The following is a 57,671-nucleotide window of genomic DNA, read 5'->3' as shown; positions in this document are numbered from 1 at the left end:
ATTACTATCTGATATGGTAAGAGATTATGCTTTTCCATTATCTCCAGGGAATATCTAAGCATCCTGTAAGGCATCTTTTCGTCATTTTCTGATTGAAATTCTATATGAACAGCCACTTTTCCTTTGTCTGTTGTACATTTGAATATCATGCCACTGTCTCTGCGTTCTACTCTTGCAAATTCTATATTTAGTTCATCGATTTTCGTATATTGCAGTCCTAAAAAATAACTCATTATGTCATCAGACATATCAGAAAAATATTTTTCATCGTTATATCGTATTTTCGGCTCATACATCTTCCTTCCATTTCTCTGCTTTCTTAATATATAAAGACCATAAAAATATACAAAAAAATAAAAGCACTTCTACAAAATAAGCAGAGGTGCACTATAAATTCGGATTTTTTGTTTTGAGCAAAGCGAAAACGAAAAATCCGTACTGCTTTATTTGATTTTATTTGACTTATTATATCTCCCGGCAGCAATAATCCCTAATATTTCCAAACCAATACATACACCTATAAAAAGTCCTCTTGAAAAATCTCTAACTTTGTATCTTATGATAATTTCTATAAAAGAAATAAGTAAAGCACCTGCAAAAATAAGTTGATAGCCTAATCTACTATTTTTTAACCGCTTTCTTAAAAGCATTTATAAATCCCACCTTCATTATACAAGAACGAAACTTTAAAATGTTGTTTACTTTATTCTCATCGTGTTATAATATAAGTGAGAGTAATCGGCACCGCAAAGTGCGGTCGCCCAGCGTAAGTTATAAAGTTATAACCACTCTGGTTGCAGCAGGGTGGTTATTATTTTTTTGTTAAAACTAAGAATTGCTATGACGAACATTCCAAACATTATCATTAGAGATAATGTTTCATATGTATTCATCATAAGCAACCACTTCCCTTCGTGGGAAAGTTGCAACCACACCCTGCTATATCCGATTACTCTATCCATATAATACTACAATTATATAAATTCTACAATATAGAAAGATAGAATATATAATCTGCTTCTAAACCAGTAACTTTCCAGATAAAACTCTCTTTCTTCGTCTATTAGGCAATACCAGCTTAAGTAGCTTTAAAATAATCGAATCATTAAGCCATTCTCTTTTTGCAAGAAAACATATCAATGTCAATCTCTCTTGCTTAATAATTTAATAATCTCTCATTCTTCCTGATAAAAGCTAAAACGTAAATTCCTATATTATCATCGATGTCCTGCACTTTTTGCATTATCTAAGGTAGACGACAATTTACTACACAATCTAACAACTTTATATAACATAATTCTACATAATTCTTCAAATTCCTCCTTGCACTATAAATCTTTTAAATCTTTTATTATTTGTTTTATCAATTCTACAATCAGTACACCTATAATCGACCATTGTATAATGTTAAACTGAAAATGTAGAAAAACTCTTAAGAAATCTAATACCGTCAAAACCGACATTATTTCTATATATTGTTCTAAAGACATTTTGTAAGCAGCTTCTTTTGAATAATTATAATATTTTATCATTATTTTATTGCTAATATATATAAACAAAATACCAAGTATGCCTGCACTAATTAAAGGTACAACAAAATGCAGTAACTCTCTTACTATTAATGGCATCTGATCACTCCTGCCTTTAATTTTAAAACAAGCACTCAAATTGCCACAACCTCTCTTAAATTAGAGAGGTTGCTTATTTTTGATGATAAAAATTTACTCATAAGTAAATAAAATTTTAAAAACTATTTAGTTTTTATTAATTTACCTTTAAAAAGTTGGTAATTTCTTAAGTTCTCTCTATTGATTATTTTACTCCCTATGTTTACAAAATAATTTGCATTTAAAATTCTAGGCGTATTTTGACTAAAGTCAGATTCTATAAGTAATTTGATTTCTCCTTCAAAATTTATCATATTGGAAAATTTAAAAAAATGTTTTAAAGTTAGATTATCTTTCTCATTATATAAAAACAAATAACCATTTTCATCCAAATCCCACTTTTTAAGTTCTTGATTTACATCTCCGTCTTTGTTATTTAGTTCACTGATTTCAATTAATTTCAACTCTCCAAAGCCATATTTAGCATCTCCGCCAATATATATCTTTAAAGAACTTTTAAAAAAACTTTTAATATTATCTATCATATCATCTTCTAGTCCAACTAATCCTATCCAATAAAGCTGTTTTGGTTTATCCCTATTTTGCTTTGATACTGGCAATATAAATTCAAATTCATGAATGCTTTCATCTTTTGCTTTCCTTGATAATGGCTCTATTGCAGTTGATACAATAGTATCCACAAAATCAAATTTAAATTCATCCTCAAAATAATCTCCTATGTAAAAATTCCCCTCTTTATATTTAGGAAATAGCGGTTCTTTATTTAAACATTCATCCCTTTCGTATTTTATACATGGATAAAAATTAGTTATATGCTCAAATATTCTTTTAGCCTTATCAATTTCGTTAAATCTTTTTGCTCTTAAATACTGATTAGTTAAAGCCCCCCACATAGTCCAACCAGGTATAAAAATTTCAGTTTCGTTTATAACTCCCCATTTAATTGAACCAATATGTATAGGCTGGATTTGCTTAAAAATCAGTTCATACCACTTCATTCTTATTCCTCCATAGCCTTTGCATGGTAACGAGCATAAATTAATGTTTTTTCTAATAAATCTTTGAAGAAGAGAAGTGTGTCTATTTCATTTGCTAAATTAATAAAATATTCATTTAGCTTTTTTCGTCTTTCTTTCTCTTTTTTTTCTTTTAATTTTTTCATTTCTTCTGATCTATTATTTGTTGTATCCGAATCTATTTCCTTAATTTCTTTTTCTAAATCAAAAATTTCTTTTCCCAAGCCAGAAATTTCTTTAATTAAATTCTCATAATTTAAAGAATTCGTTACATACTTATCTAACTCTGCAATTTTCTTTAACAATTTAAAAATACGCATACTTTCCAAATTTATGTTAGGAGAAAATTCACAACCAATTTTATATAAAGCATATACCCACATAGCATAAACTCCATCATTAGAAAGTACACCTAAAAATTTATTGATTTCATTTGCATCTAAAATTTTCTCATCTACAATTTCAAAAGCAATTTGACTGATAACACTTTCTAAGCTATTCTTTCCCACCATTACTCCCTCCTGTATTTTATGAATCAGAATAATTGAACTTTAACTTTTCAATTTCAATCTAATTCATTAATTCTTAATCTTCCAAAACCTCTCGTTGTCATACCGCCGATACCTAAGGTTTCAAAAAAGTGTTTGGAATCATTTAAAGCGTCTTTTAGCATATCATAATCAGGTAAATCATTTGTTTTGTCTAATCCTACAAAAGTTGATTTATCAAATATTCTCAAATTGCCGTAAAATATCGTTCCCCGCGGAATTGCTTCTGAAGTAAATAATGCTCCTTCTTTTGCAGCACCAGTTATCGGATCTATAGATACGGATGTCCTAACCTCAAGGTTAGAATTCACAATTTGTGAAAATATCTCTTTTGATACAATAATAATATCTTCATAATTTAACATAAACTTTTCAATTTTAATTTTATTTAAGTCTATCGACATATTTTCTATTTTATATGGCAAGTAAAGCCATCCGATATTTATATAACCAGCTTCTTTATCTTTTTCAATTTCTTTTAATGCATAAACATACTCATGATTTTCATCATTATTAACTTTTAACTCACCATTAAATAAATTAGCATTTTCCAATATTTCTTTTGTAGTAATCCATTTAGTACCTAACATTGTAAATACAGGAAAGAACAAAATATTTAAGTCACTAAAATACATCATACCTTGCCAACTCATATCTCTTTTTGAATAACCAAAACCTTTGCAAACTATACAATGTCCACAATGACCAGTTTCTTTTTCCCTGCTTTCCTCTAAAGTAGCAGTAGATAAGTCATCATGTCCTGCACATTTTATTCCTGCATATCTATTGCCTTCAAATTTCACAACCCATTCTGGTGAATTTTGAATAAAAATTTCCTCTAACTTCTTATCTCTTCTTTCATTTTTTTTAATTCGCATCTCGTCATCTTCAAAAAATTCATGGATTTTTAGAGCCACATAATACCTCCAAGTCCCTGCTATACTTGAACCAGGAATTTTAGGAAGTCTATTTATTGGATCCCTCACAATTGTATTATCAACTCGTCCTATTGTATATCCTCCTGTTCCAACATAAATTGGGTCCATCGCCATACCATAAATTTTAACCTCTTTATCAAATTTATTTGTATTTTCACACATTGTTTTATACCTCCTTCAATGATTTATGCCAAAAATCAAACATATCTAAAATTAACATTAAATTTTCTTCAGTCATTTTATCTTTTAATTCCTTATAAAAATCGCTATTATCTGTATTTATTCCTAAAATATCAGCAATACCATTTTTTAACTCAACATCTTTCTTTAAATCAAGAATATTTATAAAACTTGAAGCAAGATGCTCCTTAAATTTTTCACAATCATTAATCTTATCATAAATTATAGAAATTAAATTATGCAATTTAGTAGTTCTAATACTTTTGTTATTCTTCCCTCCAAATAAATCCCTAAATTTTTTAAATTTGCTCCAATATTCTTCAATACTATATGGTCTTTGTTTTTTAATATATAATCTTCTCTTTCCACCTCTCTCGCTACTTATATCACTATTCTCCGCATAGTAGATATCATTTCTTCTAACATTTGCATCTAAAAATTCAAAATCAAAAGTATTGGGGATAATATTGATTTCTTCACTTTCTCCAATTTCGTCAATATCTAGTATACAGTGCATACCTCTATCTTCGGGGTTAATATAAAATTTGTATCCTTTGGAATGATTACCATAATATAAAGAGTAATATCTATGAGTATTGTTTAGCGATTCCTCAATCTTTTGGCATTTTAATATATCCTTAACTTTAGACGCTTTCACTTCCGTTATTAGTTGTTTTGTGTTCTCTAAATCCCTCCTAATTTTCCTTAAAGCTTCTATACCAACATACAGAGGATTTTTATAATTCTGTACTACTATACCTATATGAAGTGGTAGTTTTCCATAAACAAATTTAAAACTTTCATTATATTTTTTCATAACATTATCAATCAAATTTAGTACATACTCAGCAGGTATAATAAACTGCCAACTAATTGGAGTAGGGTCTATAATTGATAAATAAGGTCGATAATCTTCTGTTTTTGCTGCGCTTAAATCAAGTGACACACTTATATCTTTCTTATCCTCACATCGTTTTAAATTAAATTTTGTATCATTTGTCAAATCCTTAATATAAGATATCAAATAAACTTTGCCTTTATTAGCCCAAAAAACTGCTTCTCCATCATAATACTCTCCATCTGGGATATCTTCATCTTTACCGTTAATTTTTATATCTTTCCAAAAATATCTTTTTATCCTCTTATCTGGGATATCCGCATAAGCACATATATTCTTCTTTATATCTTCAAAAAACTCCTGAGTACTCTCCCATATTCTTCTCAATCTCGCTGGAGAAGGATTTTTCCGAAGAAGAAATTGAAGAATAAGCATAGATAAAAATTTTATGTCATCATCAGTTAATTGAGCCCACATTATTTTTCTTTCATTAAAGTCTATTTTTTGTTTTAAAGGTTTATTGTTGTTATCATCCCAATCAGATAGTTTCTTGCATATAAATTCTTCCCATCTGTCACCTATAGAACGTTCAAGTAATAAACTTTCTATAACATCATTTTTGACCTTGCATTTATGAAGAGATTTATCTGTATAATTTTTCAAAACAGTATCTGCAACTTCTTTGTCTTGATTATTTCTATAAATATCCTTAAGATCGTCTTTCAGCTTATTAACTTCTTTCATAAAATCAATGCCTTTTTGCAACGTTATACTATTTAGCATATCTCCATTTAACCAGTCATGCAATTCAAACTTAATTGTCACCAATGCAACTTTATCATTCTTATCTTTCAATTCATCCATCCAAATAGTTTCTTTACTCGTATCTTCAAGCCATTTATCAATCCTACCTTGCGTTTTTTCTTTTAGACATATATCACATATATTTTTATTTTCGCCACTTTTATCTTTTTCAAACACAAATCTTTGTCCACAAACCTGACATATACCAATTGCTCTCCTACTTTCTGATTTTTCTATGCATACATCAGTTTGTTTTTTGCTCCAGTCTACTCTTAAGAAATTTTCTCTTGCTTTCTCAAGAATATAACTTAAATTCATCAGGCCTCTTGAAGCTTTAGTAAGAAAGATTGCGGGATAAAACTCACCAAAAGATTTATCTTCACAAATTGCCAATATTTTATCTTTTATTTCACCTATATGTAACTCCGCAAGAGTGTTATCTTTTTGTGAATCCTCAACTAAATCTTCTCCAACTAATAAATATATTCCTGTTTCATCCCTGTATATTTCATTTCCAATGGGATATTCATATTCCAAAAGCTTCTTTATTTCCTCATCTATTTTTCCTACAGTTTCTCTATACCATTGTATTTGTTGAGGTTTGTAACCTTTTTCTGCTAATCTGAGTTTATCGTACTGTATACCAAGAATACGCCATTTGATGTTACTATAATACTTTTTATAATCCTCCACCTTTTTCTTGCTGTCTTTAAGAATAGTTAAATTAGATAATACGGCCTTAAACATTGTAGCAGTCATATAGGCTTGATCCCAAAGGGTAACATCATTTATTGGAAAACGAGAGTCACTTAAGAGTCTCGAATACCAATTTTTAATCTCCGTGAAAATAAATTTTCTTATTTTTTGCCAGTCAGGATTTGTGTAATAATTGTTACTAGATAAGAAGTTGTTAAGCTTATTGTAAAAGCAAATTCTTTGATCATCTAAATCATGCAACTCTACTTTTTTCTTAAAAGAACCAAAAGCATCCGAAATCCATAAATTACCTTTTATTTGTTCTCCAAGACTGCCTTTATCTATACCGGAATTTATGTTTTCGCATCCACGAAAGAAAACTTTTTTAACAAATTCTGAAGAACTTTTGCTACCTTGCATTATTTCTTTCAGCTTTAATGATTGAAAACTTAAGTTTACTTGTACAGAATCTATAAAATCTTTAAGTTGTTTATTAATTTGTTTAAGTTCGTTATCCAGATATTTATCAACATATTCTTTGTATGTCGACCATATACAATTTGAATTTGGAAAATATGGTTTCCAAAATGAAAATCCCACATGTGTTTTACCTAAATTAAATAACAATGCACCTATTTCCGCTTTTAAAATCTCATCTTTATAATTTTTTAAGTTTTCCAAATTCAATTCTGGCATTTCAACCACCCTTTTTCTTTAAGTTCCTCTTTTATCTCTAAATCTTCATTTACATAATAATATTTTTCACTAAATTCAAAAGTTCCCCATCCAAGTTTTGTTTTTGCACCTACACCATTTTGGGATATTTTTTCAATTGCCAATAAAATATTATTCAAATCATTTTCCGCTTCGCTTTTTAATATGTCATTTTCATTTAACATGCCATCAAACGGAATGTATATAATCTGTAATATCCCTTCTGTACTTTCAGGAACCACTTCATAATAAATAGGCTGTGTACCTGCTCTTTTCCTTCTATCATGAGGATTAAACACTTCCAGCGATAATCTATCAAAGTATGTAGGATAGAATATAGCTCTTCCTTTATGAGTATTTATAGATTCAATTTTCGCAAAATATTCATCATTTAATATATTAAAAATTTCTTCCCTAGTATTGGCTTTTCTTATATTTTCTAACATTTCTTTTGTTAATTTAATGCCAAATTCAAAAAGTAATAGTCTAAATAATGAATCTTTTAAATATTTAATAGTGTAAGCCTCATTCTCTAATCTTTTCTTATAATAATATTCTAAACTTTTCATATATTCTGATCCTGTACCAAAAATTCTAATATAGCTTTCTATTAAAGTTCGATTTCTCTCCTTGTCACCTATATCAATATTTTCATTAATTAAGTCCTTGAAAGCATTAGCCAAAGTACCTTTCCATCCACTTCCTCGCACCATTGGCACTTTAAAAGCTTTTTCTTTTAATACAGGATTTGAAATTATATAAAAATCATCATCATCTTTTGAAAAATATGGCTGTTTTAATTTAAATTTTGACCAAATAATAAATGAATACGGAAAAAGTTTTTTAATATATACGCTAACATTCTCACAATTATCTAAAATTCCTGATATATTCTGTATTTTGTTTTTATCCCCTATACAATAAATTTTATTGTCTTTTTTGAAATTCTCCAATTCATCCTCTTTGCTATTAACAAAACCATATTTCAAAATTATAAAAGGCTTTATGTTTTCTTCGCATTCACTTAAAAATTTATTTTTATCATTTTTATATTCTACAAAAGAATCATATGTTGGCATCTTACTACACTTCCTTTTTATATTCATTAAGCTGTTTTTTATATTTATCAACTATCCAATCAGGAATAGATAAACTGTCATATAAATTATTTAAAACAATAAGATATACAGAATTATTATCTTCTTTTTGCAAATGTGATACATAAACTTTAGAGGCATTACCTTTACTGCCAAAATTCTTTTCTCTAAACTTTTTTTCCTCATTTTTTCTTAGATGATATTTAAAATTATAGCCCAAAACCTTTTTGCCTGTGTGATAATTCATTCCTTCTATTTTATCTACTAACAGGAAGTTATTAATACTGCTATTTCTACCAATACTCTCATCCTGTTCTTTCACATCCTGTAATTCTTCAATTTTGATTTTTGCAAATCCAAATCCAAAAGAAAGTTTACCTCCAATAAGAATAATTTTATTTCCAAAAAAACTAATAAAATCCTTAAGATATGTATCCCACCAATATGACATAGTTTTAAGCTTAATCTTCAATCTATCATGACCATTGATATTATTCATGCTTTGAAAAAGAATCTTTTCTATCCAAAATTTGCTTTCTACGTCATTTGGGAAATTAAATTCTATTTCCTTCAAATTCAACTTATTAGTACAATACTCTAAAATTTCTATATTTACCCTACTATCCCATCCAGTACATCCAAATATTCGCGAAGGAACAGGCAATTCTAATTCATTTAATACATTATCAACTTCCTTGTCAAAGTTAAAATCATCACCTATATTACCATCCCGTATGTGTTTCAATAAAATATCCGGAAAAGTTTTATAATCTTTACTTAATAAACTATCTATAGGAATACCATTATCATCTAAATTTTCAATTTGACCCCTTTTGATAAATTTCCAATATACAGAAAACCAAAATCTCAAATTCCCTATTAAAGCTGAAGGTCGAACCTTCTCATTCTTTTGCCAAGCATCACCGAACCATAAAGGAGTTATTGTCTCAAAACAAATCTCAACTTCTTTCTTGCCCATTATAAAAACACCTTCTTTTCGTTTTTAATTACCTTATCTATTTTAGGAGGAGGAAATCATTTTATGTTTCAATCCCTTATAGGTAGGCTAAAAACGAAAAGCGTCCACCATTGCCACTGCATATGGCACATAGTTTCAATTCCTCGTAGGTAGGCTAAAAACATGTAATACGCCTTCCAGAGCGTACAGAAGGCTATGGACGTTTCAATTCCTCGTAGGTAGGCTAAAAACTCAATGCACGTTTTTTGACGAGCAAGGTCCTTTAAGATTTCAATTCCTCGTAGGTAGGCTAAAAACCTTTGATACAACAACGCCTGTTGGACGTGCGATGATGAATTTCAATTCCTCGTAGGTAGGCTAAAAACTTCTTTGCAGATCTAACATCTGCAAAGAAAAAGCATTATTTCAATTCCTCGTAGGTAGGCTAAAAACGTGGATTTGGATTGACAAAAGAAATACATATCCACATCGATTTCAATTCCTCGTAGGTAGGCTAAAAACTTATAAAAAGATTATGTTTTTATTAGAAGTTACTGTATTTCAATTCCTCGTAGGTAGGCTAAAAACTTTTAAGACATTAATATTGCCACAACTAATGCCATTATTTCAATTCCTCGTAGGTAGGCTAAAAACTATGATTTTTGTATAAGATATGTCTCTCTTAGTAAATTTCAATTCCTCGTAGGTAGGCTAAAAACCATTCCTCGTGATTGACTTGCACTGTCAAGCTTTGATTTCAATTCCTCGTAGGTAGGCTAAAAACTCTAGCACTTATAAATTCAAATTTAGCTTTATTAGCATTTCAATTCCTCGTAGGTAGGCTAAAAACACGTTCACTTCCTCTTATAAAGCCATTCTCTTTTTGCAAGAAAACATATCAATGTCAATCTCTCTTGCTTAATAATTTAATAATCTCTCATTCTTCCTGATAAAAACTTAAAACATAAATTCATACATTGCCGTCGATGTCCTGCACTTTTTGCATTATCTAAAGTAGACGACAATTTACTACACAATCTAACAACTTTATATAATATAATTCTACATAATTCTTCAAATTCCTCCTTGCATTTTAACTTTTTATACCTATATTGTATATTTTTATTTTGTTCACAATTTGTTTACAATTTTGTAGTACAATTTAAAAAATATCTATAGATGAGAAAATTCACTGACATAAACTACCATATCTATCCACAAGACATCAGAATTCAGATAAAAGACTTTGTCCAATATATTGAAAAGGACGAAGTTTGCCTCGTTACAGTAAACGGTTCTAATTACTGGATATATCGCTACGAAGGAGCCTTAAATGGTATAGATAATGCTTCAGTAGTAGTATTGGCCTGAGAAAGCTTTTAAAAATGAAAATGCTCTACATGCATTTATAGTACTGATATATATTTTTCTACTAAAGCACCTTCTAGATTGTCCCATTCGCTTACGGTAATTGAAGTACAGTTCAAAAGTTTTAAAATTGTATAGACTATTATTGTGCCAGCAACGATAATATCAGCTCTTTCAGGCTGCAAGCCATTTAAAAGTTTTCTCTCATCCAAGCTCAACGACATCATTAAATCCAGCAATCTTTTTATTTCGCTTTTACTAAGTACATATCCATGAACTAATTCTCTCGAGTAGATTTCTAAACCCTGTGACATGGCAGCAAGTGTTGTTATTGTACCACCTATGCCAACTATATCTGTAGGTATTTCTTGATTTTCGCTTATAAATGGCGTAAGCATATCTGTTATATAAAGACTTATATTGTTGTACTCATCGATCGTAATAGGATCATTCTTTATAAATTTCTCAGTAAGCCTTAAAGCACCTATATCAAAGCTTTTTTTCACAAGGTTTCCGTTAAGATAAGAAAATTCTGTACTCCCTCCACCAACATCCAAAACCAATACATTTTCTCTTTTTATTCCGTATGAGGCACCAATATATCCATAAAGACTTTCAGTTTCACCATCTATTATATCAACGTTTATGCCAAGTTTTGAAAGTTCATTTATAAAGCTGTCAGCATTTTTAGCATCTCTCACTGCAGATGTAGCAAAAGCATATATATCTTGTACCTTGAGATTTTCAGCATCATCTAAAAAAGCTTTTATTGCACTTGCTGTTCGTTCAATAGCATCGCTGGCCAATCTCCCATTTTTTGATACAGAATCACCAAGCCTCGTTACTTTAACATCCTTCTTTATGTGTTTAATTTCTTTCCCATCTACATCGCACATAAGATGGCGGACAGAATTTGTTCCTATATCGATAACAGAACACCTCATAATAGTCCTCCCATAAAAAATCTTCGGGCTTGCCCGAAGTTTTAATAACTAGCGTTTCTTTTGTAGCCGCCGCCTCTTCTTTTTGAATCAAAATTCTTTTTAAGCTGCTGCTGCCTTTCATCAGAATCCTTTAAAAATTTTGATATCCTTTCTTCAAAAGATATATTATTATTCCGATTGCTATAATTGTCACTGTCATAGCCTTTGTTGCTTTTTGCTTGTTTTGGCTTTGGCAAAGCCTTTTTTATTGATAGGCTTATCCTTCCGCCCTTATCCATAGAAAGAATCTTTACCTTCACCTTGTCGTTTTCTTTCAAAAACTCGTTTATGTCTTTTACATACGTATTAGCAACTTCTGATATATGGACTAGCCCTGTTTTGCCTTCTGGTAATTGAACAAACGCTCCAAAATCTGTGATATTTAGAACAGTTCCTTCAACTACCTCTCCTACCTGAAATGGCATATAAATGTTTATCCTCCCTCTTCTTATTTGATTACTAATATGTTTAATTATATATTAAAAAGTCATTTCTATCAAGCATATTAAAAAAATTCGCCTTAATTCGAGGAATTTTGTGCATCCTTAGCAGTATCTATAAACATTATCTCTCCTTTTTTGATAAGCCCTAATTTTTGCCTGGCTTCATTTTCGATAAATTCATCTGTCTTTATATATTTTATCTGATTGTTTAATTTTTTATTCTCCTCTTCAGCAGCATTTACCTGTGTAATAGCTGCATTCAATTTTTTATCCAACACATTTAATGTTATTTGTTGCTTTACAAGAGTAAATAATATGTACACAACAAAAAGAATCAAAAGAGCAGGTTTTAACTTCATTTTTCTCCTTTGTTTCATGGTTAACATACCTCTCACACATTTTTAGTCTTTTAAATATATTCGACATTTATTAGAAAAATCCTTTATTTTTTTCTCTTAAAAATATTAAAATGTGATATTGTGTTATTGATTAACTTACCAGGAATACCCAGTATCCTTGAAATATATCTTACCGGTACCGATAAAATTTTATAAATAGCAACAAATGGATATGACCCAATTTTATATACCCATATGACAGTATTTCTCATGACCTTATAAAAAAATAGCAACAATTTCATCACAATAGGACTTAGAAATATGTTGTACAAAAGTATTCCAATTAAAAGTCCAAGAAATGAGTAAAACCTTATTTCAGCATAATTGCTTACATATAAAAAAAATATAAATACGATTGTAGCCAATATCCAATAGATTATATCCCCTATGTCAGTTCCAATCCTCTTTGGCCTTAGTATAAATCTAAACAATTTATATACATCGTATAAAATAGCGATTATTATGCCACCATATAACATGACAAGAAAAGAATAAAGTTGACTCTCAACATTCATTACCATTTACATTATACCTCCTCATATTATATTATATTTATGTAGGAAATTGATATGATTCATTTAATGCGCCAACCGATATTCATTGATAATCTTACACAATCTTCCGTATTAAACTATTTACGAAGTTTAAAAATCTAAACAAAGGAGAAATTGAATATGAGTATTGTATTTGTTTCAGGACATAAAAATCCAGATACTGATTCCATTTGTTCAGCAATTGCATACGCTAATTTAAAGAGAATAGCCGACAAAATAAATGCGGTACCAGTAAGGCTTGGTCCTATTAACAGAGAAACGCAATTTGTTTTAGACTATTTTAATGTAAATGAACCACTATTGATAGACAATGTATATACTCAGGTTGGCGATATCGCTTATGACAAGCCACTTACTATAAGTGAAAAAGCACCAATGTATGAAGCTTGGAATATTTTATTAAACAACAATTCCAAGACGATTGTGGTAGTAGACGATGAAAATAAATTAAAAGGCATCGCTACTATGGGAGACCTTGCAAAAGCATACCTGACATCATCACACGAGCTGTCAAATTACACTATTCCCGTTGAAAACATCATAAAGACATTAAACGGAAAGCTAATATTAAAAAATGAGGAATTTGTAAGAGGCGACATAATTGTTGCCGCCATGCAAACACAAAGCGTAGTAAGCAGAATAGAACCCGGTATGACGTTAATCGTAGGCAACAGAGAAAACATACAATTAGAATCAATAAAAAAAGGCGCAAAGACTATAATAATCACCGGCGGCGAAGACCCATCTTCCGCAGTCATAGAAGAAGCGAAAAAGTTTGGCTCGACTTTGATAGTAGTCCCTTGCGACACTTTTGATACCATAAAGCTTATAAATCAGTGCTTACCTGTGTCATTGATAATGATCAAGGATGACATTGTCACATTTAAAGACAGTGATTACATAGATGATGTAAGACAGACGATGTTAAAATACAGATATAGAAATTTCCCTGTAGTTGATGATGAAGGAAAAATATTGGGTCTATTGGCAAGACGCCACATATTGGACTATGAAAGAAAGAAAATAATACTTGTTGATCACAACGAATTGTCTCAAGCTGTTGACGGGATAGAAGATGCTACTATCCTTGAAATCATTGACCACCACCGAGTTGGCGGCATTGAAACAAATCAACCTATACTGTTTAGAAATCAGCCTGTAGGATGTTCTTCTACAATAATCAATAAGATCTATGAAGAGAGAGGTATAACGCCAGACAAGCGTATTGCAGGACTCATGTGTGCAGCCATATTATCAGACACCCTTGTATTCAAATCTCCAACATGCACACCCGAAGATATAAGAGCGGCAAAAAAATTAGCTGAAATAGCTGAGATAGATATAGAGTCTTTCGGCAAAGAGATGTTTGAAGCCGGCACATCCTTAAAAGGCAAAACAGTTGAAGAGATATTTTATACCGACTTTAAAGAATTTTTAATCGGCAACTTAAAAGTTGGCATAGGACAAGTCAATACACTGTCAAGCATCGGAAATCTTAAAGATGATCTTCTTAAATTCATGGAAGAGGAAAGAAAAAACAAAAGCTTTGATATGCTTTTGCTAATGCTGACAGATATAATCAACGAGGGCTCTTTGTTCTTATTTGCAGGCAATCACAAAGAGTTATTAGAAAGAGCATTTAACATAAATATCGATGACAATCATTTTTACCTACCATACGTCATATCGAGGAAAAAGCAAGTTGTACCTCCAATAGCAAAAGCGATAAACTTAAAGTAGTTTATCGCTTTTTTCTAAATATTCTATGATGTCTCTAAAATCTCCAAATGGAACAAATGGAATGCCATTGTCCTCACAGTATTTTAATAACACACCTTTTGCAAAAAGCAAATCGGCATGTTTTGAAATGCAAATATCAGAGTAACCATCGCCAATATAGATAATCCGCGTGTTTTCATTCTTATACTTTTTTAAGATGTCCAACTTACAAGAACCACATTTATCGCAATCATCAGATGTATTAAATGATGCCACAATTTTACCGTCGCGAAAATCAAGCTTATTGCTAAAATACTCTATGCCAATATTGTATTTATCTAAGACAGTCCTTATGTTGAAGTCATAGCCATCGCTGACTATTATAACTTTATAGCCTCTATCTTTGCAAAACTCCATGAAATCTTTAAAGTATAAATCTATTTCCATCGTCAAAAGCAATGATTTCAATTTTTCTTCATCCATGTCCATAAGCTTAAATGTCTCTAATGCACATTCTTCCGTAGTTATCTTGCCTTCTTCCCAATCTTTCTCTATCTCTTGCCAGCCGTCTTTAGCAAAAGCCTTTACCATCGCATAACACGTGTCTTCTTTTGTTATTGTTCCATCAAAATCTACAAGCACATAAGTATCCATAAAGCATATCCCCTTTAAATCATCTATTATTATAATACATGATTTAAAGGAATACATCAATTCTCAAATTCATCTAAACATCCTGCTTAAAAAGCCGCCAGATTTACCCATTAATCCGCCTCTATCGCTGTAAACAATACTTATAAGTTCGCCATCTATTGATACATTTCCATCGTCCAAATTCAGCTTATTTATGTGAAGTTCTTGGCCTTTAATCGTGAGAATACCCATTGATGTTTCCAGCACAACAGTTTCATCATCAAAACTTACAACATTGTCCACGCCTGTTATTTGCATCTTTTCCCTATTTTGCACAGAGATATTTTGCGGTTTGTTGATGTTTGTCCCTTTTCTATCATCCATCATAACACCTCCTCTTTTAGAATAATTTTATGTCCACATCAATTTTTTAGAACAAAAAAGAGAGCTTTTGGCTCTCTTCACTTCCAAAGTTTTACAATATTTATATTTTTAAAATAATGCATTATAATGTCACTGGCTTTAGCTCCATTTTTAGCCATCTGATATGCCCCCCATTGAGACATGCCAACACCGTGTCCAAATCCTCTTCCCTTTATTGTAAGATTACTTCCATCGTATTTGACACTGTCTAACATTGTAGACTTCATCTTTTCACTTCCAATAGCAATCCTAAAATCTGGCGCATTTACAGGTATTTTATCAAAGTCCAGAAGTACCGTCCTGCCAGATATTCCTTTCGCTCCTATCTTCACTGTTTTAAAATCGCTTATTTCTATGCCCATCTTGTTTAAAGCACTTAAAACTTCCTGCTTTGTAAAAGTATATGACCAATTTCTTATATTGGGAGGAGCTACTTTAATATCGTCTGATTTTACACTTTCTGTGTATGGTGGCTCACTTTTTTTATAATTAAGCCCTTCTTTAGCCAATGCCGTTCTGCCTGCAGCATCTGAATGAAACCATGCTTCGATGTATTTTCCATCGTATACCGCCACTAATCCCCTCGTGTCATTCACCGCTTTCTTTATATTCGAATTGATATTTGACGGATTCCACGCTTGCGCTTCTTCGAAATCAGTCGATATATCCGCATCTGTGTATTTTGATTTTTCATTATTGACAAAATTCAAGACGTAGCTTCTCGCCAATATTGCTTGTGCTTTCAATGCCTCAAGCGGCCAATCGTTTTTTATTTCACCTGCGACTGTTCCCATGACATATTGTTCCAAAGGCATTGTCTCTATTTTCCCCGTCTGTGTAATGTAGACTTTCAAGACAGGCTCTTTATTATATCCACGGCTTATTTTATCAGGTATTTTAGGAAGCGTTGTTTTCTCTTTTGTTGGCTGCATAGGCTTTTTGGCTGGAGTGCCACATGACGTAGAAACCAACATAAAGATAAGAAAAATTAAGATCCACTTTGTCTTATTCATAAAAAATCCCTCCCATTCAAAATTCATTCCTTTCTTAGTATGGGAAGGATTGTCGTATTTAATTCTTTTTATAGTAGCCTGTACATTTTATCAGCGTCATCTTTAAGGGCATGATCTTTTATATCTAAAACTTCCGCTTTTATTACTCTATTTCCAAAATTAATCTCTACGATATCTCCTACTTTTAAAATATCGCCTGCTTTTGCCACTTTTCCATTTACAAATACCATTCCCTTGTCACAAGCTTCTTTTGCCACTGTCCTTCTTTTTATAAGCCTGGACACTTTTAAAAACTTATCAAGCCGCATGTCCATCGTCCTCCAAAAAAACAATCAGGTCATACGACCTGATCTTATGCATTTACTAAATCTTTTAATGCCTTTCCTGCTTTAAATACTGGTGCTTTTGAAGCAGGAATCGTAATTTCCTCTTTTGTCTGTGGATTTCTGCCCTTTCTTTCTGCTCTTTCCCTTACTTCGAATGTTCCAAAACCTACTAATTGAACTTTGTCTCCTTGTTTTAAAGCTTCTTGAACTGCATCAACAAATGCATTTAATGCCTTTTCTGCATCCTTTTTTGTTAACTCACTTTTTTCTGCAATCTTAGTAACAAGATCTGCCTTATTCACCATAATACCTCCTTAGTAATTTATACTACACTTATTTATTCTTCACAAATCTTAAAAATCCTGCTAGTTTAAGCTTATTTTTGTGCTTTTTTATTAAATTTATTCATTTTTGCCTCATTCCAGAGGCTATCCATCTCAGATAATGTCATGTCTTCCAATTTATGTCCAGATTTCTCTGCTGCATTTTCTATGTAATTGAACCTCTGGATGAATTTTTCAATGGTCTTATGAACAGCAATTTCGGGGTCTATTTTCAAAAATCTAGCAACATTTACGACAGCAAAAATCAAATCACCTAATTCTTCTACTTTATCATTTTCGTCTTCCCCTTTATACACCTCCTTAAATTCATTTAATTCTTCATAGACTTTTGCCATTGCGTCGTCTACATTGTCCCAGTCAAAGCCTACTTTTGCCGCTTTTTCTTGCACTTTATAACCCCTAATCAATGCTGGCATAGACCTTGGAACACTTTTTAACTCATTTGTGTGGGATTTATAGCCTTTTTCATCTTTCTTTATCTCATCCCACCTTTTTAGAACATCTGCTGAAGTAGCTATTTCCTCCACTCCAAACACATGAGGGTGCCTGTAAATCATCTTTTTGCACTCGGCATCACATACATCATGAAAGTTGAATGCCTTTCTCTCATCAGCTATTTGAGAGTGAAAAACCACCTGCAGCAAAACGTCTCCAAGCTCTTCCAATAAACTTTCGTCTGAATTGTTCTCTATTGCATCGATTACTTCATAGCATTCTTCAATCAAATATCTTTTTAATGTGCTGTGATCCTGCTCTTTATCCCAAGGACATCCACTCTCACCTCTGAGCTTTGCCATTATGTCAAGCAAGTCATCTACATCGTACCTTGCTTTAAAAGTGCCTTCGACAGGCGGTATAAATATAGATGTAAGGTAATCGATCCAATCTATCATGTCAATTTCATACAAAGGCATGGTTTCGATTCGCTGTTCACCTTTTACACCAGCACTTTTTACAACCGTCACCAAAAATTCATCGCCGTAAATGTCCATAAGCTTAAGCTTTACTTCTGAAGCTACCCTTTTGTTGTAAACCTGTGTTACTAAATTATTGCACCTTTTGTCAGGTTTTATACTATCAAGAGACAGTCCATCGATGATTTTCAATCCATAAATAGGATCTATTTTTAATTCATTCACGACAACATCGACAAAGCTCATAGCAGGAACAACTTCTACTTTTATATCGTCACTGTCATTTAAAAACTTTAACAGATACTCAACAGTTTTTTCCGCAACTAAAGGATTGCCTGGAACAGCATAGACTACATTATCGTATTTTTCGGCAATTTCTACTATTTCCCGAGTAATATTATCATAAACTTCCTCAAATGTCGAGCCCGTTTCATAAATTTTATCGAAAGTTTCAAAAGACAATCCCATATCCATTAAATATTTTACAACAGGGTGCTTTTCCGTCCTTAAATACAACTTGTCTGCATTCTTCATCTTTTCAATAGTTTCAATTGTCATGTGTTCAAACCCGCCAGGTCCAAGCCCTACTATGGTTAATTTGCCCATTTTTACACCTCCGACTATTTAATTAATATTATACCATTGAATTCACACAAAAAAACAAATTTCTACAATATTAAACCAGCAAAAATTTCACTTTGCTTAAAATATATTAATAGCACAAATAAAAGCGATTGAAAATTTCAACTAGTTAAATTATAATATATTTTATAATAAAAAGGGGGAGGGAGGCCAATTTCTGATGGATGTAGTTAAATTAGGGAAGAAAATCAGAGATGAAAGAAAAAAACTCCTTTTAAAACAGGGTGATATTTCGGGTGATGAATTTTCAAAAGGCTATATAAGTTTGATAGAAAAGGGGAAGATAAATCCTTCGCTAAAGGCTTTAGATTTTATTGCAAAGAAATTGAACAAACCGCTGGTGTACTTTCTTGATGACGATTACAAAGACAAAGCAGAACTTATAGATGAGATAAATACTTACAAAAAAGTATTGAAATTAGTGATAGAAGGAAGAAAGTCGCTTGACAGTGGAAATTTAGCCGATGCCATATCTTATTATCAAAAAGCTTTAGAGCTTAATGTAGATGAATACACTTTAAATATAATAAGCTTTTATTTAGGCAGGACGTACACAAAAATTGAAGATTACAAGTCTGCTTTAGATTCATTCAATAGGTGTTTGACTTACTTTTCTCAAAATTCTTTACACGAAATTCTCGTTGAAATATACTACAACATAGGTTTGTGTCATGAAAAATTGCAAAATCCTGATGCTGCGCTGACTTTTTATTTGAAAGCTATCGACGAATTCGAAAAAAGCAGTATAATTAATTATGAACTTAAATGTAAGATGCTTTATAGCATCGGCGATCTTTACAATAAGCTAGGAGAACTCATAAAATCGAGGGATTACTATTTAAATTGTTTAAACTATGCCACGATGACAAACACTGTTAACTACATTGCAAAGTGCAACAATGGTCTTGGACTTATAAATTACAAATTAAAAGAATACAACGATGCACTAAATTACATAAGAAAGTCTTTAGTAATAAGTAAGGCATTAAACATAAAAGGCGACATTGCCAGCGAATACAACTTATTGGGATTTGTCTATACAGATCTTAGGAAATACAATATAGCAAAAAGATATTTCCTCAAAAGCTACTCTATGTACAAAGATTTAGGCAACAAAACAGGCATGGCATGTAATCTGACTGAATTAGGCAGAATAGAATTTTACTTAGAAAATTATGATAAAGCTCTTGAACACATAAATTCATCTATGAATATATTGAAAGAGTTAAATGCGGAAGAAGAGATTGGCAGGTTGTACACTTTGCTGGGCACTATACATTTAAAACTTAAGGATTTTAAACAATCTGCATCAGAACTGAATAAATCATTGGAAATATTAAAAAAGCTGGGGCTTAAAAAGGAACTTTCAGATGCTTACAAAGCTTTAGGCAACCTGTATATATCAATTGGCAAGCCTGATTTAGCCAGTGAAAATTTCAATAAATCCATTGAACTTTTATGTGACTATTACAAATAGGAGGCATTTTAATTGAACTCATTCTATATTTTTCTTGATAAACTGACTGACAGTGTTTTTCCTGCATTAAGGCATAGAAATTTCAGATTGTTTTGGTTTGGACAAATGATATCCCTCATAGGCACATGGATGCAAAATATTGGTCAAGATTGGCTAGTCCTTAAATTAACCAATTCTGCATTCTTGTTGGGTGTTGTAAGCGCCCTTCAATTTCTGCCTATGCTTTTTTTATCTCTGTTTGCTGGTGTCGTAATAGATAGGTTTCCAAAGAGAAAGATCCTTATATTTACTCAGACAAGCCTGATGGTGACAGCTTTGGCTCTTGCAACGCTAACTGCATTAAACATAATAAACTACTGGGAAATACTCGTTTTAGCAACCATCGTCGGTTTCATAAACACCATCGACAATCCTGCAAGGCAATCATTTATAATCGATTTAGTTGGCAAAGAAGACTTGATGAATGCAATATCACTTAATTCTTCCATATTCAATGCAGCCAGAATCATAGGACCTGGCATAGCAGGCGTACTTATAGGCCTTTTAGGTTATGCACTGTGCTTTTACCTCAACGCATTAAGCTTTATTGCAGTAATCACTGGTTTAATCCTTATTGATGTGAAAGTAAGCAAATCAAGAGCAATGTTAAAAAGGGAAGATGTGATATCAGATATAAAAGAAGGGCTTCTCTACATCAAAAATACTCCGATAATATTCGCTACTATACTTATGATGGCGGTTTTAAGCACGTTCGCCATAAATTTCAATGTTTTAGTGCCTGTGTTTGCAAAAAACATCTTAAATCAAAATTCCACGGGATACGGCTTTCTCATGTCATCTATGGGCGTTGGCGCATTAATAGGTGCTCTAATACTGGCATCATTAAGCAAGAAAGGTGCGAAACCTTTCTATCTCATATTAGGTGGAGTGGGATTGTGTGTCTTCCAAATCTTAATCGGTTTCCAAAGCTACTATTGGCTTACAACGATTCTCCTCGCTTTATCTGGATTTTCTATGATTACTTTCTCTGCATCGGCAAACACCACCGTACAGCTTAACTCCAGCAACAGATTTAGAGGGAGAGTCATGAGCGTATACTCTTTAGTGTTTGGAGGCGTCACGCCTATAGGTGCCCTTTACGCAGGAAGTCTTGCCGAAAAAGTTGGCGCACACATGACATTTATAATAAGTGGTATTATAGGCATCGCATATATACTGTATGTAGTATTATTCAAGTACAAAAAGAGCTTTTCTTTAGACATTGTAGAAGACGAGTAAAAAAGGACCAGCTTCAATATTGCTGGTCCTCGTCATATATAAGCTTCGCAGACGGAAACATCTCAATTGCCCGCGGCAAAATCCCTTGCACGTACGCAATTAAAAGCCCATAATTTACAATCGGAATTTCTTTGCCTTTTGCATAGGATATTCTGTACATCATTTCTCTCTTGTTAAGCATACACCCACCGCAATGAACAATAAGCTTGTACTGCTCCAGATTGTCTGGAAACGTCATTCCACTGGAAAAATCAAATTGAATATCACCGCCTACAATTTGGCGTATCCACCTGGGTATTTTTACTTTCCCTATATCATCAGATTGCCTGTGGTGTGTACATCCTTCGGCTATAAGAACCTTGTCACCGGGTTTAAGTCTTTCTAATGCTTTAAGCCCTTTTGTCAATTCGTCAAGGTCGCCTTTGTACCTTGCAAAAAGAATTGAAAAAGATGTTAAAGGTATGTCCCGAGGTGTATCTGCACTTACTTTTGAGAAAACCTGCGAATCAGTGATAACTAATGCCGGTTTCTTCCCTAAATTCTCCAACGTCTCTTTCAGCTCGTATTCCTTTGTGACAATAGCAATAGCATCACTTTCAATCACATCTCTTATCACCTGTTGCTGCGGCAGTATAAGCCTTCCCTTAGGTGCAGCCTTATCTATGGGAACTACCAGCACCACGAAATCACCAGGATTTATGAGATCAGACACTAAAGAAAGCTCTTTATCATCGTATGGAGCCTTTTTTATTATTTGCCTTTTAAGCTCTTCTATGCCATAACCGTTATTGGCAGACGTCTCAACAAGCTCTAATTTCAACTTCTTTTCCCAATCAGCTTTTTGATTGAAATGAAATTGAGCTAAATCCGCCTTGTTTAAAACACCTACAACCGGAATGTTTTTTTCTCTGATCTTCTCTAAAATTTCCTCCTCAAACTCCGACGGCCCCACCATGCCATCTATCACAAGCAAAGCAAGATCCGTCCTGTTTAGCACTTCATACGTTTTTTTGACCCTTAGTTCCCCCAGCTCTCCTGTATCGTCAAGTCCTGCAGTATCTATTATAACTACAGGGCCTATCGGCAGTATCTCCATCGCCTTTTGCACAGGATCTGTTGTAGTACCTGCTACATCGGAGACAATAGCGATGTTTTGATTAGTAAGTGCATTTATTATGCTTGATTTTCCTGCGTTTCTTCTGCCGAATATTGATATATGCAATCTCGATGCATTTGGCGTCGTATTCATCTATTTTCCCCTCTCAATCTTTTTAAACCAGGTATGCCTGGTTTTGTCATTTCGTATTCATTAAGTATGGCATCAAGCTGTTCTTCTTTAAAATATTTTTTAGCAACTTCTCTTATGGTCTTTCCTTTCTCTTTAGCTTCTTTTGCTATCATAGATGCTTTTTCGTATCCCAAATGAGGGCTTAAAACAATCGCATAAGACAGGCTGTTTTCCACCATTTCTTCAAGGTGATGTCGATTAGCCTCTATGCCTTTTATGCATTTATATATAAACATGTCTACTGCATTTTTAAGAAGATCAATCTCATTGAAAAGATTATAGGCAATAAGCGGCAATGTGAAATTAAGCTCAAATTCCCCAGATTGCGCTCCTAATGTTATAGCATAATCGCAGGACAATACTTGATATGCTGCCTGTTTTACTGCCTCAGGTATTACTGGATTTATCTTGCCTGGCATTATAGACGAACCAGCTTGTACTTCCGGTATGGTTATCTCCATAAGTCCACATCTTGGACCTGATGACATAAGCCTAATATCATTAGATATCTTGATAAGATTTGTAGCTGCAGCTTTCAACATACCTGATACTTCCACAAAAACATCGTTATTTTGAGTAGGATCCATCATGTACTCAGCTCTGGCAAGTCCAATTCCTGTTATGTCTCTTAAAATCTCAATGACGCTGTAGATATACCTTATGTCGGCATTTAACCCTGTGCCGACAGCAGTCCCACCTATATTCACCTGCCTTAGCCTTTCCTCCACCTTGTATATCCTCCACCTATCCCTTGCTATTGCCTGTGCATATGCTCCAAACTCCTGACCCAGCATCACAGGCACAGCATCCTGCAGTTCCGTCCTGCCCATCTTAATTACGTCTTTAAACTCGTCTTCCTTTTCTTGAAGTGCTACTTGCAAATTAGCAAAGCTCTCACTTAAAGGCTTTAAAAGTTTGATAGCCGCTATTCTTACAGCAGTAGGAAAAACATCGTTTGTGGATTGGCTTAAGTTTACATGATCGATAGGACTTACTAAATCATAATTTCCTTTTTCGCCGCCAAGCAGCTCTATCGCCCTGTTTGCTATGACTTCATTCATATTCATATTTGCAGATGTGCCTGCTCCACCTTGAAGTGCATCAACGATGATTTGATCGTGAAATTTACCTTCGATTATTTCATCACATGCAATAATTATAGCATCTGCAATTTTTTTATCAAGCAATTTTATATTTCTATTGGCTATAGCAGCCGCCTTTTTTACTTGCGCCAGTGCTATTATAAGCTCTCTGTGAATTGGTTGACCTGACAAATTGAAATTTTCATGAGCTCTTAAACTGTGAATGCCATAATAAGCATCATCAGGCACTTCCATATATCCTAAAATATCGTGTTCTACCCTGTAGCTCATCTTTTCACCTTCTTAACATGTATTCCAAAAACATCAAAGCTTTCATACAATATATTAGCATATTTTTATCAAAAATATATTATTATAATACTACTTGATTTTAATTTATATGAGGTGTATAATATTTACAAAAGATAATTTTTATCAAAAGAAATAAATTATCTTTAAATTAAAAGGAGGTTTTCTTATGGCAAATTTATTTGGAGTTTACAAATGCAAGGAGTGTGGAAATGTTGTAGAAGTTTTAAACGCTGGTGATGGAACATTGACATGCTGTGAAAAGCCGATGGAAGAGCAAATAGTAAATACAGTTGATGCTAGCAAAGAAAAACACGTTCCTGTGATATTAAAAGATGGTGACACAGTAACAGTAAAAGTTGGCAGCGTAGAACATCCTATGGAGGAAAAACACTACATAGAGTGGATTTCAATTTTAGCCGACGGAATTTACATGAGGAAGATGTTAAAACCAGGAGATAAACCTGAAGCAACATTCAAGACAGATGCAGCAAAGATTCAAGCTTGGGCATATTGTAATTTGCACGGCTTGTGGACTGCAGAGATTTAAACTTTACTCCTCCTATTTTTGCATTTGTTTATGCATAAAAGATGTCCTAATGAGGACATCTTTTTGTTTTGTTCACAACATTCCTTGAAAAGTTGTATACAAAAGTATTCCGTTTAAAAGTATTATAAAAATCGAAATTCCCCATCCTACAATTGTAACAGCCAAATTGTTTACAAATTCACCCATGTATTCTCTTTTAGAAGTTATTAAAAGCAGTGGTATTATAGCAAATGGAAGAGCAAAGCTTAAAACGACTTGGCTTAAAATAAGAGCATTCATTGGATTTACACCCAAGAAAAGGACTGCCATTGACGGTATTATCGTAATAAGCCTTTTTAAAAGCGGTGAAAAAGTCTTATTTAAAAATCCATCCATAACCGTCTCACCTGCCATAGTCCCAACTGCAGACGACGAAAATCCCGATGATAAAAGGGCCAATGCAAAAGCTATACCTGAAAAAGAACCCAAAAGAGGTTCTAATGATCTATGAGCATCTTCTATAGAATCAACATTAATACCATTTTTAAAGAAAACTGCCGCTGACACAATTACCATAGCCGCATTGACAATAAAAGCGATATTCATGGCTATCACAATGTCCAGCCTTTCCATCCATAAATGGTGCTTTTTCTCTTTTAAGCTTAAACCCTTGTTTCTACTTTGAACTAATTGAGAATGCAAAAATATGACATGTGGCATTACTGTAGCTCCCAGCATACCAACTGCTATATACAAAGCATCTCTATTTGCAATCGTTGGAGTCAAAGTGCTGAGTCCAACCTTCAGCCATTCTGGCTTTGCTAAAAACATTTCGAATGCGTACGCTGCACATATTACACCTATCAATACTTCAATTATTAGCTCCACTGCCTTCTGCCCGAATTTCTCCAGATACGTTATAAAAAGTGTCACAATTCCAGTGACAACACCAGCATAAGCCAATGGAATCTTAAAAAGAAGGTATATGCCAACAGCACCGCCTAAAAATTCCGCCATCGTCGTTGCAATAGCGGCGATCTCAGAGACAATAAACAACAATACATTAGTCTTTTTGGAAAATATGACGTCACACATTTGAGATAAATTTTTTTCAGTAGCTATGCCCAATTTGGCCGACAAATACTGGAGAAAGATTGCAATTATGTTGCTCCACAAGATGACCCATAAAAGACTGTAATTGTACTTAGCACCTCCAGTTATGTTTGTAGCGAAATTGCCAGGATCTATATAAGCTACGCTTACCACAAATGCTGGACCTACGTACTTCAAGAAATCAGCAATCTTCTTTACAATTAGATTTCCTGAGGCTTTTTTGCTTCTTTCAGCAAAATCTGTTACAGCTACACTGCCTGAATCTTTCATAATAAGTCACACCCTTTTTCACATTGGCAAAATTATTAGCCAATCCTAAAATCAAAAATCCTAACATAGAATATGTTAAACGGATGTATTTCGTTACATTTAAAGAGAAGGTGAATAAATTGTATGACAAATTTCGCACTTTCAGTGAATACATGAAGAAAGAAAGTAACTCATTGACAGCGTCTATGGAAGATTATCTTGAAATGATATGTAGATTGTCAACTAAATCAGGTTATGTAAGACTGCACGAATTGGCATATGCATTGAATGTCCAGCCACCCTCCGCCACAAAGATGGTCCAAAAACTGGCTGAGTTAAACCTTATAAACTACGAAAAGTACGGTGTCATAACTTTAAGCGATGAAGGTAAATCAATTGGAGAAAGCCTCATAAAAAGACACAATACAATTTTGGAACTTCTAAGGACGTTGGGAATCGAAGAAAATAACCTTCTTGAGGAAACAGAAAAAATAGAACACACTGTAAGTACAGAAACACTTCATTGTTTCTTACGTTTTATGGACTTCCTGGAACAAAATAATGATATTAAAGAAAAATTAACTCAATACATGAAATCAAAAAGAGATTAAAAGTGGATTAAAATTTACAATTCTGTAATAATTGCAATTTTTAATATGCTATAATTATAAATGTACACTATTTTGCAAAAAGGAATGGGGATTTTAATGTCATTATTGAAATTGGGAATTGATGTAGTTCTTCATCTCGACAAGTATTTAGGCACCATAATACAAACGTATGGTACCGCCACATATTTACTTATATTTCTCATATTGTTTTTTGAGACAGGCATCGTCATAACGCCATTTTTGCCTGGTGACTCACTAATATTTGCTGCAGGTGCGTTTGCTGCCATAGGTTCGCTAAATGTATTCACCTTATTTATAGTAGTCGCGTCGGCTGCAATATTAGGTGACACTGTAAACTACCACATAGGAAAATTTATAGGCGAAAAAATATACGAAGCTGAAAACCTAAAATTGATAAAGAAAGAACACCTTTTAGAAGCCAGAAACTTCTATGATAAATACGGCAATATGACAATAGTATTAGGAAGATTTATACCTATCATAAGGACGTTTGTGCCGTTTGTGGCAGGCATAGGTGAGATGAATTATATCCACTTCCTCACCTACAACGCATTAGGCGGTATAATCTGGGCAGCGTTGTTCTCGTTTGGCGGCTACTACTTTGGAAACCTCGAGATTGTCAAAACACATTTTGGATTCGTCACAATAGCCATAATCGTGATTTCTCTGATACCTGCTTTAGTGACTTTCTTGAAAAAGAAGTAAGCGAGATATAATCTCGCTTTTTTTATGACTTTATTTGATAAGGCTTTATCATAATTCTTTAATTGAAAAATATTTTTAGTTAAATTATTGACAATAAAATTAATATATTGTAATATTAAGATATAATAATAATCTTAATAGGAGGAAGAATCATGAAAGTTGTAATTGTCGGGGGCGTTGCTGGCGGCGCATCTGCTGCGGCAAGGTTGAGAAGACTTGATGAAGACGCTGAAATAATACTCTTTGAAAAGGGAGAATATATATCTTATGCCAACTGCGGTCTGCCTTATTATATAGGTGAAGTCATAAAAGAACGTGAAAAATTAGTCGTTCAAACACCTGAAGCCATGTCAAAGCGGTTCAAAATCGACATAAGAACACTATCAGAAGTCACAAAGATAAATCCTGATGAAAAAACTGTAGTCGTTCATGATATAAAAAATGACAGAACTTACACAGAAAGCTATGACAAACTGATACTGTCACCTGGTGCAGAACCTATAAAACCTCCAATGCCAGGCATAGACGGCAAAAACATTTTTACACTTAGAACTATTCCAGACACTTTTAAAATAAAAGATTATGTTGACAACAATAAACCTAAAAAAGCCGTTGTAGTAGGAGGAGGCTTTATTGGTCTTGAAGTTGCAGAAAATTTAAAAGAAACAGGACTTGATGTGACGGTGGTGGAACTTGCTGACCACGTAATGGCACCACTTGATTACGAAATGGCTGCAATTGTACATCAACGCCTTAAGGACAAAGGGGTAAATCTCATATTAAAAGATGGTGTAAAAGAATTCCACCACAAAGAAGGCATAACAACTGTCGTATTAAACAGCGGCAATACGCTAATCACTGACATGGTCGTATTAGGCATAGGTGTAAGGCCAGATATCAAATTAGCGAAAGATGCAGGCCTCGAAATAGGCGAAAGAGGCGGTATAAAAGTCAATGAATACATGCAAACATCGAATCCTGATATATACGCCGTAGGTGACGCTATAGAGGTAAAAGACTATATAAACGGAAGCAATACTTTAATACCATTAGCAGGACCTGCAAACAAACAAGGTCGTATCGCAGCAGACAATATTTGCGGAAGAAAAAGCAAATATGATGGCACACAAGGTACTTCTGTTGCAAAAATTTTCGACTTAACTGTAGCAGCAACGGGAAACAATGAAACAATCTTAAAAAGAGCTGGGATAGATTATGAAAAAGTCATAATACATCCAAATTCACATGCCAGCTACTATCCTGATGCACTGCCTATGACCATTAAACTCATATTCAAAAAAGATGATGGAAAAATCTTAGGCGCTCAAATAGTTGGATTTGACGGCGTTGATAAGAGAATAGATGTCATCGCTACTGCAATACGCAGCAATATGACAGTTTACGACTTAGAAGAACTTGAGTTGGCATACGCGCCACCATATTCGTCAGCGAAAGATCCTGTAAATATGGCTGGTTTTGCAGCTTCCAATATATTAAAAGGTGATATAAGTGTATTTCACTGGGACGAAGTTGAAAAAATAGATATGTCTAAATCCGTCATACTTGACGTAAGAACAGATCTTGAGTATCAGCTTGGAAACATCAGAGGTTCTATAAATATACCTGTAGATGAGCTAAGAGACAATCTTCATAAGATTCCAAAAGACAAAGATATATACGTATACTGTCAAGTAGGTTTAAGAGGATATATAGCCTGCAGGATACTGATGCAAAACGGCTTTAAATCTGTCAAAAACCTAAGTGGCGGATATAAAATATACGAAACTGCAACATCGGATTTTAGCGATATAACAGTGAGATACGACGATGAGCAGACAGAGTGCGGCATGTGTGTAACAGATAAAAAAAAATCAGATGATATCGCCGCAACATTGGAGATCGATGCATGCGGCCTTCAATGTCCAGGTCCTATAATGCAGACATTTAACGCAATAAAAAATCTAAAAGATGGAGACATACTAAAGATAAAGGCTTCAGACCCTGGCTTCGAAAATGATATTAAAACATGGTGTCAAAGAACAGGAAATGCGCTTCTCAATTTATACCATGAAGGAAAGATCATCGTCGCAGAGATAAGAAAAAACGCTGCTGGCAAGGTAGCCGAAACAAAGCAGGTTTCTGAAAAGAATGATAAAGCAATTATCGTATTCAGTGGAGACTTAGACAAAGCCATAGCCGCATTTATAATAGCAAATGGCGCTGCCGCAATGGGAAGAAAGGTGACTCTCTTCTTCACATTCTGGGGACTTAATATACTGAGGAAACCAGAAAAAGTATCAATTAAAAAGGACTTCTTTAGCAAGATGTTTGGCATGATGATGCCAAGAGGTTCTAAGAAGCTAAAACTTTCAAAGATGAACATGTTGGGCATAGGACCTAAAATGATACGATACATCATGAACAAAAAAAATGTATCTTCACTGGAAGATTTAATACAGCAAGCGCTTAAAAACGGTGTAAGGATTGTGGCATGCAACATGTCATCTGACATAATGGGCATAACTAAAGATGAGCTTATAGATGGTGTTGAATTAGGCGGTGTTGCATCATTTATAGGTGCAGCTGAGCAGTCAGACACCACACTCTTTATATAAAATTTGGAGGGATTTCCGCTGAAAAACAGTGCTATAGACATCGAAAAAGATTTTAAAAAGTATGAAACGATAGCAGAAAAATTAAAAGCCATAGCGCATCCTTACAGGCTTTGCATCGTAAGAGGACTTCTATCAGGAGAATGCAACGTAACTACGATACAAGAATGCTTAAACTTGCCTCAATCTACAGTGTCGCAGCACATATCAAAGCTAAAATCTGCCGGCATAATAGAGGGAAAGCGAAACGGACTTGAAATCTGCTATCGAGTTGTAGACAATGACATAATTAATGCCGTAAAACTTTTATTTAATGATTAAGAGATAGGATTTACCCTATCTCTTATATTTTTAATCATCCAATCGTGGTGACCCTATCGTTTTTTTGTTTTTTATCGTGTTCCTTAAATCAATTGCACTGTACACATCTTCATCTATCACATCGCAAAACGACTTTAACTCATCTATTGATAGGTCTTCTATGGCACAATTTTTATCTATGGCGTACAATACGACTTTACCAGTTATCTCATGTGCTTTTCTAAAGGGAATCCCTTTAGATACAAGGTAGTCTGCAAAATCTGTAGCATTCATATATCCGTATTTTGCTGCATTTGCCATATTATCACTTTTTACCTTCATCGTTTTTACCATGCCATTAAAAACCGCAATCGACATTTTCAAAGTATCTATAGCATCAAAAAGCGCTTCTTTGTCCTCCTGCATATCTTTGTTGTATGCCAAAGGAAGTCCTTTCATGACTGTAAGCAGCGTCATGAGGCTGCCGTACACCCGCCCTGCCTTGCCTCGTATAAGCTCCGCAGCATCTGGATTTTTCTTCTGAGGCATCATGCTGCTTCCTGTTGAGTACCTGTCATCCAGCTCTATAAAATCAAACTCTTTGCTGGACCATAGCACAATTTCCTCGCAAAAGCGGCTTAGGTGCATCATCATGATTGAAGAAAAGCTCAAAAATTCTATCACAAAATCCCTATCGCTAACTGCATCGAGGCTGTTTTTAGTTATGTCGTCAAACCCAAGAAGTTTTGCCACGTACATTCTGTCTATATTGTACGATGTGCCTGCTAAAGCGCCTGAACCTAATGGCATCACATTTACCCTTTTTACCATATCATTAAGCCTTGATAAGTCTCTTTTAAACATCTCCACATACGCCATCATGTGATGTCCAAAAGTGACAGGCTGAGCCCTTTGCAAATGGGTATATCCAGGCATGATCACATTCTTATGCTCAAAAGCCTTATTTTTAAGCATGTCAATTAAAGTTTCAATGTTTTTCCCAATTTCACCTGCGACATCTCTCAGATAAAGCCTCACATCTGTTGCTACTTGGTCATTGCGGCTTCTTCCAGTATGAAGTTTTTTGCCTACATCACCTATTTTTTCAGTCAAAAGCCTTTCAACGTACGTGTGTACATCTTCATCATCAGGTATAAAACCTGTATCAGTTTCCTTTAAAATCTCATTTAGCCCATCTACAATAAGCTTTGTCTCATCGTCCTTTAATACACCTGCCTTGTTTAAACCTTTCGCATGGGCTATGGAACCTTCTACATCGTATTTGAAAAGGCGCATATCGAAAGAAATGGAGGAATTAAAATCCTCCATAAGTTTGTCTGTATCTCCTTTAAACCTACCGCCCCACAGCTTCATTAAAATCTTCCTTTCTGCTTATATCCATAAGCGCTTTTATTTTAAGCGGCAATCCGAATAAGTTTATAAACCCTTCTGCATCCTTTTGATTGTAAACTTCATCTTCGCCAAATGTAGCAAATTCTTCACTGTACAGTGAATACGGCGACTTTGAACCTGCATTTATCAAGTTTCCTTTGTAAAGTTTAAGCCTTACAGTACCAGTCACATTCTGCTGAGTCACATCCACAAACGCATCTAAAGACTCTCTAAGCGGTGAAAACCACAATCCATTGTAGACAATGTCTGCATACTTTTGCGCCACCAAATCTTTAAACCTCATGGTTTCCTTGTCTAAAACCAAATACTCCAATTCCTTGTGAGCTGCGTAAAGAACCGTTCCTGCAGGTGTCTCATACACACCGCGAGACTTAATGCCTACAAGCCTATTTTCTACAATATCAGCTATGCCTATACCATTTCTTCCAGCTATCAAGTTAAGCTCTTCTATCATCTTCGAAGGACTTGCGTATGACTTTCCATTTACTTTTACAGGTATCCCCTTTTCAAACTCTAAGACGACGTACTCCGGCTCATCCGGCGCATTCTCCGGTGGAACAACAATATCGTACAAACTGTTTTTAGGCTCATTCCACGGATCTTCCAAATCACCGCCTTCATGGCTTATGTGCCATAAATTGTTGTCAACGCTGTATATCTTTTCCTTTGTGACAGGGACAGGAATGCCTTTTTTCTTGGCATAATCTATTTCTTGCTCCCTGGACTTAAAATCCCATATCCTCCATGGCGCTATTATCTCTATTGATGGATCAAGAGCTTTTATTGATACTTCAAACCTTACTTGGTCATTCCCTTTTCCAGTAGCACCGTGCACTATCGCCTTTGCACCTTCTTTGTGAGCTATCTCCACAAGCTTTTTAGCAATGAGGGGCCTCGCAAATGAAGTGCCTAACAGATACTTGCCTTCATACACAGCTCCTGCTTTTAATGTGGGGAAAATATAATCCTCTACAAACTCATCTTTTACATCTTCAACGTATATCTTGCTGGCACCGCTTAGTAGTGCCTTCTCTTTTATGCTGTTAAGCTCGCTTCCCTGACCTACATCTATACACGCAGCTATTATCTCACATTCGTAATTTTCTTTAAGCCATGGTATTATGACAGACGTATCTAAACCGCCTGAATACGCCAGAACCACTTTTTCTCCTTTTAACATATAAATCTTCCTTTCCAAGTTAATTTTACAAAGCAGATTTCTTTAAATTTTTAGACTGCAACTCATGATACTCATTTAGCGACAGATAGTTAAGTCCGCTTATTTTCACCTTCTGCACCGCCTGAAGGGCTGCTTTTGCCGTATCAAGGGATGTAAACAGCGGAACCCTGTATTCACATGCAGTTCTCCTCAGTATAAATCCATCATTGTCTACTTTCTTGCCGCGATTCGGTATATTGATGACTAATGAAAAATACCCTTCTTTTAATAGCCTTATGGCATCTTTTATATTCACATGCTTAACACTAATTCCAGCAGAATTAAAATGTCTGGCTGTACCGGATGTGCCAAATAACTCATATCCCGCATCATGATACTTCTTTACCGTACTCATTGCATCGTTTATGCTTCCACTGGCTATAGAAATTAAGACCCTTCCACTGACAGGTATATCTAAGTTAGCTCCTGCCATAGCCTTGTAAAGAGCTCCTTCGTAGCTTAGATCTATGCCCATTATTTCTCCAGTAGATTTCATCTCAGGTCCCAACATCACTTCAACATTAGTAAGCTTCTCTGTTGAAAATACAGGTGCCTTAACGATTGTATGAGCTGTCTTAGGCCATAAAACATCTTCGTAGCCTAAACTCTTTAATGTGTCACCTAACGCGATTTTTACGGCTATGTCTATCATAGGAACTCCTGTTGCCTTACTTATTACAGGAACTGTCCTTGAAGCCCTCGGATTTACTTCTAAAACGTAGACGACGCCATCTTTAACCACAAATTGAATATTGATAAGCCCTTTTACTTTTAAAGCACACGATATTTTCTTTGTGTACTCTACAATTGTAGATATTTCATGGTCAGATAGGTTTCTCGCAGGGTACATTGAAAAACTGTCACCAGAATGGACACCTGCTCTTTCTATATGCTCCATTATCCCAGGAATCAATACATCCGTGCCATCGGATATGGCATCTACTTCAACTTCTCTTCCTTCAATGTATTTGTCGATCAAGACAGGCTTCCCTGGAGATACTTTCATGGCATTTGAAACATAATCTATTATCTCTTGAAGTGTGTTTACTTTTTCCATCGACTGGCCGCCTATTACGTATGAAGGTCTTACTAAGAGAGGAAATCCTATTGTCAGCGCTACATCTTTTGCATCGCCTACTGATAGCGCATATCCACCTTTTGGCTGGTTTATATTCAGCTTTTTAAGAAGCTTAGAAAACTTTTCTCTGTCTTCACTGTCGTCGATGCTTTCAAATGAAGTACCCAATATATTTACGCCGTTGTCAGACAATCCTTGTGCTAAGTTTATAGCTGTTTGGCCTCCAAACATCACCAAAACGCCAAGAGGCTTTTCTTTTTCGATGATATTCAATACATCTTCCAGCGTCAATGGTTCAAAGTACAGCCTATCGCCTGTATCGAAGTCTGTGCTTACCGTCTCAGGATTGTTATTTATTATGATTGATTTGATTCCCTTGCTTTTAAGAGCCCAAAGTGCTTTCACTGAACAGTAATCAAATTCTACGCCCTGCCCTATTCTAATAGGTCCTGAACCTAAAACTATGACTTTCTTTATGTCGTGATGAATAGGCACTTCATCATTTTCTCCGTACGTTGAATAAATATACTGCGTAACAGATTCAAATTCTGCCGCACAAGTATCAACCATCTTATAAGCAGGTAATATGCCATAACTTTTCCTCAAATTTCTAACATCTTTTTCGTCTATCCCTTTGATATTGGCAATCTCTCTATCTGAAAAGCCCATTCGCTTTGCCTTCCATAAAACCTCTTTTGTCAGGTCGTTTATGAATATCTCTTTTTCCATCCTTACTATATTTAAGAGCTTATTTATAAACCACTTATCTATCTTTGATATTTCATTTATATGATTCACAGTGACACCGCGGCGAAGTGCCTCAGCTATATAAAATAGCCTCATGTCATTTGGCTTTTTAATGTTATCGATGATCTCCTCATCGCTTAATTTCTTTATGTTTTCATTTGTAAGTCCATAAGCTTTTATCTCTAAAGACCTTACAGCCTTTAGGAGTGATGCTTCAAAGCATCTGTCTATTGCCATCGTCTCTCCTGTAGCTTTCATCTGTGTGCCAATCTTTCTGTCTGTCTCATAAAATTTATCAAAAGGCCATCTTGGAATCTTTGTAACAACATAGTCAAGCGATGGCTCAAACAAAGCTGTAGTCTTTCCCGTGACAGGGTTTTTTATCTCATCAAGCGTAAAGCCAACAGCTATTTTAGCAGCTATCTTGGCTATAGGATAACCTGTAGCTTTTGATGCCAAAGCACTTGAGCGGCTAACCCTCGGATTTACCTCTATAACGTAGTACTGATGGCTATTAGGGTCCAACGCAAACTGGACATTGCATCCGCCTTCAATCTTCAATGCCTTTATGATTTTCAGACTGGCAGTCCTCAGCATTTGATACTCGTAATCTGTTAGTGTCTGTGACGGCGCAACAACAATGCTGTCACCCGTGTGGACACCAACTGGATCAAAGTTTTCCATATTGCATATGGTTATGCAATTGTCGTTGCTGTCTCTCATAACTTCGTATTCTATCTCTTTGTAACCGTAAAGGGATTTTTCTATCAGCACTTCATGTGCCATGCTTTTCTTCAAACCCAAATCAACTATAACCTTAAGTTCATCCACATTGTTTGCTATGCCCCCGCCAGTTCCACCTAATGTAAAGGCAGGCCTGACTATAAGCGGATAGCCGCACTTTTCTGCAAATTTAACCGCATCATCTACATTATTTACGGTCGCGCTTTCTGCTATAGGTTCTCCTATTTCTTCCATCTTCTTCTTAAACAATTCCCTGTCTTCAGCAGTCTTTATTGATTCAATAGAAGTTCCCAATACCTTTAGATTGTATTTATCGATTATTCCGCTTTCTTTAAGCTTTACGACTACATTAAGCCCTGTCTGTCCACCGATTGTCCCTAATATTCCATCTGGCCTTTCTTTGTCTATGATGGCTTCCAACACATCAACTTCCGGATTTTCTATATAGACCACATCGGCGATCTCTGTATCTGTCATTATTGTAGCAGGATTGTTATTCACTAAGATAACTTTTAATCCTTCTTCTTTCAATGATTTGCATGCTTGTGTTCCGGAATAGTCAAACTCTGCAGCTTGACCTATTACGATAGGCCCTGAGCCTATAACAAGCACTTTATTCACTCCTTCATATTTCGGCAAGATAAGACCTCCTTCTATAAACACAAGTTATATCCATGAATTTATCAAAAATGTACATTGAATCATGTGGGCCAGGACACGCTTCTGGATGATATTGTACGGAAAATACCGGCAGATACTTATGCTTTATTCCTTCCACCGTATTGTCATTTAAGTTTACATGAGTGACCACTATTTCATCGCCATTTATAGAGCTTTCTTCTACAGCGTATCCATGGTTTTGCGATGTTACAAATGACTTTCCTATCATCAAGTCTTTTACAGGCTGATTTGAACCTCTGTGACCAAATTTCATCTTTATGGTATTGCACCCCATAGCAAGTGCAATTATCTGATGTCCTAAACATATACCTAAAACTGGTATCTTACCTATGAAAAACCTCGCCAGTTCTATGGCAGAAGTTGCATCTTTCGGATCTCCTGGGCCATTTGAAAAAAATATAGCTTCAGGCTCAATCGCCATTACGTCTTCTACGCAAACATCGTAAGGAAACACGTATACGTCAAATCCTACGTTTCTCAACATGTTCAAAATGTTCTTTTTGGTGCCAAGATCTATAAACGCCAATTTCGGCCCTTCTCCTTGTATGTGATACGGCTTTTTCGTGGACACTTCTTTAAGCAAATCCACTTTTATATCAGGCACTAAAGCATTGGCATCGTCAGTTATGATGCCTCTCATAGTCCCATTTGATCTCAACTTTTTAGTCAATTCCCTCGTATCGACACCTGCTAATACCGGTATTCCATTTTTGTCAAGATAGTCAATCAATGAAGAATCTGAGAGAAAATTGCTGGGGCTATCACAGTACTCTCTTACAACATACCCTCTAATATGCGGCTTTTCCGATTGAAAGTCGTACTTATTGATACCGTAGTTCCCAATAAGCGGATATGTCATGACGACGATCTGCCCAGCATAAGACGGATCTGTGATGATTTCCTGATATCCTGTCATGCCTGTATTAAAGACAACTTCTCCAAAACCCTGAAAATTCTTGCTTATAATATTGCCTTCAAAAATGCTGCCATCTTCCAACTTCAAGTACCCTTTCATCTTAAAACCCCATTTCATGTAATACATCATCAAGAATTATCACCGCAGTATCAAGCTCATCAGTAGTGACGATAAGTGGAGGTACAAACCTCAAAACATTGTGGTTTACGCAGTTTATGAGAAGACCTTTTTCCAAGGCTTTTAGCACTATCTCACCTGCATCATCCAAATCAACTTCACATCCTATCATGAGGCCTTTTCCTCTTACATCTTTTATGACTTTGTACCTATCTTTTAATCCATTAAGCTTTTCCTTAAAATACTCTCCTTTTTTCACTACATCATCAAGAAAACCTTCCTTTGTAACCTCCTTCATTACTGCAATTCCAGCAGCACATGCAAGTGGATTTCCTCCAAACGTTGATGCATGATCACCAGGTTTAAATACTGCCACATTTTCCTTTGCCACAATTGCACCTATTGGCACACCACCGCCTAATGCCTTTGCCAACGTCATAATATCAGGTTCTATGCCAATATGCTGATATGCAAAGAGTTTTCCAGTACGTCCAATGCCTGTCTGGACTTCATCTACAATCAATAGGATGTCATTTTCATCGCATATTTCCCTGACCTTTTTTAAATATTCAAGGCTGCCCTCATGTATGCCGCCTTCCCCTTGTATAATCTCTATCATGATTGCGCATACATCATCATCTAATGCACTGTAAATATCGTCAATGTCATTGTAGTTTACGTACTTAAATCCTTCCAGCAATGGTCCAAAGCCTTTGTGATATTTTATCTGTCCTGTTGCTGTAAGAGCGCCAAATGTCCTTCCGTGAAATGAATTTTTTGCGCTGATAATCTTATACCTTTTATCACCGTATTTAATCGATGCGTATTTTCTTGCAAGCTTTATGGCACCTTCATTAGCTTCTGCACCGCTGTTGGCGAAAAACACCTTGTCACCAAACGAGTTTTCCGCAATGATCTTGGCCAGTTCAATCTGATTTTCGTTCCAGTAAAGATTTGAACAGTGTATCAAAGTCTCTGCTTGACTTTTGATGGCATCTACTATTGGTGGGTAGCAGTGCCCAAATGCGTTTACAGCAATACCTGCTACAAAATCAAGGTACATATTTCCATCTGTATCCCAGACTTTTGTTCCACTGCCTTTTACCAATGTAATAGGATATCGTCCGTAAGTATTCATCACGTACTTTTTGTCATCAGAGATTGTCATCGTCAAAACACTCCTTTCCTATCATAGTGCCAATCCCTTCATCAGTGAAAATCTCTAAAAGAAGCGAATGTGTCAATCTTCCATCGATTATGTGCGCTCTCTTAACTCCATTTTCTACTGCTTGAATACAGCATTTTAATTTAGGTATCATGCCGCCTGTAATCTTTTCTGTCGCCATAAGCTCTTTAGCCGCATCTAAATCAATTCTCGATATAACGCTGCTTTTGTCATTCACATCTGACAGTATGCCTTCCACATCTGTCAAAAGTATGAATTTCTCAGCTTTTAAAGCTTCAGCTATTCTACCTGCTGCTGTATCAGCATTTACATTGTAAGTCTTCCCATCTTTGCCAACAGCACACGGGGCGATAACCGGTATAAATCCCTTGTCAAGCATCATCTTTATAACATCAATATTGACTTCCTCAATTTTCCCAACAAAGCCTATGTCTCCATTTGCAGTATCTTTCTCGGCTACGAGAAGCTTGCCATCTTTTCCGCTTATACCTATAGCCTTGCCGCCTATCTCGTTTAGCATTGAAACTATCTCTTTATTTATCTTGCCTGTAAGGACCATCTCAACTACTTCCATCGTCTTCTCATCTGTAACCCTCAAGCCATTTATAAATTTTGACTCAATATTGAGGCTTTCAAGCATCTTATTTATGTCAGGGCCGCCACCGTGTACGACGACTGGATTCAGCCCAACGTACTTTAGCAAAACTATGTCCTGCATTACCATTTTCTTTATTTTGCAATCTATCATTGCATTACCGCCGTATTTTATCACGACAGTAGCACCGGAAAACTTTTTAATATAAGGTAGGGCTTCTATCAATATTTCAGCTTTTGCGATTTCATCGCCGTATTTTTGCCTCTTTATCATGTTCTGTAGCTCCCATTTATCTTCACATAATCGTAGCTTAAATCGCAGCCCCACGCTAAAGCATCATATTTTCCGGCATTTAAATCAACTACTATCGAAATCTCTTTTTCGCTTAAAATCTCTTTCGCTTTATCTTCGCTAAAAGGAACGTAACCGCCATTTTCGCAAACTTTTATAATTCCCTTGTTGCTTTTCAAATATATATCAACGGCATCTTGCGAAAAATTAGCTCCTGAATAACCTAAAGCTGCAATGATTCTCCCCCAGTTGGCGTCTTCGCCAAATATAGCCGTCTTGACCAAATTTGAATTTACAATAGCCTTAGAAGCAAGGATCGCATCATCTTCTGTAGGCGCATTGACTACACTTACTTCCATGAACTTAGTAGCACCTTCGCCATCTTTGGCTATTTGCTTTGCCAAATGCTTGTTTATGTACAAAAGTGCGTTGTAAAAAATCTCATACTCATGTGTATCTTCCTCTATCGTAGGATTGCCTGCCATACCGTTGGCCAGCATTATGACAGTATCATTTGTGCTCATGTCTCCGTCGACTGATATCATGTTGTAGGACCTCTTTACCGTCTCTTTCAACGCCTTATCCAAAGCCTTTTTCGATATATCTGCATCTGTAGTGATAAAAGACAACATAGTAGCCATATTTGGAGAAATCATTCCTGACCCTTTAGCAATGCCGCCTATATAAGCTTCATAGCCTTTTATGTTCAACTTTACAGCGACTTCTTTTGTAAATGTATCTGTGGTAAGAATCGCTTCCGCAGCATCTTTCCCACCATCTTTCGACAGTCCCTGAGAAGCCAACTCTATTCCTTTAGCTACCTTTTCCATGGGCAGTGTCACACCGATAACACCTGTTGAGCAGACAAGCACATCATCTTTATCTATGTTTAATTTCTCTGCCACCATAAAAGCCATAGATGAGGCATCTTCATATCCTTTTTGTCCTGTGCACGCATTGGCATTGCCACTATTTACGACTATTGCCTGCGCCTCACCGCTTTTTATTTTTTCCATGTCTAAAATCACTGGAGCCGCTTTTACCTTATTTGTAGTAAATGCCGCCGCAGCCTTGGCCTTTTTCTCAGAGTATATTATGGCAAAATCCTTTTTCGCTTTCTTTATGCCTGCAAACACACCTGAGGCTAAAAATCCTTTAGGAGATGTGACATTTCCCTCAATCACCTCAAAATCCTCCATTATCATATCCTCCTTAAGCTTATCATTATGGAAAAACTGGCACCATCTTTAATCCTTTAGCTTCATCGATGCCAAACATTATATTCATATTTTGGACAGCTTGCCCTGATGCACCTTTCACCAAATTATCAATGACAGACATGACTATCAATGTATTAGAATGCCTATCAATTTCTAATCCAATATGGCAAAAATTTGAACCGTATACGCTCTTTGTAGATGGATATTCACCGATGTCCAATACTTTCACAAAATATTCATCTTTATAAAACTCCCGGTAAATCTCGTGAATGCTTTCTATCGAAATATCTTTTTTCAATCGGCAATACATAGTGCTTAATATTCCTCTTGTCATAGGCGTCAAATGTGGTGTAAAAATGACTTTTGTATCTTCGTGATTTAACTTTGAAAGCTCTTGCTCTATTTCTGGCATGTGTCTGTGTTTTGCTACATTGTAAGGTTTTATGCTTTCATTGCACTCCGCGTACATATTGCCTTGCTTTGGACTGTGGCCTGCACCAGATACACCAGATTTAGAATCTATTATTATATGATTTTCTATTATTCCGCTTTTTAAAGCCGGCGCCAAACCGAGAATTGCAGATGTAGGATAACAGCCCGGATTTCCCACAACCATCGCATTTTTGATCTCTTGCCTGTGAATTTCTGGAAGCCCATATACTCTGCTTACGCTGCCGTAATCATCGCTACTTGCCCCATACCATTCCTTGTAAATCTTAAAATCATCAAATCTAAAATCCGCACCAAGATCAATGAGTCTTACCCCACTACTGCATAATTTCTCAGCTATATTCATTGCATATCCAGATGGAAGTGCTGCAAATACCACATCACAGCTTTCAACAATGTCGTCAATGTTTAGCTCATGAAGCTCAACATCGCAATATCCCTTCAAAGAAGGATACACATCTTCAATTTTTTTGCCATTGAAGTTTTGAGATGACAAATATTTTATCTGGACATCTTCGTGATTTGATAAGATTCGAATGAGTTCTACGCCTGTATAACCTGTAGCTCCTAATATGCCGACCCTCACCATTGAGATCCCACCTTCAATATTTTATATATATTAATTTTAACTTATATTTATGCATTAAACATTAAAAAAATAATGTGAAATATGTATAAATAGTAGTTTATTTTTATATTTATTCACCGTTTTTATTATTATATCACCTTCTGAAATTTTTTCAAGTATTTTTTCGCAAAAATATAGTTAAATTTTCATCCATTTATAGTAAAATATAAATGAAAGCCAAAACTTTTCAGGAGGTTTAATCATGGGAAGAAAAATAATCGGAATTGTACTTATATTGTTAGGACTTATATATCTCAATGACAACCTGGGCTTGCTATCAAGATACGGAATATCATTAGATATGTCAAATATATGGCCTCTTTTTCTGTTAATACCCGGGATAATGATGGAAGTAAGCTACTTAAAGCAAAGAAAAAATCCTGAAATCTTAGTTCCAGGCGGAATACTTACATCAATGGGCATCATTTTTTACTTTGACATCTTCACAAACTGGATTTACTCTGAATACACATGGCCTCTATACATTCTATCTGTTGCAATGGGTCTTTTTCAGCTTTACATCGTAAGCAGGGATTTTGTACTGATGGGCTTAGTCATGGTAATTACCGCTACTGTAATATTAAGCTATACATCAATTTTGTACAACCAATTCTCCATCGTATGGCTAAACCCAAACTTGATAATCTCGATCATGATAATCTTATTGGGCCTTGCTTTAGTCATAAGGAGCCGGAGAAAGTAGTAGTAGTAAAAAAGGCTATTTTTCACTTGCAGCAATATTATCAATAACTGTGCCTTTCATATTCATTATTTGCCCTTTTTTATCAAGAGTATTTTCGATTTTAGCAGCAATATTTTCATCATTTGAATTAAATCCATTGCCAGTATCTTTTAAGTATTCTATAGATGGGACTGATAGCCTTACTATTTTCCAGCTTCCATCTTCTTTTGTAACAACAATAACACGATGGTTTGTACCATTATATAGCCATTTATCTTCTTTATCCACCGTGAAGTTAATTTCAGCATAAAAAATACGTGTATCGTCCAAATTTAAGTTTTCTCCAGATGAAATACCTGCAGCTACTACACCTACTTCCTTTGGAAGCTCTTTAATTTGAATCAACTTAGCCTCTTTCTCTTTAAAGAATGATTCTGATTTATTAGTTGAAAGAAATTGTGTCATGGCTGTGCGATTAGAATTGGTAAAATAGTTCATATACTCATAAGGATCCTGATCGTTAATTGCTTGAATCATCCCTTTAATTACTGAAATAGGGTCATCAAAATTTGTCGTATTGCTCAGACTAACCGATTCTTTTGCGCTTGCTTTCAGTATTGAAGTAAACCCTGTAATCACTATACCTATTAAAAACGTCGTTATAAGCAGTACTGCTGTTAATCTTGTTTGATGTTTCATAAAAGATCTACCTCCCTCATATTTAAGGGGAATATTTCATAATTCTTTTCCTCACCTCCATTTTCTGCATTTCCCCTTCTACTTATATAAAGGCTAAATTTTTCTAAAAATATTCCACATCATAAAAATTATTTTTGTCATTTTGCATATTATACTCTTAACCTCCCATACCTCACCTCTATTATAAAATTAAAAATTATAAATTTTATTAATTATTCCTTAATTTTCTATTACAATCTTGTAACATAATTAGCATAAAATTTTTACTAATTCCCCAAACTTGCCAGATAAACACCTACATCCTGATTGCATATGCAAAATAAAAAATAAAAGACACCAACTATTTTTTATTGGTGTCTAACATAGAATTTTAATATTCAACCTTAGATTCGCTTATTTACTTATAACTGTATTTTCGTTTCAATCTAATAAAGTGAAAAATTGTTATAAAGGCAATAAAAATTGTCAACGCAATTAAATAGTATACTTGATTGCCAAGATATTTCCCATTAAGCGACGGACGACCTGTTGTCATCCCTGCATCATTCAAACCGGCTTTAAGAGTAGGACCAATAGCGGAAATTATCTCGTCTTTTGTATATATTTTTTTGTCTTTAAGGCCATAAAGCTCGCTTTTACCCCTAGTTTTGCAGCAAAATTTTATGTATCGTACCCCAGAACCAGCAATTTTACTAATGATTTTGGGTAAAATTTTTTAAATTTTTGTCATATTTTGGTTGCGGATTATTATGGATTGTGGTATAATATAGTTATATTGAATTTTGTTGGGGGAGTTTAATGTGTATTTAAAGAAAAGTAGACGCAGTTCCGGAAGAATATACCTATCTATTGCAGATGGATATCGTGATAAAGAAAGAGGGCATACAAGAACTGTTACTATTGAATCCCTTGGATACCTCGATGAACTTCAAAAACAATACGATGATCCAATCGCTTTTTTTGAACAAAAGGTTAAAGAATTGAATGAACAAAAAGCCATGAAAAAGACTCCAATTACTCTTAGTTTTTCTCCTAATGAAAGACTTTTGATTAATACGAATAATCGTAAAAACTTTGGCTACGCTGCATTTAGTAAGATTTATCATGAACTTGAATTGGACAAATTTTTGAAAAACAGGCAGCGTCATTCAAAAGAAGAGTATGATTCTAATGCTATTATGAAACTTCTCGTATTTTCACGTTTATTGTATCCTGCTTCAAAGAAAAAGACTTATGAGAATAGAGATATATTCTTTGAGAGGTTTGATTTTTCTTTGGATGATATCTACAGATGTTTATCTTTTTTCAATAAGCATAGTGATGCTTTGCAGCTTTGGGTTCATGAGCATATTAAGTCTTTATATGAACGAAATACTAATCTGGTTTATTACGATGTTACCAACTATTATTTTGAAATTGATGAACAAGACGAATTGCGTAAAAAAGGCGTTTCTAAAGAACACAGGCCAGATCCAATTGTGCAGATGGGATTATTTATGGACACCAATGGTATACCTATTACATATAAACTTTTTCCTGGCAATGCTCTAGATAAAACTACACTTATGCCTATGTTAAGGAAAATACAACATGATTATTCTTTGGGAAGAATTATTGTAGTTGCTGATAAAGGTATCATCACTGGCGATAACATTTGGTATACTTTATCTGCTGGTAATGGTTATGTATTCAGCTATTCTGTTCGTTGTGCAGATAAGGAATTTAAGAAATATGTCCTTGACGAAAACGGATATACACACAGAGGAGATAGTTTCAAGATAAAATCCAGACTTTATCCAAGAGAAATATTAGTAACCACCACTAAAGGCAAAAAAATGAAAAAGGTAGTTGATGAAAAACAGGTTATTTTCTATAGTGAAGAGTATGCCTTAAAAGCAAAATATGAACGAGCTGCTACCATAGAGAAAGCAAAAGACCTAATTAAAAATCCAGCAAAATACAATAGAGCTACATCATATGGTGCTTCCAAATATGTAAAGAATCTCATTTTTGATGAAGAAACCGGCGAAATATTAGAAAGTGCTCATCAGCATTTAACATTTGATGAGGAAAGGCTAAAAGAAGAAGAAAAATTTGATGGATATTATGCAATAGTTACTAGTGAATGCAAAGAATCTGATGATAAAATTATTGAAATGTACCGTGGACTTTGGAAAATAGAAGAATCTTTTAAAATAACTAAAAGTGATATCGAAAGCAGACCAGTTTATTTATCACTGAGGGAACATATTGATGCTCATTTTCTGATATGCTTTATATCACTTGTAATTGTGAGAATACTTGAATATAGATTAAAGGGAAAATATTCTGTTTCAGCTATACTTGAGAGTCTAGCAAAAGCATCCTGCAGTTACATACAAGAAAATTATTATTTGTTTGATTTTAATAATGATGTTCTTGAAGATATAGGTAAAGAATTAGGCATTAATTTTGGGAAAAAGATTATGACATTAGGAGAGATTAAAAAAATTTTAGGAAAAGTAAAAAAATGACATTTCCACTACAACTTTTTGACAAAAACAGAAAGCCCGAAAGCCTTTATTTTAAAGGGCTTAGGGGCTTTTTTTATCCTTTTTTGCTGCAAAAGTCAGGATAAAAGACACCAACTATTTTTTATTGGTGTCTAACATAGAATTTTAATATTCAACCTTAGATTCGCTTATTTACTTATAACTGTATTTTCGTTTCAATCTAATAAAGTGAAAAATTGTTATAAAGGCAATAAAAATTGTCAACGCAATTAAATAGTATACTTGATTGCCAAGATATTTCCCATTAAGCGACGGACGACCTGTTGTCATCCCTGCATCATTCAAACCGGCTTTAAGAGTAGGACCAATAGCGGAAATTATCTCGTCTTTTGTATATATTTTTTTGTCTTTAAGGCCATAAAGCTCGCTTTTACCTTCGCCGTGAATAATAGGGATAAAATATTCCCCACTATTTGCTTCAATATAAAGAAAATCGGAATGCAACGAAGGTATTCTGAAATGAATAAATGTTTTTGCTTCTTTTAAATTATTGTTATCAAGATATGAAGTTATATCATCAGGATTGCTTACAAAATCAATAGAATTAGGCGAAAGATAGCCGCCAATTTCACCAACATTCCATCTATTGTCCAAAAAAGATACGGTAATTGACGCTACACTTCTATTATTAAATTTTACAGGTATTTCCCACTCATAGGATGTATTTAACAACGCATTAGAAATATTTTTCCTATCTATTAGATCTTGAATAACTTCTTTATTAGCAATATATACTTTATATGCTTTCCCATATATTAAATCGTCAGGATTGCTTACATTCATTAACTCTTTGCGCCCCAGCTCATGTTTGTTATCGACTAAAAATTTTTTAGGATTTGACTGGCTATCGCTAATTGCACGCTCTACCTGATCTTTTTCTTTAGCCAGATCTAATTGTTGTTTAACCAAAGTATTTATTGGAGTAGCCGCAAAAGCTGGAAAAGTTGATATTAATATCAATATAGCAATCACAACAAAAGTAAGAACCTTTTTCAAAATAATTCACCTCCTTCTCATTCATACTATTCCCAAAATAGAGAATCTGTCCAATACCAGCTACTGTTACTTACATAATATGAGTAAGTTGCGCCGTGTCCGTATCCATCCCAAGGATCGTTATAAATAACATAGTTTGTACTGGTATCATAACCTTTAATAACCATAGCGTGTCCTCCTCCGGAAGTCCATTGTATTCTCGTATAGATAGGTCCTCCATGATTTATTTGATATTGCACCGCTGTATACGACAATGAATTATATTGTATAGAACCTGCTTTACTGGTGTATTTCTTTACATAGTATTCTGCATCAGTTGTATATCCTGGTTGATTAAAGTTCGTACCATACTTATCTTTTGCAATTTCAACTGTACGATCTGTTGTGTCACCTTTAAAATATGAAATTATCATAGAAGTACTAGTAGCCCAACAAAGATTGTCATAAGGCTGTTGAGAATATTGAGGCACAGATAATACAGATCTAGCAGCGAAAGCACTATTAATCTGAAAAACTAGCACAAAACTTATCAATAAAAATCCTAAAATAAGGGCTCTATTTTCTATCTTTCTATGCTTCATTTTTCCTCACCTCCATTTTCTATATTTCCCCTTCTACTTATATAAAAGCTAAATTTTTCTAAAAATATTCCACATCATAAAAATAATTCTTATCATATTGTATATTATGCTCTTAACTTCCCATACCTCACCTTTATTATAAAATTAGGAATTATAAATTTATCTATCAATCAATCCATGCCGTTCACATTTGGAAAATAGACATCATCTTCGCCGATTAAAGTTTTCGCTTTAGGCATATTATATTTTGATGCAACATTTCCTGCCGTATCAATTATTTTAATATCATTTATCGTTCTGTGCATAATCCCTATAAGTTTATCATCCTTCACAGCAAATATATACAATTCTGTCCCTTCATTTTTATGCATTGGTATACTGAAAAACAAAATATCATTATAGCTTCCTAAAACATCTATATATTCAGGAAATTCACTGTTTAATGTTTCAGGTGCGTATTTCTTCTGAAGATCAGATATATTATTTATAATTTTATAACCTACTTTTTCGGTATACACTTCTATAGGATTAGCTTGCGTTCTTATGATAAAATTTTCTCCGATAGTAGCCGTACGATTAGCCAATGGTGGAAAGCTTGGTGATAACTCTATACCTTTAATAGGTCCAACTTCTTGCCATTTGATGCTTTCTGATGCGTTATCATATTTTAAAATAAATAATTTTCCGCCACCTAATGTGAAACAAGGATAGAGCATTGCTGCACCATAACTTGTCTTGACTACCGATGTTACTGTTCCGCATTTTGTTGCTTCATACTCTTTGCCATCCTCTCCTTTAAAAGTATGAAGAGGAATTGTTATTTCTTTCTCCTCAGTCTTACCGTCATCTGTTAATGTTAATTTATACCTATTTTCTTCATCGCTTTTTACCAACTTTACGTCTTGTCCCCATATCGTCTTTGGTTGAAAATAAAAATCCGCTTTTTCTACAAAGTCATTAAATTTATCCGATGCTTCTAAATAAGAAGGCAAAACTACATGATTATGTCCATCCCAAGCTATCGGAAATATCGTATATGATTCTTTATTTACTATCATCTTTTGTGGAATTTTATATAAGTTTTCATTTGTTCCTTTTATTTTATTATTTATCACATTCCAGTAATATATATCCGCCTTAAAGCTTCCAGCATCATCATTTAAAACAACAAATGGCACTTCAGCATTATTTCTCACTGTGTCAGAACAGCCAGAGAGTACAACAGACATAAGTAATAAAAATACAAGAGCTAATGAAGTTCTAAACGATTTAATCACATCATCTACCTCCCGTATATAGCTTTTCTTAAAAAAATCTATGGTGATGAAGCAATATAACTTATACACCAGCCACCATATAAAGGCGACTTAGAAACTGTAATAAATCTTGTAAAGTACCCTTCCTCAGGAAATTTTTTAATATCATTTGATTTTTGCATATAATAAACGCAGTAAAGCTTAGAAGGTTTTTCTACACTTTCGCTATCATTCTTTTTTATCGTATCTGGATATACTTCTATTGATTTGATGTCAATTCTCTTTATATTTTTCAAATATTCTATATGTTCATTATACACATAACTAATATCTTCAGATGATTTATTTGCTGCATTATTTAAAAAATTGGAGGCACAAACAACGGCGAGATTATAATTCTTATTATTTATGCTATTATAATAGATATTTATTATTTCTTCCGGAGACGCATTTGAAATTTTAATTTTATCTTCCTTAGTCAGCATATTGAAATACTTTTGCGCTATTGAATTATTTCCCTTTTCTTTAATAACGCTGTTATTGCTTTTAGATGAACATCCGACAACGATAAAGGCAAAAAATATCAAAAAATATAAAACAGTTCTTTTAAAGAATACCACTGCTGATCACCTCCATTTTCTGCATTTCCCCTTCTACTTATATAAAAGCTAAATTTTTCTAAAAATATTCCACATCATAAAAATTATTTTTATCATTTTCAAATGTTATGCTTTATTTTAAATCAAATTTTTTGATCGCTTTTATTATTACTTCAACAATATCCTGACTTATATAATCTTTTATGTCCATGCCAACATTCCTCATGTTTTTCTTTATAAGAGGCTGAAATCGCAATATTATCTCTTGCATAGCATCTTTATCCCCTTCTTTAGCCTTTAAAATAATTTCAAAAAGGCTTTTATCTTTGCACATACTTTCAAGAACCCTCCATAAACTTTCTTATTTTCCTAAGGGCTTTTTTCTTAATCTTACTTATGGATGATTGTGATTTATTTAACATTTTAGCTACCTCTTTTTGTGGTATATCTTGTATTATATTTAGCATTACAACATTAAATTCTTCCGCTTCCAGCAGTTCCTTGAATTTTGAAATCATTAATCTATCTATTATTTCATCTTCAATTAACACATTATCGTATATCGTACTGTCAATAATTTTCCCATCATTTTCGATATTGCCATTACAATCTGCCAAGTCTAATGTCAAAAGCTCTTTCTTTTTAATGTTATTATATTTTTTTATTGCTTTTACTGCTTCATAATTAATAGATTTTTCAATAAACTTAATGAATGCAAATTCTACATCGCTCTCTCCCATACTCTTAACCTCCCATGCCTCACCTCTATTATAAAATTAAAAATTATAAATTTTATTAATTATTCCTTAATTTTCTATTACAATCTTGTAACATAAAAAAACATGGCAAATGCCACGATAAATTTAATAATTAGATTATCTTTCATTTTTAACATAATAAATGTCGGGTTTTTTATAATTTACATATACAGTTAAAGACTCTCCTTCTTTATCAACACCTTTTATTATCCAATAAACGGGGCAAGGAGATTTTTCTTTGAGTTTTGGATCATCAAAAAATTTATCCAGATCAACTTCTAAATTTTTAAGCTCTTCTGATTCTACTTTAGTAATTTCCACTTTTTCTTTAGCTATTTTCAAAGCTTCATTATCAGATATTCCGCCTACCACATCTCCTTGTTTTTCTAGATTTGAACATCCTGTAAGAGCCGAAATAAGTAGTATTGTCATTATCCATTTTTTTGATATCATAAATATCACTCCAATATGCTTAAAAAGCATTTAGCAATTTATTTAATCTAAAATAATCCACTCTGATTTGCACTTTTCTCCTTTGACGTACCACCACAGTATATTGCCTGAAATATTACCACCGCTTGTAATACCTGAATCTTTTAACTTCAATGTCTCTCCATTTTCTATAGAGTAAATGTATAAACCATCACCGTTAGTATTCCATGAAATAAATTTATCATTAAGTGAGCTATTCCAAACGCCTGTCATACCCCAATTTACAATAGTTTTTTCTTCTTTTGTCTTTATATTGTATAATTTTAGAATAGAATCGCCTGAATTCCATACTACATATGGAAATTTAATTGATGCACCGCTAACTCTTAATCCTTCATCTAATATTCTTTTTTCGTTATTTTTAAGATTTACAAGAACCAATTTCCCATTTCTTGCCAGTGCTTTCATATCGATCTTCCCAATATCATATACAAGCCAATCCCCATCTAATCCTGGCTGCCCGAATTCTCCATCTTCAACATTTAATCTATCAATGATTTTATAAGTATTGTTTTCAATATCGTATAATTTGACAATTGCATTAACAGATTTCTCATCTTTTTCAAAAGCTGTCCATACAATTTTGTCGTTAGATGCAGCTATCAACGCTCCTAACAAAGTAGGCGTTTTTACTTTTGCATTTACAACATTTCCTTTATCAATTTCTATGAGACGATTGTCATCTATATTTTTAGCATACAAAGCCCAATCGCTTTTTGTCATATCGTTGCTGGATTCAACATACACGATCCAATTCCCCATGACTTTTGCATCATAAATATTTTTAGAAATTCCAGCATTAATTTTAAAAATTATTGAGCTGTCACTTGAGGTGATAAAAATGCTGTTGTCAACTTCAGGATTGACCTGCAAAAACACTTTTCTGCCATCATCAAGCACAGCTATTGGATGTGCATTTTCAATCGATGAGGTCTTTTTATCCTCTAACTCATCAAGTATATTACCATTTGTTTTATCAATAATTATATTATCATTGCTTAAGTCTGTATTTGTACTTTTAATACTACAGCCACCAAGTATTAAGATTACGATAATTAATAAACATAGTTTCACTTTATTCATAATAGCCTCCCAGACATAGTGACTTTTATCAATATAGATTATACTCTTAACCTCCCATGCCTCACCTCTATTATAAAATTTAAAATTATAAATTTTATTAATTATTCCTTAATTTTCTATTACAATCTTGTAACATAAAAAAGCAACTGCCTTAATCGGCAATTGCAAATCATTAAATCACATTGCAAAAAGCTCTTTTACTTCTTCTTCACTCAACTTAGTTATAAAGGTCTCACCTGGGTTTATGACAGAATTTATCATCTCTTTTTTCTTCTCTTGCAGCTTTACAATTTTTTCTTCAATTGTACCTTGCGTTATAAGCTTTATGACTTGTACTGTATTTACCTGCCCAATCCTGTGGGCTCTGTCTGTCGCTTGATCTTCTATCGCTGGATTCCACCACGGATCAAAGTGTATAACAGTATCCGCACCTACTAAGTTTAGTCCTGTTCCACCTGCTTTTAATGAAATTAAAAAGACATCCGAGTCACCTTTGTTGAAGGCTTTGACTAATTTTCCTCTATCTTCTGACTTTGTCTGACCGTCCAAATACAAGTATGAAATTTTTTCTCTCTTTAAATTATCTTCTATAAGCTTAAGTGCTGTCGTAAATTGAGAAAAAATCAGCGCCCTGTGTCCACTTTCTTTCAATTCTTGAATCAGTTCCATCAAAAGCTCCATCTTGCCACTGGTGCCTTTGTAATTTTCTACAAACATTGATGGATGGCAGCATATCTGCCTTAACCTCGTTAAAGCAGTTATTATCTTTATCTGGCTTCTTTCAAAGCCTTTATTTCGTATCTCTTCTGCTATTTCAGTCTTTGCATTCTCAAGATACGCCATGTAAAGCTCCTTTTGTTCTTTTGTAAGCTCGGCAAATGATGTAGTTTCTATCTTTTGTGGCAGCTCCTTTAAAACATCCTTTTTTAGCCTTCGCAGTATAAAAGGTCTTATATGTTTGCTTAAGTCATTAAGCGCCTCTTCATTCTTGTATCTTATAATTGGCTTCTCATACTTTTCTACGAATTTCCTGTGAGACAAAAGGTATCCAGGCATTAAAAAGTCAAATATAGACCACAGTTCAGTCAAAGAATTTTCTATAGGCGTACCAGTAAGCGCAAAATATCCTTTGGCTTTTATCCTTTTTACAGATTCTGCATTCTGAGACTTTGGATTTTTTATATGCTGTGCTTCATCCAAAATACAATAGCTAAATTCAATATTTTCATAGCTGTCTATATCCCTTCTAATCAAAGGATATGAAGTTATGACAACGTCTGATTCCGCTACGCTCTTAATAAGACTTCCTCTTTCGCTTTTATTGCCAGATACCACTAAAGTCTTAAGAGATGGTGCGAACTTTTGTATTTCACTTTCCCAATTGTATATAAGAGTCGTAGGACAAATGACTATTGCAGGTTCTTTATGCTTTTCTTTTTCATCCAGCAAAAATGCTATAGTCTGTATCGTCTTTCCTAATCCCATGTCATCTGCCAATATCCCCCCAAAACCATACGATGACAATGTTTTAAGCCATTTAAATCCGACTTCCTGATATTTTCGCAACACGCCTTTTAATTGTTTAGGAACTTCAAATTCAGTCTCTATTGGATTTTTTATGGCCTTAACCAAGCTATCTAATTTTTCATCCTTAGCAATCTTTAATTTATCACTCTCGAGTTTTTCATCGATATAAAGCGCTTTATATTTAGGAATCTTTACAATTTCTTTCTTTAAATCTTTGCTACTTAAGTCCAATGAATCAATGAAACTTGCAACTTTCGTCAATTCATCATCAATAGGCAAGAAAGATCCATCAGGTAGCTTAAAAAATTTTTTCTTCATTTTTATCGAGTCAAATATCTTAGGAATGAGATCTCTATCTATATCATCAATAGAAAAGCTAAATTCCAATAAATCATCGTCTTGAATCCTAATGCTGCTGCTATACGATCTTTTGTAAAATTTCATTGCTCTAAACGATTCAGAATAATACACATCAGCATTTCTTTGAAGCACAGGCAAATAATTTGACACAAAGTTAAATATGGAGTCTTCATCATCTAAGTAAACCGATTTATCTTTTACCTTAAATTCACACTTTTCAAAAATATCCAGTATGCGTTTTTCTGAAACTTCCTCCCTAATTAAAATACAGTCATGCTTTATCTTCGTCTTTGTATCATCGTATAGATTTATGTTATACTGGCCATAAGTAAAATTTATATCTGCAGTTATTCTTTCTCCTTCTTTATCAAGGTAAATCTTCGTAACAAGTGGTTCACTATAAAATTCCGATTTCACATCATCATCAATCGTGACGCTTCCTGCTTTATCTATATTGGGAAGTATTACTTCTGCAAACCTCTGCTTATCCTTCTCAGTAAATACAACGCTATTGGTGTTATTAGTAATGTATACATTGTAAAATGGCGCTAAAGCAAAACGCTGCTTATCAGAAACCTTGTATATTTTTCCATCGTACACAAAAAAATTACCTCTGTTGTCTAACGCCTTTACTTTTTCAATCTCCTCAACGGTAAGTCTAAGATTTTTGTCTTTATTTGCTTTCTCAAGTTTAATGCTAATAGGAAGATCTTCGAAAACTACATCTACATCATAATAGGTTTTTCCATCCAAAACTAAATTAAAGTGACTGTCCTTCATAATTTCAATAAATTTTTCCAAATTCGATGGCGTAAGCCTTACACATTTTCCAGAAATAACCGAGTCGACTCTGTAATATGAATTTTCGGTATTGATCTTGTCAATCTCGTATATCTCTCTCAAAAACTTTATAAGCTTCATATCTTCTTCTTTAAAAGTATTTACGCTTGGATCAAATGAAAACCCTTTGCCAAATTCAACGACCATTCCTTCATCAATATCGTCAAAAAACTTCTTTATGCTTTTAACTACGTACAATTTGTCAATGCCCATTCTAAGGCTTAAAGATGTATTAAATTGATAAGATTCTAATGTAACCTCTATGTTAACAGGCTGCTTTAATTCGTCAGGTATGTATTCCCTTTTTTCAAATTCTTCGAATAAATCATAAGCAACTTTATTTTTTAGATTATCCTCTATTTCAGCGTGATTATTTTTTATATACATTAAAACTGCCGCAATATGCTTGCAATCGCCGCCGTATCTTGCCTTTGCAGGGCATGTACAGCTTGTGTGCAATTCACCATGATACTTTTGTATCATCACCCTGTACAAAGATGTACCCATTACAAAAGCTTGAAATATAGTACCGTCTTTGTTGTAAGTAAAATTGTGTATTCTACCTGACAAGTAATACTCAAGACCTTTTCTATAGACGCTATCATTTTCGCACCTGTTTTTAATCTCCGCATCAGTTAGCTGCATCATAACTACCATCCCAATCAATATAACTTTTGTTATTAATAATTATATCAAACAAATGTTTAAGACGACACTATATATAATTACAAATATATATTAAGCTAAAATAAGATCTTTTACAATACATGACAATACTTTTATCAAATAATATGCAATACTATGTTATTTAATATAATGAGGTTTACCTATAAAGTCAACATATTTTTTGAAAATTTTTTAAATTCCTGTTGATACCTGAATATTATTTATGCTAATATATTACAGAGGATACTATGGATAACTACCATGTAGGACATGAGACACCCGAAAAACTTAAAGCAAAAATAAATGTCGTTTATAAATGGAAGGAATGAGAGTTATTTATGATAAATATGATTTTGACGAAAAGAATTATTGTATATTTGGTTTTTGAATTCATATTATCAATTATTATTATTCCTGTATTGTGTAAATTGCAATATTAAATGCAACACTTTTTAAATAATTGATAAAACCATAATTTTTAACCATATATGATATATCTGTTTCCACTATAGTGGGAACAGAGGCCTTAATTTTGTATTTTGTCATGGTTGAACTATTTCATCATAATCATTGAGCATAATTGATAATCTTGCTAACCTCATCTAAAAAACATTCTTCAGGCGTTTTGTATCCTAAGATCCTTCTTGGAAGTTGATTGCACCAATTTTGAACTCATTTTATAACATACTTTGATAAGTCAGCTAACGTTGTGCCTTTAGGTATAAATCTCCTTATTAATCCATTATGACGTTCGTTTGTCCCTCTCTCAAATGCAGAATATAGATGAGTAAAATATGCCTTACTTTCACATTCCTTTAATATCTCACTAAATTCAGCAAATTCTGCCCCATTGTCTGCTGTTATGCTCTTAAATACCTTTGGAAAATTCTCCTTATATTGCTCTTTGAATTCATCAAATACCTTCTTGATTGATGAACTGTCTTTTTTATCTATCATAAAAATATGTTCGTACCTCGTTAAACGTTCTGTCAGTGTTAATAATGCTTTATCATTTGATCTCTTTCCTATAACAGTATCTATTTCCCAATGTCCAAAACTCTCTCTTTTGTTTATCTCCTCAGGTCTTTGCGATATGCTCTCTCCCATAATCTTCTTGTTCCTTCTTATTATCTTTTTCTTTGGTTTTAAACGTATTTTTAAGCACAAATCAATATTGCGAATTCTTAGCAGACCTTTATCTATGTAATTATAGAGGGTTTTGGTACATACCATTTCTTCTTGCCAGTCAGAATTATTTCTGCAGTAACCTACAACTGCATCAGGTGACCATTTATCTTTCAATATTTTCCCTTCTGCGAATCTCAAGAATTTCTCTGCCTTTACCACTTTTAGCTTTGTTCCGCAGTTTTTTCGGTTCTTTTTATATACCTCATATCCTGCTTCAGGAAAATACTCCTCATTATGTAGTTAAATCTGATCTCATTTGGGATACAGTTCCTCTTCTTATCTCTCTTGAAATAGTGCTTACAGATTTTCCTAGTATATTTGCTATTTGGCGCATTGATTTACCTAATTTTCTTAATGAATAAATCATACACTTTTCATACTGTGATAGGTGTTTAAAAGTTCTCTTTTTTGTGATATTATTATTCTTAGCCATAGTTTCAAACCTCCTGTATGTTGATTTGATTTTCACTTAATATCATACATGGTTTGAAACTATGGTTTCAATTTTTCTCAATTAAATTTTTGCTTGTTGCATTTAATTATACAACTAACCGATAAATTTTTTGCTGGAATTTTGATGCGGAATCTCTGGCAAAACTGATGTTGACTTTTATATAATTAATATTATAATAAAATAAAAGAATAATAAAAATAAAAGAGGTGTTGTTATGAAATATATAAAGGAAGAAGTAGTATTGACGATAGATAATAATACACTTGATAAAACATTAAAAAAGACTAGAAAAGAATTATTAGATAATTTACAATTAGCACATGGCTCACATAAGTCACATGATAATCATACAAATCATAGATCACAGGAGCCATATTAATGAAAGAATTATCGCTTGAAAATTTTGAATATGAAATTCTTATTTACGCAATAAGTGAATTTGAAACGAATAAAAATGTAAAAATTAATTATAAAATAGATGGAAATAAAGTGTATTTGTTATCTGTTAATGAAGATGATTTTAATATGATAGTTGAATTTTATAATGATTTTTTACTAAGAAAAAGGATTGCAAACGAAACAAAAAAAATAAGAGAAATGATAGTATATAAGGCATTATTTGAGTTAATTAATGAATTGTAGAACAAATACCAATATATTAAAGTTTATAAGAAAAATGTTGAAAATAAAGTTAGCAAATAACTTGAAAAGGCTCTGATTGCCTTTTTTTTTTTGGAGGTTACAATATGCAATATAGTGTTTTACCTTATTATTTTGAAAAAAATGAAGATTATGTAATTATTTCAAACATGTTTAGAGATTTTTTGTTATTAAAAAAAGATGAATTTAAAGATTTTATTGAAGGTAAACTACAAAAAGATAGTGAGTTATTTAATTTATTA

At 33.8% G+C, this 57,671-nt stretch carries 54 protein-coding genes, 2 pseudogenes and 1 CRISPR repeat array (2 of these 57 only partly in view); of the genes and pseudogenes, 14 read left to right on the top strand and 42 right to left on the bottom strand.

Annotated features, from left to right (window positions below; genetic code table 11):
* From JJQ93_RS11515 to cmr1, 10 genes and pseudogenes are all read right to left on the bottom strand, one after another.
* Positions 1 to 292: pseudogene (locus JJQ93_RS11515) on the bottom strand (Rpn family recombination-promoting nuclease/putative transposase) (it extends 532 nt beyond the left edge of the window).
* Positions 293 to 443: 151 nt separating this feature from the next.
* Positions 444 to 650, bottom strand: coding sequence for a hypothetical protein (locus JJQ93_RS11510; protein ID WP_274893872.1), 207 nt, complete (start codon positions 648 to 650; stop codon positions 444 to 446).
* 129 nt (positions 651 to 779) lie between these two features.
* Entirely contained in the window at positions 780 to 893 is a 114-nt protein-coding gene (locus JJQ93_RS13060; protein ID WP_350494261.1) for a putative holin-like toxin, read from the bottom strand.
* 435 nt (positions 894 to 1,328) lie between these two features.
* The gene (locus tag JJQ93_RS11505; protein ID WP_274893871.1) at positions 1,329 to 1,628 is read right to left on the bottom strand and encodes a hypothetical protein; all 300 of its coding nucleotides are present in this window, start codon (positions 1,626 to 1,628) and stop codon (positions 1,329 to 1,331) included.
* Between the two features lie 122 nt (positions 1,629 to 1,750).
* A complete protein-coding gene (locus JJQ93_RS11500) occupies positions 1,751 to 2,626 on the bottom strand; it encodes a hypothetical protein (protein WP_274893870.1) in 876 nt (291 codons plus the stop codon).
* Between the two features lie 2 nt (positions 2,627 to 2,628).
* Positions 2,629 to 3,153 (bottom strand): hypothetical protein, encoded by a 525-nt coding sequence (locus JJQ93_RS11495; RefSeq protein WP_274893869.1) that lies wholly within the window; start codon positions 3,151 to 3,153, stop codon positions 2,629 to 2,631.
* Between the two features lie 56 nt (positions 3,154 to 3,209).
* Positions 3,210 to 4,292, bottom strand: a complete 1,083-nt coding sequence (locus JJQ93_RS11490) for an RAMP superfamily CRISPR-associated protein (RefSeq protein ID WP_274893868.1) — start codon at positions 4,290 to 4,292, stop codon at positions 3,210 to 3,212.
* A 4-nt stretch (positions 4,293 to 4,296) separates the two neighbouring features.
* Positions 4,297 to 7,344 (bottom strand): CRISPR-associated protein Csx11, encoded by a 3,048-nt coding sequence (locus JJQ93_RS11485; RefSeq protein ID WP_274893867.1) that lies wholly within the window; start codon positions 7,342 to 7,344, stop codon positions 4,297 to 4,299.
* Positions 7,332 to 8,441, bottom strand: a complete 1,110-nt coding sequence (locus tag JJQ93_RS11480) for an RAMP superfamily CRISPR-associated protein (protein WP_274893866.1) — start codon at positions 8,439 to 8,441, stop codon at positions 7,332 to 7,334. Before JJQ93_RS11480 ends, JJQ93_RS11485 begins: the two co-directional genes overlap by 13 nt.
* 4 nt (positions 8,442 to 8,445) lie before the next feature.
* Positions 8,446 to 9,438, bottom strand: a complete 993-nt coding sequence (cmr1, locus tag JJQ93_RS11475; protein WP_274893865.1) for a type III-B CRISPR module RAMP protein Cmr1 — start codon at positions 9,436 to 9,438, stop codon at positions 8,446 to 8,448.
* A gap of 65 nt (positions 9,439 to 9,503) precedes the next feature.
* Positions 9,504 to 10,267: a CRISPR direct-repeat array (repeat unit 30 nt; unit sequence ATTTCAATTCCTCGTAGGTAGGCTAAAAAC).
* A gap of 329 nt (positions 10,268 to 10,596) precedes the next feature.
* Here cmr1 and JJQ93_RS11470 point away from each other — a divergent pair.
* A complete protein-coding gene (locus tag JJQ93_RS11470) occupies positions 10,597 to 10,788 on the top strand; it encodes a hypothetical protein (protein WP_274893864.1) in 192 nt (63 codons plus the stop codon).
* A 35-nt stretch (positions 10,789 to 10,823) separates the two neighbouring features.
* Here JJQ93_RS11470 and JJQ93_RS11465 read toward each other — a convergent pair whose 3' ends face one another.
* The 4 genes from JJQ93_RS11465 to yabQ all read right to left on the bottom strand — a co-directional run bounded on the left by JJQ93_RS11465 (position 10,824) and on the right by yabQ (position 13,130).
* Complete coding sequence (locus JJQ93_RS11465) at positions 10,824 to 11,729, bottom strand: Ppx/GppA phosphatase family protein (RefSeq protein WP_274893863.1); 906 nt, start codon at positions 11,727 to 11,729, stop codon at positions 10,824 to 10,826.
* A gap of 41 nt (positions 11,730 to 11,770) precedes the next feature.
* Positions 11,771 to 12,193, bottom strand: a complete 423-nt coding sequence (locus tag JJQ93_RS11460) for a S1 domain-containing RNA-binding protein (protein ID WP_085112386.1) — start codon at positions 12,191 to 12,193, stop codon at positions 11,771 to 11,773.
* 95 nt (positions 12,194 to 12,288) lie between these two features.
* Positions 12,289 to 12,570 carry an FtsB family cell division protein gene (locus JJQ93_RS11455; RefSeq protein WP_274893862.1) on the bottom strand — a complete coding sequence of 94 codons (282 nt, stop codon included), beginning with the start codon at positions 12,568 to 12,570 and terminating at the stop codon, positions 12,289 to 12,291.
* A gap of 83 nt (positions 12,571 to 12,653) precedes the next feature.
* The gene (yabQ, locus tag JJQ93_RS11450; RefSeq protein ID WP_085112388.1) at positions 12,654 to 13,130 is read right to left on the bottom strand and encodes a spore cortex biosynthesis protein YabQ; all 477 of its coding nucleotides are present in this window, start codon (positions 13,128 to 13,130) and stop codon (positions 12,654 to 12,656) included.
* Positions 13,131 to 13,283: 153 nt separating this feature from the next.
* On the opposite strand from yabQ, the gene JJQ93_RS11445 reads away from it, so the two are divergent.
* Complete coding sequence (locus tag JJQ93_RS11445) at positions 13,284 to 14,903, top strand: putative manganese-dependent inorganic diphosphatase (RefSeq protein WP_274893861.1); 1,620 nt, start codon at positions 13,284 to 13,286, stop codon at positions 14,901 to 14,903.
* On the opposite strand, the gene JJQ93_RS11440 is transcribed toward JJQ93_RS11445, so the two are convergent.
* The 6 genes from JJQ93_RS11440 to yabN all read right to left on the bottom strand — a co-directional run bounded on the left by JJQ93_RS11440 (position 14,895) and on the right by yabN (position 19,141).
* A complete protein-coding gene (locus JJQ93_RS11440) occupies positions 14,895 to 15,536 on the bottom strand; it encodes an MtnX-like HAD-IB family phosphatase (protein WP_274893860.1) in 642 nt (213 codons plus the stop codon). The two genes, JJQ93_RS11445 and JJQ93_RS11440, sit on opposite strands and share 9 nt — an antisense overlap.
* A gap of 69 nt (positions 15,537 to 15,605) precedes the next feature.
* Positions 15,606 to 15,899 (bottom strand): sporulation protein YabP, encoded by a 294-nt coding sequence (gene yabP, locus JJQ93_RS11435; RefSeq protein ID WP_014757749.1) that lies wholly within the window; start codon positions 15,897 to 15,899, stop codon positions 15,606 to 15,608.
* Positions 15,900 to 15,976: 77 nt separating this feature from the next.
* Positions 15,977 to 16,951, bottom strand: coding sequence for a SpoIID/LytB domain-containing protein (locus JJQ93_RS11430; RefSeq protein ID WP_274893859.1), 975 nt, complete (start codon positions 16,949 to 16,951; stop codon positions 15,977 to 15,979).
* 68 nt (positions 16,952 to 17,019) lie between these two features.
* Positions 17,020 to 17,259, bottom strand: a complete 240-nt coding sequence (locus JJQ93_RS11425) for an RNA-binding S4 domain-containing protein (protein ID WP_274893858.1) — start codon at positions 17,257 to 17,259, stop codon at positions 17,020 to 17,022.
* Positions 17,260 to 17,303: 44 nt separating this feature from the next.
* On the bottom strand, positions 17,304 to 17,579 hold the full coding sequence (gene hbs, locus JJQ93_RS11420) for a non-specific DNA-binding protein Hbs (RefSeq protein WP_013296814.1): 276 nt from the start codon (positions 17,577 to 17,579) through the stop codon (positions 17,304 to 17,306).
* Positions 17,580 to 17,653: 74 nt separating this feature from the next.
* Complete coding sequence (gene yabN, locus JJQ93_RS11415) at positions 17,654 to 19,141, bottom strand: bifunctional methyltransferase/pyrophosphohydrolase YabN (protein WP_085112394.1); 1,488 nt, start codon at positions 19,139 to 19,141, stop codon at positions 17,654 to 17,656.
* 196 nt (positions 19,142 to 19,337) lie between these two features.
* Between yabN and JJQ93_RS11410 the strand changes: the two genes are divergently transcribed.
* On the top strand, positions 19,338 to 20,654 hold the full coding sequence (locus JJQ93_RS11410) for a helix-turn-helix transcriptional regulator (RefSeq protein WP_274893857.1): 1,317 nt from the start codon (positions 19,338 to 19,340) through the stop codon (positions 20,652 to 20,654).
* Between the two features lie 12 nt (positions 20,655 to 20,666).
* The gene (locus JJQ93_RS11405; protein ID WP_274893856.1) at positions 20,667 to 21,932 is read left to right on the top strand and encodes an MFS transporter; all 1,266 of its coding nucleotides are present in this window, start codon (positions 20,667 to 20,669) and stop codon (positions 21,930 to 21,932) included.
* Between the two features lie 13 nt (positions 21,933 to 21,945).
* Here the strand turns inward: JJQ93_RS11405 and hydF are convergent, their stop codons facing one another.
* Together hydF and JJQ93_RS11395 are read right to left on the bottom strand one after the other, a co-directional pair.
* Positions 21,946 to 23,181 carry a [FeFe] hydrogenase H-cluster maturation GTPase HydF gene (gene hydF, locus JJQ93_RS11400; protein WP_274893855.1) on the bottom strand — a complete coding sequence of 412 codons (1,236 nt, stop codon included), beginning with the start codon at positions 23,179 to 23,181 and terminating at the stop codon, positions 21,946 to 21,948.
* Positions 23,178 to 24,593 (bottom strand): aspartate ammonia-lyase, encoded by a 1,416-nt coding sequence (locus JJQ93_RS11395; RefSeq protein ID WP_274893854.1) that lies wholly within the window; start codon positions 24,591 to 24,593, stop codon positions 23,178 to 23,180. The genes hydF and JJQ93_RS11395 overlap by 4 nt, the downstream gene beginning before the upstream one ends.
* A 187-nt stretch (positions 24,594 to 24,780) precedes the next feature.
* Between JJQ93_RS11395 and JJQ93_RS11390 the strand changes: the two genes are divergently transcribed.
* Positions 24,781 to 25,161, top strand: coding sequence for a desulfoferrodoxin (locus tag JJQ93_RS11390; protein ID WP_085112399.1), 381 nt, complete (start codon positions 24,781 to 24,783; stop codon positions 25,159 to 25,161).
* 72 nt (positions 25,162 to 25,233) lie between these two features.
* Here the strand turns inward: JJQ93_RS11390 and JJQ93_RS11385 are convergent, their stop codons facing one another.
* A complete protein-coding gene (locus JJQ93_RS11385) occupies positions 25,234 to 26,523 on the bottom strand; it encodes an Nramp family divalent metal transporter (RefSeq protein ID WP_274893853.1) in 1,290 nt (429 codons plus the stop codon).
* Between the two features lie 152 nt (positions 26,524 to 26,675).
* On the opposite strand from JJQ93_RS11385, the gene JJQ93_RS11380 reads away from it, so the two are divergent.
* From JJQ93_RS11380 to JJQ93_RS11360, 4 genes are all read left to right on the top strand, one after another.
* Positions 26,676 to 27,113 (top strand): metal-dependent transcriptional regulator, encoded by a 438-nt coding sequence (locus tag JJQ93_RS11380; RefSeq protein ID WP_274893852.1) that lies wholly within the window; start codon positions 26,676 to 26,678, stop codon positions 27,111 to 27,113.
* Between the two features lie 96 nt (positions 27,114 to 27,209).
* The gene (locus tag JJQ93_RS11375; RefSeq protein ID WP_085112402.1) at positions 27,210 to 27,839 is read left to right on the top strand and encodes a VTT domain-containing protein; all 630 of its coding nucleotides are present in this window, start codon (positions 27,210 to 27,212) and stop codon (positions 27,837 to 27,839) included.
* Positions 27,840 to 27,991: 152 nt separating this feature from the next.
* Positions 27,992 to 30,454 (top strand): CoA-disulfide reductase, encoded by a 2,463-nt coding sequence (locus tag JJQ93_RS11370; RefSeq protein WP_284700611.1) that lies wholly within the window; start codon positions 27,992 to 27,994, stop codon positions 30,452 to 30,454.
* 3 nt (positions 30,455 to 30,457) lie between these two features.
* Positions 30,458 to 30,772: an ArsR/SmtB family transcription factor gene (locus tag JJQ93_RS11360; RefSeq protein WP_045409593.1), complete on the top strand. Its 315-nt coding sequence runs from the start codon at positions 30,458 to 30,460 to the stop codon at positions 30,770 to 30,772.
* A gap of 30 nt (positions 30,773 to 30,802) precedes the next feature.
* Here JJQ93_RS11360 and argH read toward each other — a convergent pair whose 3' ends face one another.
* From argH to argC, 8 genes are read right to left on the bottom strand one after another with little or no spacing between them, the layout of a single operon-like run.
* Positions 30,803 to 32,125, bottom strand: coding sequence for an argininosuccinate lyase (argH, locus tag JJQ93_RS11355; protein ID WP_274893851.1), 1,323 nt, complete (start codon positions 32,123 to 32,125; stop codon positions 30,803 to 30,805).
* Complete coding sequence (locus tag JJQ93_RS11350; RefSeq protein ID WP_014757735.1) at positions 32,106 to 33,344, bottom strand: argininosuccinate synthase; 1,239 nt, start codon at positions 33,342 to 33,344, stop codon at positions 32,106 to 32,108. Before JJQ93_RS11350 ends, argH begins: the two co-directional genes overlap by 20 nt.
* 25 nt (positions 33,345 to 33,369) lie before the next feature.
* Entirely contained in the window at positions 33,370 to 36,591 is a 3,222-nt protein-coding gene (gene carB, locus JJQ93_RS11345) for a carbamoyl-phosphate synthase (glutamine-hydrolyzing) large subunit (protein ID WP_274893850.1), read from the bottom strand.
* Positions 36,578 to 37,648 (bottom strand): glutamine-hydrolyzing carbamoyl-phosphate synthase small subunit, encoded by a 1,071-nt coding sequence (gene carA, locus JJQ93_RS11340; protein ID WP_274893849.1) that lies wholly within the window; start codon positions 37,646 to 37,648, stop codon positions 36,578 to 36,580. Before carA ends, carB begins: the two co-directional genes overlap by 14 nt.
* A 1-nt stretch (position 37,649) precedes the next feature.
* Positions 37,650 to 38,834 carry an acetylornithine transaminase gene (locus JJQ93_RS11335; RefSeq protein ID WP_014757732.1) on the bottom strand — a complete coding sequence of 395 codons (1,185 nt, stop codon included), beginning with the start codon at positions 38,832 to 38,834 and terminating at the stop codon, positions 37,650 to 37,652.
* Positions 38,821 to 39,720: an acetylglutamate kinase gene (gene argB / locus JJQ93_RS11330; RefSeq protein WP_014757731.1), complete on the bottom strand. Its 900-nt coding sequence runs from the start codon at positions 39,718 to 39,720 to the stop codon at positions 38,821 to 38,823. The genes JJQ93_RS11335 and argB overlap by 14 nt, the downstream gene beginning before the upstream one ends.
* Positions 39,717 to 40,937 carry a bifunctional ornithine acetyltransferase/N-acetylglutamate synthase gene (gene argJ / locus JJQ93_RS11325; RefSeq protein WP_274893848.1) on the bottom strand — a complete coding sequence of 407 codons (1,221 nt, stop codon included), beginning with the start codon at positions 40,935 to 40,937 and terminating at the stop codon, positions 39,717 to 39,719. The genes argB and argJ overlap by 4 nt, the downstream gene beginning before the upstream one ends.
* Positions 40,938 to 40,962: 25 nt before the next feature.
* The gene (gene argC, locus JJQ93_RS11320) at positions 40,963 to 41,997 is read right to left on the bottom strand and encodes an N-acetyl-gamma-glutamyl-phosphate reductase (protein ID WP_274893847.1); all 1,035 of its coding nucleotides are present in this window, start codon (positions 41,995 to 41,997) and stop codon (positions 40,963 to 40,965) included.
* A gap of 241 nt (positions 41,998 to 42,238) precedes the next feature.
* Here argC and JJQ93_RS11315 point away from each other — a divergent pair, with 241 nt between their 5' ends.
* Positions 42,239 to 42,739 carry a LiaF transmembrane domain-containing protein gene (locus JJQ93_RS11315; protein WP_274893846.1) on the top strand — a complete coding sequence of 167 codons (501 nt, stop codon included), beginning with the start codon at positions 42,239 to 42,241 and terminating at the stop codon, positions 42,737 to 42,739.
* A gap of 15 nt (positions 42,740 to 42,754) precedes the next feature.
* Here JJQ93_RS11315 and JJQ93_RS11310 read toward each other — a convergent pair whose 3' ends face one another.
* The gene (locus tag JJQ93_RS11310; protein ID WP_274893845.1) at positions 42,755 to 43,417 is read right to left on the bottom strand and encodes a DUF4829 domain-containing protein; all 663 of its coding nucleotides are present in this window, start codon (positions 43,415 to 43,417) and stop codon (positions 42,755 to 42,757) included.
* Positions 43,418 to 44,217: 800 nt separating this feature from the next.
* Between JJQ93_RS11310 and JJQ93_RS11305 the strand changes: the two genes are divergently transcribed.
* Entirely contained in the window at positions 44,218 to 45,930 is a 1,713-nt protein-coding gene (locus tag JJQ93_RS11305; protein ID WP_274894096.1) for an IS1634 family transposase, read from the top strand.
* Between the two features lie 171 nt (positions 45,931 to 46,101).
* On the opposite strand, the gene JJQ93_RS11300 is transcribed toward JJQ93_RS11305, so the two are convergent.
* From JJQ93_RS11300 to JJQ93_RS11255, 10 genes and pseudogenes are all read right to left on the bottom strand, one after another.
* Complete coding sequence (locus JJQ93_RS11300; protein WP_274893844.1) at positions 46,102 to 46,965, bottom strand: hypothetical protein; 864 nt, start codon at positions 46,963 to 46,965, stop codon at positions 46,102 to 46,104.
* A 26-nt stretch (positions 46,966 to 46,991) separates the two neighbouring features.
* Positions 46,992 to 47,546 (bottom strand): C39 family peptidase, encoded by a 555-nt coding sequence (locus JJQ93_RS11295; protein ID WP_150201163.1) that lies wholly within the window; start codon positions 47,544 to 47,546, stop codon positions 46,992 to 46,994.
* Positions 47,547 to 47,716: 170 nt separating this feature from the next.
* On the bottom strand, positions 47,717 to 48,823 hold the full coding sequence (locus JJQ93_RS11290; RefSeq protein ID WP_274893843.1) for a hypothetical protein: 1,107 nt from the start codon (positions 48,821 to 48,823) through the stop codon (positions 47,717 to 47,719).
* Between the two features lie 38 nt (positions 48,824 to 48,861).
* Entirely contained in the window at positions 48,862 to 49,422 is a 561-nt protein-coding gene (locus tag JJQ93_RS11285) for a hypothetical protein (protein ID WP_274893842.1), read from the bottom strand.
* A gap of 112 nt (positions 49,423 to 49,534) precedes the next feature.
* Positions 49,535 to 49,735 carry a helix-turn-helix domain-containing protein gene (locus JJQ93_RS11280; protein ID WP_274893841.1) on the bottom strand — a complete coding sequence of 67 codons (201 nt, stop codon included), beginning with the start codon at positions 49,733 to 49,735 and terminating at the stop codon, positions 49,535 to 49,537.
* 4 nt (positions 49,736 to 49,739) lie between these two features.
* Complete coding sequence (locus JJQ93_RS11275; RefSeq protein WP_274893840.1) at positions 49,740 to 50,141, bottom strand: sigma factor-like helix-turn-helix DNA-binding protein; 402 nt, start codon at positions 50,139 to 50,141, stop codon at positions 49,740 to 49,742.
* 135 nt (positions 50,142 to 50,276) lie between these two features.
* Entirely contained in the window at positions 50,277 to 50,612 is a 336-nt protein-coding gene (locus JJQ93_RS11270; protein WP_014757724.1) for a hypothetical protein, read from the bottom strand.
* 42 nt (positions 50,613 to 50,654) lie between these two features.
* On the bottom strand, positions 50,655 to 51,734 hold the full coding sequence (locus tag JJQ93_RS11265) for a hypothetical protein (RefSeq protein ID WP_274893839.1): 1,080 nt from the start codon (positions 51,732 to 51,734) through the stop codon (positions 50,655 to 50,657).
* Between the two features lie 177 nt (positions 51,735 to 51,911).
* A complete protein-coding gene (locus JJQ93_RS11260; protein WP_274893838.1) occupies positions 51,912 to 55,109 on the bottom strand; it encodes a DEAD/DEAH box helicase in 3,198 nt (1,065 codons plus the stop codon).
* Positions 55,110 to 55,694: 585 nt separating this feature from the next.
* Positions 55,695 to 56,748 (bottom strand): annotated as a pseudogene (locus JJQ93_RS11255) (IS30 family transposase).
* A 235-nt stretch (positions 56,749 to 56,983) separates the two neighbouring features.
* Here JJQ93_RS11255 and JJQ93_RS11250 point away from each other — a divergent pair.
* The 3 genes from JJQ93_RS11250 to hxsB form a co-directional block, all read left to right on the top strand.
* Positions 56,984 to 57,148, top strand: a complete 165-nt coding sequence (locus JJQ93_RS11250) for a hypothetical protein (RefSeq protein WP_274893837.1) — start codon at positions 56,984 to 56,986, stop codon at positions 57,146 to 57,148.
* Positions 57,148 to 57,411 (top strand): HxsD-related protein, encoded by a 264-nt coding sequence (locus JJQ93_RS11245; protein WP_274893836.1) that lies wholly within the window; start codon positions 57,148 to 57,150, stop codon positions 57,409 to 57,411. The genes JJQ93_RS11250 and JJQ93_RS11245 overlap by 1 nt, the downstream gene beginning before the upstream one ends.
* A 104-nt stretch (positions 57,412 to 57,515) precedes the next feature.
* A protein-coding gene (gene hxsB / locus JJQ93_RS11240; RefSeq protein WP_274893835.1) for a His-Xaa-Ser system radical SAM maturase HxsB crosses the window boundary here: on the top strand, positions 57,516 to 57,671 show its start. The gene runs 1,254 nt beyond the window's last position; only the first 156 of its 1,410 coding nucleotides appear in the window; it begins with the start codon at positions 57,516 to 57,518; the stop codon falls past the right edge of the window.

This window comes from Thermoanaerobacterium sp. R66, from assembly GCF_028895185.1.
Classification (GTDB): Bacteria; Bacillota; Thermoanaerobacteria; order Thermoanaerobacterales; family Thermoanaerobacteraceae; genus Thermoanaerobacterium.
This window is presented reverse-complemented; position numbering and strand designations above follow the sequence as displayed.

Coding starts and splice junctions, on each gene's coding strand:
- JJQ93_RS11510 (WP_274893872.1), bottom strand. CDS start 650: ATGCTTTTAAGAAAGCGGTTAAAAAATAGTAGATTAGGCTATCAACTT.
- JJQ93_RS13060 (WP_350494261.1), bottom strand. CDS start 893: ATGAATACATATGAAACATTATCTCTAATGATAATGTTTGGAATGTTC.
- JJQ93_RS11505 (WP_274893871.1), bottom strand. CDS start 1,628: ATGCCATTAATAGTAAGAGAGTTACTGCATTTTGTTGTACCTTTAATT.
- JJQ93_RS11500 (WP_274893870.1), bottom strand. CDS start 2,626: ATGAAGTGGTATGAACTGATTTTTAAGCAAATCCAGCCTATACATATT.
- JJQ93_RS11490 (WP_274893868.1), bottom strand. CDS start 4,292: ATGTGTGAAAATACAAATAAATTTGATAAAGAGGTTAAAATTTATGGT.
- JJQ93_RS11485 (WP_274893867.1), bottom strand. CDS start 7,344: ATGCCAGAATTGAATTTGGAAAACTTAAAAAATTATAAAGATGAGATT.
- JJQ93_RS11480 (WP_274893866.1), bottom strand. CDS start 8,441: ATGCCAACATATGATTCTTTTGTAGAATATAAAAATGATAAAAATAAA.
- cmr1 (WP_274893865.1), bottom strand. CDS start 9,438: ATGGGCAAGAAAGAAGTTGAGATTTGTTTTGAGACAATAACTCCTTTA.
- JJQ93_RS11470 (WP_274893864.1), top strand. CDS start 10,597: ATGAGAAAATTCACTGACATAAACTACCATATCTATCCACAAGACATC.
- JJQ93_RS11465 (WP_274893863.1), bottom strand. CDS start 11,729: ATGAGGTGTTCTGTTATCGATATAGGAACAAATTCTGTCCGCCATCTT.
- JJQ93_RS11460 (WP_085112386.1), bottom strand. CDS start 12,193: ATGCCATTTCAGGTAGGAGAGGTAGTTGAAGGAACTGTTCTAAATATC.
- JJQ93_RS11455 (WP_274893862.1), bottom strand. CDS start 12,570: ATGAAGTTAAAACCTGCTCTTTTGATTCTTTTTGTTGTGTACATATTA.
- yabQ (WP_085112388.1), bottom strand. CDS start 13,130: ATGGTAATGAATGTTGAGAGTCAACTTTATTCTTTTCTTGTCATGTTA.
- JJQ93_RS11445 (WP_274893861.1), top strand. CDS start 13,284: ATGAGTATTGTATTTGTTTCAGGACATAAAAATCCAGATACTGATTCC.
- JJQ93_RS11440 (WP_274893860.1), bottom strand. CDS start 15,536: ATGGATACTTATGTGCTTGTAGATTTTGATGGAACAATAACAAAAGAA.
- yabP (WP_014757749.1), bottom strand. CDS start 15,899: ATGGATGATAGAAAAGGGACAAACATCAACAAACCGCAAAATATCTCT.
- JJQ93_RS11430 (WP_274893859.1), bottom strand. CDS start 16,951: ATGAATAAGACAAAGTGGATCTTAATTTTTCTTATCTTTATGTTGGTT.
- JJQ93_RS11425 (WP_274893858.1), bottom strand. CDS start 17,259: ATGCGGCTTGATAAGTTTTTAAAAGTGTCCAGGCTTATAAAAAGAAGG.
- yabN (WP_085112394.1), bottom strand. CDS start 19,141: ATGGGCAAATTAACCATAGTAGGGCTTGGACCTGGCGGGTTTGAACAC.
- JJQ93_RS11410 (WP_274893857.1), top strand. CDS start 19,338: ATGGATGTAGTTAAATTAGGGAAGAAAATCAGAGATGAAAGAAAAAAA.
- hydF (WP_274893855.1), bottom strand. CDS start 23,181: ATGAATACGACGCCAAATGCATCGAGATTGCATATATCAATATTCGGC.
- JJQ93_RS11395 (WP_274893854.1), bottom strand. CDS start 24,593: ATGAGCTACAGGGTAGAACACGATATTTTAGGATATATGGAAGTGCCT.
- JJQ93_RS11390 (WP_085112399.1), top strand. CDS start 24,781: ATGGCAAATTTATTTGGAGTTTACAAATGCAAGGAGTGTGGAAATGTT.
- JJQ93_RS11385 (WP_274893853.1), bottom strand. CDS start 26,523: ATGAAAGATTCAGGCAGTGTAGCTGTAACAGATTTTGCTGAAAGAAGC.
- JJQ93_RS11380 (WP_274893852.1), top strand. CDS start 26,676: ATGAAGAAAGAAAGTAACTCATTGACAGCGTCTATGGAAGATTATCTT.
- JJQ93_RS11375 (WP_085112402.1), top strand. CDS start 27,210: ATGTCATTATTGAAATTGGGAATTGATGTAGTTCTTCATCTCGACAAG.
- JJQ93_RS11370 (WP_284700611.1), top strand. CDS start 27,992: ATGAAAGTTGTAATTGTCGGGGGCGTTGCTGGCGGCGCATCTGCTGCG.
- argH (WP_274893851.1), bottom strand. CDS start 32,125: ATGAAGCTGTGGGGCGGTAGGTTTAAAGGAGATACAGACAAACTTATG.
- JJQ93_RS11350 (WP_014757735.1), bottom strand. CDS start 33,344: ATGTTAAAAGGAGAAAAAGTGGTTCTGGCGTATTCAGGCGGTTTAGAT.
- carA (WP_274893849.1), bottom strand. CDS start 37,648: ATGAAAGGGTACTTGAAGTTGGAAGATGGCAGCATTTTTGAAGGCAAT.
- JJQ93_RS11335 (WP_014757732.1), bottom strand. CDS start 38,834: ATGACAATCTCTGATGACAAAAAGTACGTGATGAATACTTACGGACGA.
- argB (WP_014757731.1), bottom strand. CDS start 39,720: ATGATAAAGAGGCAAAAATACGGCGATGAAATCGCAAAAGCTGAAATA.
- argJ (WP_274893848.1), bottom strand. CDS start 40,937: ATGGAGGATTTTGAGGTGATTGAGGGAAATGTCACATCTCCTAAAGGA.
- argC (WP_274893847.1), bottom strand. CDS start 41,997: ATGGTGAGGGTCGGCATATTAGGAGCTACAGGTTATACAGGCGTAGAA.
- JJQ93_RS11315 (WP_274893846.1), top strand. CDS start 42,239: ATGGGAAGAAAAATAATCGGAATTGTACTTATATTGTTAGGACTTATA.
- JJQ93_RS11310 (WP_274893845.1), bottom strand. CDS start 43,417: ATGAAACATCAAACAAGATTAACAGCAGTACTGCTTATAACGACGTTT.
- JJQ93_RS11295 (WP_150201163.1), bottom strand. CDS start 47,546: ATGAAGCATAGAAAGATAGAAAATAGAGCCCTTATTTTAGGATTTTTA.
- JJQ93_RS11280 (WP_274893841.1), bottom strand. CDS start 49,735: ATGTGCAAAGATAAAAGCCTTTTTGAAATTATTTTAAAGGCTAAAGAA.
- JJQ93_RS11275 (WP_274893840.1), bottom strand. CDS start 50,141: ATGGGAGAGAGCGATGTAGAATTTGCATTCATTAAGTTTATTGAAAAA.
- JJQ93_RS11270 (WP_014757724.1), bottom strand. CDS start 50,612: ATGATATCAAAAAAATGGATAATGACAATACTACTTATTTCGGCTCTT.
- JJQ93_RS11265 (WP_274893839.1), bottom strand. CDS start 51,734: ATGAATAAAGTGAAACTATGTTTATTAATTATCGTAATCTTAATACTT.
- JJQ93_RS11260 (WP_274893838.1), bottom strand. CDS start 55,109: ATGATGCAGCTAACTGATGCGGAGATTAAAAACAGGTGCGAAAATGAT.
- JJQ93_RS11250 (WP_274893837.1), top strand. CDS start 56,984: ATGAAATATATAAAGGAAGAAGTAGTATTGACGATAGATAATAATACA.
- JJQ93_RS11245 (WP_274893836.1), top strand. CDS start 57,148: ATGAAAGAATTATCGCTTGAAAATTTTGAATATGAAATTCTTATTTAC.